The sequence below is a fragment of the Streptomyces sp. NPDC001920 genome (assembly GCF_053594495.1).
The window spans coordinates 1-56402 of sequence record NZ_JBSFEP010000031.1 but is presented as its reverse complement, the minus strand read 5'-3'; the positions used below and the strand labels follow the sequence as shown (position 1 = coordinate 56402).

General features: G+C 72.6%; 54 protein-coding genes, 1 pseudogene and 1 riboswitch (1 of these 56 running past the window's edge). Of the genes and pseudogenes, 32 read left to right on the top strand and 23 right to left on the bottom strand.

Annotated features, from left to right (window positions below; all coding sequences use genetic code 11):
* Both ACWCPI_RS36445 and ACWCPI_RS36440 read right to left on the bottom strand, forming a co-directional pair.
* Positions 1-1128, bottom strand: the 5' portion of a protein-coding gene (locus ACWCPI_RS36445) for a solute symporter family protein (RefSeq protein ID WP_388812254.1). 501 nt of this gene lie to the left of the window's left edge; 1128 of the gene's 1629 nt are visible here — the first part of the coding sequence; it begins with the start codon at positions 1126-1128; its stop codon lies off the left edge, out of view.
* Positions 1125-1481: a DUF485 domain-containing protein gene (locus tag ACWCPI_RS36440; protein WP_019758746.1), complete on the bottom strand. Its 357-nt coding sequence runs from the start codon at positions 1479-1481 to the stop codon at positions 1125-1127. Before ACWCPI_RS36440 ends, ACWCPI_RS36445 begins: the two co-directional genes overlap by 4 nt.
* A 390-nt stretch (positions 1482-1871) precedes the next feature.
* Between ACWCPI_RS36440 and ACWCPI_RS36435 the strand changes: the two genes are divergently transcribed.
* The 3 genes from ACWCPI_RS36435 (at position 1872) to ACWCPI_RS36425 (ending at position 6110) form a co-directional block, all read left to right on the top strand.
* Positions 1872-3395: a S8 family serine peptidase gene (locus tag ACWCPI_RS36435; protein WP_451042253.1), complete on the top strand. Its 1524-nt coding sequence runs from the start codon at positions 1872-1874 to the stop codon at positions 3393-3395.
* Between the two features lie 108 nt (positions 3396-3503).
* Positions 3504-5003, top strand: a complete 1500-nt coding sequence (locus ACWCPI_RS36430; RefSeq protein ID WP_451042252.1) for a CoA transferase — start codon at positions 3504-3506, stop codon at positions 5001-5003.
* 99 nt (positions 5004-5102) lie between these two features.
* Positions 5103-6110, top strand: a complete 1008-nt coding sequence (locus tag ACWCPI_RS36425) for a CopD family protein (protein ID WP_451042251.1) — start codon at positions 5103-5105, stop codon at positions 6108-6110.
* Between the two features lie 64 nt (positions 6111-6174).
* Here the strand turns inward: ACWCPI_RS36425 and ACWCPI_RS36420 are convergent, their stop codons facing one another.
* The gene (locus ACWCPI_RS36420) at positions 6175-6885 is read right to left on the bottom strand and encodes a VIT1/CCC1 transporter family protein (RefSeq protein ID WP_451042250.1); all 711 of its coding nucleotides are present in this window, start codon (positions 6883-6885) and stop codon (positions 6175-6177) included.
* Positions 6886-7092: 207 nt separating this feature from the next.
* Between ACWCPI_RS36420 and ACWCPI_RS36415 the strand changes: the two genes are divergently transcribed.
* The 3 genes from ACWCPI_RS36415 (at position 7093) to ACWCPI_RS36405 (ending at position 9239) form a co-directional block, all read left to right on the top strand.
* Positions 7093-8085 (top strand): DEDDh family exonuclease, encoded by a 993-nt coding sequence (locus ACWCPI_RS36415; protein ID WP_451042249.1) that lies wholly within the window; start codon positions 7093-7095, stop codon positions 8083-8085.
* Positions 8086-8164: 79 nt separating this feature from the next.
* On the top strand, positions 8165-8398 hold the full coding sequence (locus ACWCPI_RS36410; protein ID WP_356578721.1) for a hypothetical protein: 234 nt from the start codon (positions 8165-8167) through the stop codon (positions 8396-8398).
* 49 nt (positions 8399-8447) lie between these two features.
* Complete coding sequence (locus ACWCPI_RS36405; RefSeq protein ID WP_451042248.1) at positions 8448-9239, top strand: SURF1 family cytochrome oxidase biogenesis protein; 792 nt, start codon at positions 8448-8450, stop codon at positions 9237-9239.
* A gap of 40 nt (positions 9240-9279) precedes the next feature.
* Here ACWCPI_RS36405 and ACWCPI_RS36400 read toward each other — a convergent pair whose 3' ends face one another.
* The 4 genes from ACWCPI_RS36400 to ACWCPI_RS36385 all read right to left on the bottom strand — a co-directional run bounded on the left by ACWCPI_RS36400 (position 9280) and on the right by ACWCPI_RS36385 (position 12972).
* Positions 9280-10230 (bottom strand): hypothetical protein, encoded by a 951-nt coding sequence (locus ACWCPI_RS36400; protein ID WP_451042247.1) that lies wholly within the window; start codon positions 10228-10230, stop codon positions 9280-9282.
* 127 nt (positions 10231-10357) lie between these two features.
* Positions 10358-10546: a YbdD/YjiX family protein gene (locus ACWCPI_RS36395; RefSeq protein WP_451042246.1), complete on the bottom strand. Its 189-nt coding sequence runs from the start codon at positions 10544-10546 to the stop codon at positions 10358-10360.
* Positions 10543-12699, bottom strand: a complete 2157-nt coding sequence (locus ACWCPI_RS36390; RefSeq protein ID WP_451042245.1) for a carbon starvation CstA family protein — start codon at positions 12697-12699, stop codon at positions 10543-10545. Before ACWCPI_RS36390 ends, ACWCPI_RS36395 begins: the two co-directional genes overlap by 4 nt.
* Before the next feature lie 60 nt (positions 12700-12759).
* The gene (locus ACWCPI_RS36385; protein WP_388812230.1) at positions 12760-12972 is read right to left on the bottom strand and encodes a DUF3311 domain-containing protein; all 213 of its coding nucleotides are present in this window, start codon (positions 12970-12972) and stop codon (positions 12760-12762) included.
* 168 nt (positions 12973-13140) lie between these two features.
* Here ACWCPI_RS36385 and ACWCPI_RS36380 point away from each other — a divergent pair, with 168 nt between their 5' ends.
* The 5 genes from ACWCPI_RS36380 to ACWCPI_RS36360 are packed head-to-tail and all read left to right on the top strand — an operon-like array spanning position 13141 to position 18234.
* Positions 13141-14703, top strand: coding sequence for a sodium:solute symporter family protein (locus tag ACWCPI_RS36380; RefSeq protein ID WP_451042244.1), 1563 nt, complete (start codon positions 13141-13143; stop codon positions 14701-14703).
* A complete protein-coding gene (locus ACWCPI_RS36375) occupies positions 14700-15347 on the top strand; it encodes an RNA polymerase sigma factor (RefSeq protein WP_451042243.1) in 648 nt (215 codons plus the stop codon). The genes ACWCPI_RS36380 and ACWCPI_RS36375 overlap by 4 nt, the downstream gene beginning before the upstream one ends.
* Entirely contained in the window at positions 15344-15652 is a 309-nt protein-coding gene (locus ACWCPI_RS36370; RefSeq protein WP_451042242.1) for a hypothetical protein, read from the top strand. Before ACWCPI_RS36375 ends, ACWCPI_RS36370 begins: the two co-directional genes overlap by 4 nt.
* 33 nt (positions 15653-15685) lie before the next feature.
* Positions 15686-17473 (top strand): glycoside hydrolase family 15 protein, encoded by a 1788-nt coding sequence (locus ACWCPI_RS36365; RefSeq protein WP_451042241.1) that lies wholly within the window; start codon positions 15686-15688, stop codon positions 17471-17473.
* A gap of 5 nt (positions 17474-17478) precedes the next feature.
* A complete protein-coding gene (locus ACWCPI_RS36360) occupies positions 17479-18234 on the top strand; it encodes an SDR family oxidoreductase (RefSeq protein ID WP_451042240.1) in 756 nt (251 codons plus the stop codon).
* Positions 18235-18457: 223 nt separating this feature from the next.
* Here ACWCPI_RS36360 and amaP read toward each other — a convergent pair whose 3' ends face one another.
* From amaP to ACWCPI_RS36335, 5 genes are read right to left on the bottom strand one after another with little or no spacing between them, the layout of a single operon-like run.
* Entirely contained in the window at positions 18458-19045 is a 588-nt protein-coding gene (amaP, locus tag ACWCPI_RS36355; RefSeq protein WP_451042239.1) for an alkaline shock response membrane anchor protein AmaP, read from the bottom strand.
* Positions 19042-19722, bottom strand: coding sequence for a DUF6286 domain-containing protein (locus ACWCPI_RS36350; protein ID WP_451042238.1), 681 nt, complete (start codon positions 19720-19722; stop codon positions 19042-19044). Before ACWCPI_RS36350 ends, amaP begins: the two co-directional genes overlap by 4 nt.
* The gene (locus ACWCPI_RS36345; RefSeq protein WP_451042237.1) at positions 19719-20102 is read right to left on the bottom strand and encodes an Asp23/Gls24 family envelope stress response protein; all 384 of its coding nucleotides are present in this window, start codon (positions 20100-20102) and stop codon (positions 19719-19721) included. Before ACWCPI_RS36345 ends, ACWCPI_RS36350 begins: the two co-directional genes overlap by 4 nt.
* On the bottom strand, positions 20099-20284 hold the full coding sequence (locus ACWCPI_RS36340) for a hypothetical protein (RefSeq protein WP_451042236.1): 186 nt from the start codon (positions 20282-20284) through the stop codon (positions 20099-20101). The genes ACWCPI_RS36345 and ACWCPI_RS36340 overlap by 4 nt, the downstream gene beginning before the upstream one ends.
* Positions 20285-20344: 60 nt before the next feature.
* Positions 20345-20824: an Asp23/Gls24 family envelope stress response protein gene (locus ACWCPI_RS36335; protein WP_451042235.1), complete on the bottom strand. Its 480-nt coding sequence runs from the start codon at positions 20822-20824 to the stop codon at positions 20345-20347.
* Between the two features lie 87 nt (positions 20825-20911).
* Here ACWCPI_RS36335 and ACWCPI_RS36330 point away from each other — a divergent pair, with 87 nt between their 5' ends.
* A complete protein-coding gene (locus tag ACWCPI_RS36330) occupies positions 20912-21634 on the top strand; it encodes a nucleopolyhedrovirus P10 family protein (protein ID WP_451042234.1) in 723 nt (240 codons plus the stop codon).
* A 12-nt stretch (positions 21635-21646) separates the two neighbouring features.
* Here ACWCPI_RS36330 and ACWCPI_RS36325 read toward each other — a convergent pair whose 3' ends face one another.
* The 3 genes from ACWCPI_RS36325 to ACWCPI_RS36315 form a co-directional block, all read right to left on the bottom strand.
* Entirely contained in the window at positions 21647-22450 is an 804-nt protein-coding gene (locus ACWCPI_RS36325; protein WP_451042233.1) for an enoyl-CoA hydratase/isomerase family protein, read from the bottom strand.
* Positions 22451-22615: 165 nt separating this feature from the next.
* A complete protein-coding gene (locus ACWCPI_RS36320) occupies positions 22616-22834 on the bottom strand; it encodes a helix-turn-helix domain-containing protein (protein WP_451042232.1) in 219 nt (72 codons plus the stop codon).
* Positions 22835-23169: 335 nt separating this feature from the next.
* Positions 23170-24768, bottom strand: coding sequence for an ABC-F family ATP-binding cassette domain-containing protein (locus tag ACWCPI_RS36315; RefSeq protein ID WP_451042231.1), 1599 nt, complete (start codon positions 24766-24768; stop codon positions 23170-23172).
* Between the two features lie 256 nt (positions 24769-25024).
* Here ACWCPI_RS36315 and ACWCPI_RS36310 point away from each other — a divergent pair, with 256 nt between their 5' ends.
* Positions 25025-25438 (top strand): VOC family protein, encoded by a 414-nt coding sequence (locus ACWCPI_RS36310; protein ID WP_388812196.1) that lies wholly within the window; start codon positions 25025-25027, stop codon positions 25436-25438.
* A 13-nt stretch (positions 25439-25451) separates the two neighbouring features.
* Here ACWCPI_RS36310 and ACWCPI_RS36305 read toward each other — a convergent pair whose 3' ends face one another.
* From ACWCPI_RS36305 to ACWCPI_RS36295, 3 genes are all read right to left on the bottom strand, one after another.
* The gene (locus tag ACWCPI_RS36305) at positions 25452-26849 is read right to left on the bottom strand and encodes a hypothetical protein (protein ID WP_451042230.1); all 1398 of its coding nucleotides are present in this window, start codon (positions 26847-26849) and stop codon (positions 25452-25454) included.
* A 206-nt stretch (positions 26850-27055) separates the two neighbouring features.
* Complete coding sequence (locus ACWCPI_RS36300; RefSeq protein ID WP_451042229.1) at positions 27056-28183, bottom strand: alpha/beta hydrolase; 1128 nt, start codon at positions 28181-28183, stop codon at positions 27056-27058.
* Positions 28184-28278: 95 nt separating this feature from the next.
* Entirely contained in the window at positions 28279-28962 is a 684-nt protein-coding gene (locus ACWCPI_RS36295) for a class II aldolase/adducin family protein (protein WP_451042228.1), read from the bottom strand.
* Between the two features lie 446 nt (positions 28963-29408).
* On the opposite strand from ACWCPI_RS36295, the gene ACWCPI_RS36290 reads away from it, so the two are divergent.
* The 13 genes from ACWCPI_RS36290 (at position 29409) to cobC (ending at position 46817) form a co-directional block, all read left to right on the top strand.
* Positions 29409-30641 (top strand): anion permease, encoded by a 1233-nt coding sequence (locus ACWCPI_RS36290; RefSeq protein ID WP_451042227.1) that lies wholly within the window; start codon positions 29409-29411, stop codon positions 30639-30641.
* 45 nt (positions 30642-30686) lie between these two features.
* On the top strand, positions 30687-30908 hold the full coding sequence (locus ACWCPI_RS36285; RefSeq protein ID WP_388812183.1) for a hypothetical protein: 222 nt from the start codon (positions 30687-30689) through the stop codon (positions 30906-30908).
* Positions 30909-31097: 189 nt separating this feature from the next.
* Positions 31098-31237: riboswitch (cobalamin riboswitch) on the top strand.
* Between the two features lie 108 nt (positions 31238-31345).
* Complete coding sequence (locus ACWCPI_RS36280) at positions 31346-32281, top strand: cobalamin biosynthesis protein (RefSeq protein ID WP_451042226.1); 936 nt, start codon at positions 31346-31348, stop codon at positions 32279-32281.
* Positions 32282-32283: 2 nt separating this feature from the next.
* Positions 32284-33792, top strand: a complete 1509-nt coding sequence (locus ACWCPI_RS36275; protein ID WP_451042225.1) for a cobyric acid synthase — start codon at positions 32284-32286, stop codon at positions 33790-33792.
* Positions 33789-37442: a cobaltochelatase subunit CobN gene (gene cobN / locus ACWCPI_RS36270; RefSeq protein WP_451042224.1), complete on the top strand. Its 3654-nt coding sequence runs from the start codon at positions 33789-33791 to the stop codon at positions 37440-37442. Before ACWCPI_RS36275 ends, cobN begins: the two co-directional genes overlap by 4 nt.
* Complete coding sequence (locus tag ACWCPI_RS36265) at positions 37439-39457, top strand: putative cobaltochelatase (protein ID WP_451042223.1); 2019 nt, start codon at positions 37439-37441, stop codon at positions 39455-39457. The genes cobN and ACWCPI_RS36265 overlap by 4 nt, the downstream gene beginning before the upstream one ends.
* Positions 39457-40056 (top strand): cob(I)yrinic acid a,c-diamide adenosyltransferase, encoded by a 600-nt coding sequence (gene cobO / locus ACWCPI_RS36260; RefSeq protein ID WP_451042222.1) that lies wholly within the window; start codon positions 39457-39459, stop codon positions 40054-40056. Before ACWCPI_RS36265 ends, cobO begins: the two co-directional genes overlap by 1 nt.
* A complete protein-coding gene (locus tag ACWCPI_RS36255) occupies positions 40050-41399 on the top strand; it encodes a cobyrinate a,c-diamide synthase (RefSeq protein WP_451042221.1) in 1350 nt (449 codons plus the stop codon). The genes cobO and ACWCPI_RS36255 overlap by 7 nt, the downstream gene beginning before the upstream one ends.
* On the top strand, positions 41396-42127 hold the full coding sequence (gene cobI / locus ACWCPI_RS36250; RefSeq protein ID WP_451042220.1) for a precorrin-2 C(20)-methyltransferase: 732 nt from the start codon (positions 41396-41398) through the stop codon (positions 42125-42127). The genes ACWCPI_RS36255 and cobI overlap by 4 nt, the downstream gene beginning before the upstream one ends.
* Positions 42128-42179: 52 nt before the next feature.
* Complete coding sequence (cobM, locus tag ACWCPI_RS36245; RefSeq protein WP_451042219.1) at positions 42180-42998, top strand: precorrin-4 C(11)-methyltransferase; 819 nt, start codon at positions 42180-42182, stop codon at positions 42996-42998.
* 31 nt (positions 42999-43029) lie between these two features.
* Complete coding sequence (gene cobJ, locus ACWCPI_RS36240) at positions 43030-44739, top strand: precorrin-3B C(17)-methyltransferase (protein WP_451042218.1); 1710 nt, start codon at positions 43030-43032, stop codon at positions 44737-44739.
* Positions 44740-44803: 64 nt separating this feature from the next.
* Positions 44804-45757, top strand: a complete 954-nt coding sequence (locus ACWCPI_RS36235) for a sirohydrochlorin chelatase (protein WP_451042217.1) — start codon at positions 44804-44806, stop codon at positions 45755-45757.
* Entirely contained in the window at positions 45747-46817 is a 1071-nt protein-coding gene (cobC, locus tag ACWCPI_RS36230) for an Rv2231c family pyridoxal phosphate-dependent protein CobC (protein ID WP_451042216.1), read from the top strand. Before ACWCPI_RS36235 ends, cobC begins: the two co-directional genes overlap by 11 nt.
* Positions 46818-46941: 124 nt before the next feature.
* Here the strand turns inward: cobC and ACWCPI_RS36225 are convergent.
* The 5 genes and pseudogenes from ACWCPI_RS36225 to ACWCPI_RS36205 form a co-directional block, all read right to left on the bottom strand.
* Positions 46942-47040, bottom strand: a pseudogene (locus tag ACWCPI_RS36225) (LAETG motif-containing sortase-dependent surface protein); the annotation flags it as partial.
* 224 nt (positions 47041-47264) lie between these two features.
* The gene (locus ACWCPI_RS36220) at positions 47265-48356 is read right to left on the bottom strand and encodes an amidohydrolase family protein (RefSeq protein WP_451042215.1); all 1092 of its coding nucleotides are present in this window, start codon (positions 48354-48356) and stop codon (positions 47265-47267) included.
* 77 nt (positions 48357-48433) lie between these two features.
* Entirely contained in the window at positions 48434-49225 is a 792-nt protein-coding gene (locus ACWCPI_RS36215) for an amino acid ABC transporter ATP-binding protein (RefSeq protein WP_451042214.1), read from the bottom strand.
* Complete coding sequence (locus ACWCPI_RS36210) at positions 49222-50064, bottom strand: amino acid ABC transporter permease (RefSeq protein ID WP_388812146.1); 843 nt, start codon at positions 50062-50064, stop codon at positions 49222-49224. The genes ACWCPI_RS36215 and ACWCPI_RS36210 overlap by 4 nt, the downstream gene beginning before the upstream one ends.
* Before the next feature lie 4 nt (positions 50065-50068).
* Positions 50069-50917 (bottom strand): basic amino acid ABC transporter substrate-binding protein, encoded by an 849-nt coding sequence (locus tag ACWCPI_RS36205; RefSeq protein WP_451042213.1) that lies wholly within the window; start codon positions 50915-50917, stop codon positions 50069-50071.
* A 191-nt stretch (positions 50918-51108) separates the two neighbouring features.
* Between ACWCPI_RS36205 and ACWCPI_RS36200 the strand changes: the two genes are divergently transcribed.
* The 6 genes from ACWCPI_RS36200 (at position 51109) to thpD (ending at position 56276) form a co-directional block, all read left to right on the top strand.
* On the top strand, positions 51109-52209 hold the full coding sequence (locus ACWCPI_RS36200; protein WP_451042212.1) for a pyridoxal-phosphate-dependent aminotransferase family protein: 1101 nt from the start codon (positions 51109-51111) through the stop codon (positions 52207-52209).
* A gap of 54 nt (positions 52210-52263) precedes the next feature.
* Entirely contained in the window at positions 52264-52797 is a 534-nt protein-coding gene (locus ACWCPI_RS36195) for a DinB family protein (RefSeq protein ID WP_451042211.1), read from the top strand.
* Positions 52798-53103: 306 nt separating this feature from the next.
* On the top strand, positions 53104-53610 hold the full coding sequence (gene ectA, locus ACWCPI_RS36190; RefSeq protein ID WP_451042210.1) for a diaminobutyrate acetyltransferase: 507 nt from the start codon (positions 53104-53106) through the stop codon (positions 53608-53610).
* 51 nt (positions 53611-53661) lie between these two features.
* Entirely contained in the window at positions 53662-54933 is a 1272-nt protein-coding gene (gene ectB / locus ACWCPI_RS36185) for a diaminobutyrate--2-oxoglutarate transaminase (protein ID WP_451042209.1), read from the top strand.
* 28 nt (positions 54934-54961) lie between these two features.
* Complete coding sequence (locus tag ACWCPI_RS36180) at positions 54962-55366, top strand: ectoine synthase (RefSeq protein ID WP_451042208.1); 405 nt, start codon at positions 54962-54964, stop codon at positions 55364-55366.
* A gap of 7 nt (positions 55367-55373) precedes the next feature.
* Positions 55374-56276: an ectoine hydroxylase gene (gene thpD / locus ACWCPI_RS36175; protein WP_451042207.1), complete on the top strand. Its 903-nt coding sequence runs from the start codon at positions 55374-55376 to the stop codon at positions 56274-56276.
* Positions 56277-56402 lie beyond the last annotated feature (126 nt).

Below are 56402 nucleotides of genomic sequence, written 5' to 3'. Positions count from 1 at the left end.
GGACGAGGCCAGGGTCAGGCCGGCCACGACCGCGAGGATCGTCGCGAACGCCACCGCCGAGATGGTGGCGAGCAGGATGGCGCCCCAGGCCGAGTCGACGCCGCCCAGGTGCAGGGCGAGCAGCGGGGCGGCCGTGTTCCCGGACGGGTTGGACGCGATGATCTCTTCCTGGGAGATCAGCGCGGCGGCGCCGAAGCCGAGGGCGATGGTCATCAGGTAGAAGCCGCCGATGATGCCGATCGCCCAGTTCACGGACTTCCGGGCGGCCTTGGCGTTGGGCACCGTGTAGAAGCGGATCAGGATGTGCGGCAGACCGGCGGTGCCGAGCACCAGGGCGATGCCGAGGGAGATGAAGTCCAGCTTGGAGGTGCCGGTGGCGCCGTACTGCAGGCCGGGCTCCAGGAAGGCGGCGCCCTTGCCGCTGTTCTCGGCGGCCTTGCCGAGCAGGTCGGAGATGTTGAAGTTGAACTTCAGCAGCACCAGGAAGGTGATCAGGATGGTGCCGCCGATGAGCAGCACGGCCTTGACCATCTGGACCCAGGTGGTGCCCTTCATGCCGCCGATGGAGACGTAGACGATCATCAGCACGCCGACCAGGGCGACGATGAGGATCTTGCCGGCGTCGGAGGTGATGCCGAGCAGCAGCGACACCAGGACGCCGGCGCCCGCCATCTGGGCCAGCAGGTAGAAGATCGACACGACGATCGTGGACGTGCCGGCCGCCGTGCGCACGGGGCGCTGGCGCATGCGGTACGCGAGGACGTCACCCATCGTGTAGCGGCCGGAGTTCCTCAGCGGCTCGGCCACCAGGAGCAGGGCGACCAGCCAGGCGACCAGGAAGCCGATGGAGTACAGGAAGCCGTCGTAGCCGAAGAGGGCGATGGCGCCCGCGATGCCGAGGAAGGACGCGGCGGACATGTAGTCGCCGGAGACGGCGAGGCCGTTCTGGAAGGCGCTGAAGGAACGGCCGCCCGCGTAGAAGTCGGCGGCGTCCTTGGTCTGGCGGCCCGCCCAGACGGTGATGAACAGGGTCGCGATCACGAAGGCCGCGAACAGGCTGATGATGAGCGGACGGTGCTGGCTGGCCTCGTTGGCGGCGAGCTGGAGCTGGGTCATCTCGGGGCTCATGCGCCGCCCTCCATACGGGTCTTGATGGCCTCGGCCTTGGGGTCGAGCTTGGCGCCTGCGTGGCGCGCGTACCACCAGGCGATGAGGAACGTGGTGACGAACTGGGCGATACCGAAGACGAACGCGATGTTGATGTTGCCGAACAGCTTGGTGCCCATGAAGTCGCCCGCGTAGTTGGAGAGCAGGACGTACAGCAGGTACCAGACGATGAAGGCGACGGTCAGCGGAAAGGCGAAGGAGCGGTACGAACGGCGCAGTTCGGCGAACTCCGCGCTCTGCTGCACCTCGGCGAACTCCTCGGTGGAGGGGAGTTTGTGTTGCTCTTTCGAGGGGGGCGGTGCGTCGGTGGCCACGGAGTCTCCTCGCGTTGCGGGCGCTGTTGCGACGGTGGACGGGGACGGGTGGGGTGTGGGGGGCGGGTCGGGGGTCGGGGACGGATCGGGTACGGACATGCGACGGCTCTGTTCCTCGTGGTGATGTGGATCACTTGAGCCGGGTGGCGATGGTAGGGCCCCGGCGGGTGATCCAACAGGGGCTCGATGGTGCTCGCGCCTCCTGCTCAAGGTCACGGCGCCACACCAGGACCGGTTCAACCGCTCGGGCGTCTTTCCGAAGTCGCCCGGATCAGCGATTGCCGACCGGGAGGCCCGGGGATAGCTTCACCCTGCACCACTCGTCATGTACCTGCCCGTACGCTCACCCGCGCCCCGGGCGGTGCCCGTTCCGGATGATGTGGAGATCCCATGGCTCATCTGCGGTCCAGACGCAGGCTCGGCCTCGCCGTACCGCTGGTCCTGTCCCTCGCCGCCTCGCTCGGCCCGCTGCCGACGGCGGTCTCGGCGGCACCACTCGCGGAGCCCGCCGCTCGGGCCGCACAGGCGCCCACCCTGGCGTACGTGGTCAACACACGGACCGATCGCCCCACGGTGGAGTCGGTGCGGAAGGCGATCGCCGAAGCCGGCGGGACGGTGGTGGTCACGCACTGGAGGATCGGCGTGATCGTCGCCCACTCGGCGAACCCCGGCTTCGCCGGCGCGATGCGCGCCGTGCGCGGGGTCGAGTCGGCGGGTGCGACCCGTACGGCGCCCCTGACCGCCGCCGGCTCGACCGACGAGGGGCCCGTCCAGGTCCTGACGAAGCAGCAGGCCACGAAGACGGCAGGTGCCGCGAAGGCCGGCGGTGAGCCGCTGGAGGCCGACCAGTGGAACCTGCGCGCGATCGGCGCCGACCGTGCCGCCGGCGTCAACCCCGGCAGCGACAGGGTGACCGTCGCCGTGATCGACAACGGCGTCGACGACACCCACCCGGACCTCGCGCCGAACTTCTCCGCCGCCCAGTCCGCCAACTGCGCCGGCGGCAAGGCGGACACCCGTGCCGGAGCCTGGCGGCCGTACTCCCCCGCCATCGGCCACGGCACACATGTGGCCGGTGAGATCGCCGCGCCCCGCAACGGCGTCGGGATCGCCGGTGTCGCTCCCGGGGTCAAGGTCTCCGCCATCAATGTGAGCGACCCGGTCAACGGCCTCTACTACCCCGAAAGCGTGGTGTGCGCCTTCGTGTTCGCCGCCGATCACGGGGTGGAGATCACCAACAACAGCTACTACGTCGACCCGTGGCTGTACAACTGCGTGGACGAGCCGGACCAGCGGGCGATCGTCGACGCGGTCGACCGGGCGCAGTCGTACGCCCAGCGCAAGGGCACGCTCCATGTCGCCTCGTCCGGCAACTCCAACCACGACCTCGACTCCGACGCGCTCGTCGACACCAGCAGCCCCGACGACTCGACGCCGGTCGAGCGCACCGTCGACCCGCACGAGTGCCTCGACGTGCCGACGCAGTTGCCGGGTGTCGTCACGGTCGGCGCGACGGGCGTGCGGAACGTCAAGTCGTACTACTCCTCGTACGGTTACGGCGTCGTCGACGTCGCGGCGCCGGGCGGCGACCGGCTCTACCAGATCCCGGACACCCCCTCCAGGAACGGCCGCATCCTGTCCACCCTCCCGGACGGCAGGTACGGCTATCTGCAGGGCACGTCGATGGCGGCCCCGCACGCCGCGGGTGTCGCCGCGCTGCTGAAGTCGCGGTACCCGCACGCGACTCCGGCCCTGCTGAGGGCTCTGCTGAAGGCCCAGGCGGACAACCCGGGCTGCCCCGAGTCCTACGACCAGAACGGCGACGGCACACAGGACGCGGTGTGCGAGGGCGGCGAACGGCGCAACGGCTTCTACGGGTCCGGCATCGTGGACGCGCTGGACGCGGTCGACTGACGCGCGCACTCCGGGAAGGGGGTCGGGGGCCCGGTGGCGTGCCGCACGGGCCTTGCGACCGAGGGCGTCGAGGTGACGGACAGTGGCGCCATGACCGACAGTGAGCCCATGACAGACACATCCCGAGTACCTGCCACCGCCCTGGAGTACGCATGGTCCGCGCTGGGCGCAGACCCCGCCCTCCTCACGCGCGTGTCGTGCCTGCCCCGGCCCGGCGCCCTCGAAGCGAGGCTTCCCGTACGGGAGTTGGCGCGCGCGTGCGTCGGTGCGTGCGCGCTGGCAGCGGCCGAGCTGGGGGCGCGGCGGGCCGGGCTCACCGAGGTGCCGCAGGTGCGGCTGGACGACGGGGCGATCGCCACGGCGTTCACGAGTGAACGGCATCTGCTGGTCGACGGGCGCGCCCCGGTCACCTTCGCGCCCCTGTCACGGTTCTGGCGGACAGCGGACGGCTGGGTGCGCACGCACGCCAACTATCCGCATCACCGGGCCCGGCTGCTGGCCGCGCTGGATCTTCCGAAGGAGGATCCGCAGGCCGTCGCGGCCGCCCTCGCCCAGCGGTCCGCGGGCGAGGTGGAGGAGACCGTGTACGCGGCCGGCGGGCTGGCCGTGGCACTGCGCACGCCCGAGGAGTGGGCGGCGCACGAGCAGGCGGCCGAGGTGGCCCGGCGGCCGCTCGTGGAGCGCGAACCACCGGCCGGTGAGGGCCAGGACGGCCGGCTCGGCGGGGCACGCGCGCGTGCGCTGCCACCGCTCGACGGTGCTCCCCTGCTCCCCGCCGCCGGGGTACGCGTACTGGATCTGACGCGGGTCATCGCGGGTCCCGTCGCCACGCGCACCCTCGCCCTGCTCGGCGCGGACGTCCTGCGCGTGGACCCGCCGCACCTGCCCGAACTCACCGACCAGCACGCCGACACCGGCTTCGGGAAGCGCTCGGCGGCCCTCGACCTGGCGGCCGACCGGCGCGTCTTCGAGGAGCTGCTCGCGGCGGCGGACGTCGTCGTCATCGGCTACCGGCCGGGCGCCCTGGACCGGTTCGGGCTGTCTGCGCAGGAGCTGGCGGCGCGGTGGCCGGGGCTGATCGTGGCGCAGCTGTCGGCCTGGGGGGCCTGCGGTCCGTGGAGCGGTCGGCGCGGCTTCGACAGCCTCGTGCAGGTCGCCACCGGTATCGCCGCCCTGGAGGCGGCCACGGCCGACGACTCGGCCCGGCGGCCCGATGCGCCGCCCGCGCGGGGCGGATCGGTCGAGCGCCCGGGTGCGCTGCCCGCGCAGGCCCTCGACCACGGCACGGGCTATCTGCTGGCGGCGGCCGTGCTGCGGGCGCTGACCGAGCGGCAGGATCACGGGTACGGCCGGTGGGTGCGCCTGTCACTGGCGCGCACCGCGTGGTGGCTGACGCACGGGATCCGGCCGGCTTCGCAGGGGACCGCTGCGTACGAGGGGCCCGGTGCCTGGCTCACCGAGCGGGACAGCCCGCTCGGGCGGCTGCGGTACGCCCTGCCGCCGGTGTCGTTCGCGGGCGGCCCCGCCGACTGGGCGCGACCGCCCGGGGTCCCGGGGACGGACGAGGCGCGCTGGGAGCAGTGGGACGCGGCACCTCGCGTCGGCTGAGCACCCGGCCGGTGGCCGACGTACCCATGGGCGGAATGCCGGAGCACCAGTTGTTTTCCCGTGCTTGCCTGTTCTGTGGCGACTTGTGATGATCTTGAGGTGACATTGACGAAACCTTCCCTCGCCGGGGCGGACGGGAGCCCGTCCAGACCCCGCCCCGGCGTCGGTCCCGCGGTCGTCCTTCTCGTCCTGGTGGGCCTGGCGGCGCTCGTCCCGCTGCTCGGGCCGTCCGCCGCGTTGCGCGGCACCGGGGAGGCCGCCGCCCCCGGCGCCGGTGGGATCGCGTTGCTGCGTTCGGTGCTGTTCGCGGCGCTGTGCGTCCCGCTGGGCGAGCTGCTCGTGCGGCGACTGGCCCGTTCCGTTCCCGGTGCTCCCCCGGCCCTGCCTCGCAGTTGGGCCCCCCGTGCGGCCGCCGTCGGTTTCGTCGCCGCCCTCGCTCTCGCCTCGGTCGTCTCCACGGGCAACCTCGTGCCGGACAGCCCCGCCGACCTCGACATCGGCGGCCTGTACGCGTCACGGGACGGCAAGCTCGCCCTGGTGGAGGTCAACGCCTTCGCGGCGGCCTGGCTGTGCGCCCGCTCGCGCCGGCCCGCCGCCCAGGTCTGGCCGTCGGCCGCGATCGTGGTCGCCGAGGCGCTGCGTGCGCACCCGACGACCGAGTACAGCCCGCTGCTCGGCTCCGGACTGACGCTGGTGCACCTGACCTGCGCGTCGTTGTGGGTGGGCGGACTGCTGTACACGCTGCGGGCCCTGCGCGGACGGGCGGCCCGGGAGGCGGGCGCGGCTCTGCTGGGGCTCTACGCGCGCGTGGCGGCCGTCCTGCTCGCCGCCATCACCGCGACGGGGGTGGGGAGTTCCCTGCGCCGGATGCCGTCCGACACGATCCTCCAGCAGCTGACGGAGACCGCGTACGGGCGTGCTCTGCTGGCCAAGGTGATCCTGGTGGCGGCCGTGGCCGCGCTGGCCCTGTGGGCGCGTATCCGGTTGAGCCGGGCGGCGGACCCGCTGACCGCATGCTCCCCCGCCCGGGCCGAGGTCGCTGTCCTGGGCGTGGTGGTCGCGCTGTCGGGGCTGCTGACAGCGCTTCCGGTACCGATCCGCTGGTGAGCCCGGCCTCGCCCCTCGGCGGCCGTCGTACGGACGTCGGGCGGCGGGGCATGCGAGGGCCGTCTCAGGCACCCGCCGCTTCCAGCAGCGTCCCGGCCACGTAGGTGACGCCCATGGCCAGCGCACCGCCCGCCACATTGCGCAGCACCGCTCGGGCCGGGGCGGCGGCTCCCAGGCGGGCGCTGCTCCAGCCGGTCAGGGCGAGCGCGGCGAGGACGGAGGCGACGGTGACCGCCAGCCGCCACGGCGCCGGCGGCAGCACCATCGCGAGCAGCGGCAGCAGCGCCCCGGCCGTGAACGCCAGGAAGCTCGCCCACGCCGCGTGCCAGGGGTTGGTGAGCGCGTCCGGGTCGATGCCGAGCTCCACGCGCGCGTGGGCCCTGAGAGCGTCACGCCGCGTCAGCTGGACGGCCGCTTCCAGGGCCACCTCCCGCGACAATCCACGCCGTTCGAGCAGCTCCGCCAGCTCCTGGAGTTCCTCCTCCGGCCGCTCCCGCAACTCCCGCCGCTCCACGGCCAGGGCGGCCTTCTCCGAGTCGCGCTGTGTGGAGACCGAGACGTACTCCCCCGCCGCCATCGACATCGACCCGGCGAGCAGCCCGGCCAGTCCGGCCGTGAGCAGGGCCGAACGGTCGTCCGTCGCACCGGCCACACCGACGACGAGACCGGCGGTCGACACGATGCCGTCGTTCGCTCCGAGCACGGCGGCCCGCAGCCAGTTCAGCCGCTCGGCCAGTGGGCCGCCGTGGGCCTCGTCCCGCGTTGGTTCGGTCACATGCGGAGGATTTCACCGCAAGGGACATCCAGGACGTACCGACGCTCCCCGGACGACTCCGGCACACCGGCACGGGAGCACGGGACGCGCAACGCCCGCCGCACACCGACCGGTTGGCGCCCATGCGTTCGTCTTGCTCGAACGGGCGGGCGAGGCACGGCACCTGACGGACCGGACTGTCAGTCGTGGCCCGTATCCTCAGTGACCATGCTCGAAGACCGTACGACCGCAGCGTCGTCCCCCACAGCGTGGCCGGCCGCGTATCCGCAGGGGTACGCGGTCGTTGACGTGGAGACCACCGGCCTGGCCCGGGACGACCGGATAATCTCCGCCGCCGTCTACCGGGTGGATGCGTGCGGCGAGGTCGAGGACCACTGGTACACGCTGGTCAATCCGGAGCGGGACCCGGGCCCGGTGTGGATCCACGGCCTGACGAGCGAGACGCTGGAAGGCGCCCCCCTCTTCACGGACATCGCGGAGGAGTTCTCGGCCCGGCTGGACGGCCGGGTGCTCGTCGCGCACAACGCCGTGTTCGACTGGCAGATGATCGCCCGGGAGTACGCGCGCGCGGAGCGCGAGGCCCCGGTGCGGCAGCGGCTGTGCACCATCGCCCTGTCCAAGGAGCTGGGCCTGCCGCTGCCCAACCACAAGCTGGAGTCGCTGGCCGCGCATTTCGGTGTCGTCCAGCGGCGCGCGCACCACGCGCTGGACGACGCGCGCGTGCTCGCGGAGGCGTTCCGCCCGAGCCTGCGGGCCGCGGCGGCGGGCCGCGTACGGCTGCCGCTGCAGGAGTGCCGGCCGCTGACCGAGTGGCGGGACACGGCCACGCCCCGGATCGGGCAGCAGGCCGGCGGATACGGCGGCTACCGGCCGGCCAGTTGGCGGCCCTCCAGGAAGAGGCCCGCCTGCCCCTACCCCAACCCGGGACGGTACGAGGAGGGCAAAAGGCTCAAGCAGGGCATGCGGGTCGCCTTCTCGGGCGACACGTCGGTCGAGCGCGACCTGCTGGAGGACCGCGCGATCGAGGCCGGGCTGCATGTGGCGACGAGCCTGTCGCGACTGACCAGCCTGCTGGTGACGAACGACCCGGACGCGGGCACCTCCAAGGTGGTCAAGGCCCGGCAGTACGGGACTCCGGTGGTGGACGAGGCCGCGTTCGGGCAACTCCTGCGGGACGTGGAACCGGCGTCGGAGCGGTGACCGTACGGACGGGTGATTGCCGCGCGACTCGCCCGCAGCCCTCTCGCCCGGACCGCGGCGACGGCTCACCCTGTGGCGCATGGCGACATGTGAAGTGTGCGGAAACGACTACGGAATGACCTTCGAGGTGCACGCGCAGGGCGCGGTGCACGTCTTCGACTGCTTCTCCTGTGCGATCCACCGCATGGCCCCGATCTGCGAGCACTGCCGTGTCCAGATCATCGGGCAGGGCGTCGAGGTCGACGGCCACTGGTACTGCGGCGCCCACTGCGCCCGCGCCGAGGGGAAGGCGGGGATCGTCGACAAGGTCTGACCCGGTACCCGCCTGAACGCACCCCGCGACCGAGTTGTACGGTCGTGGGGTGTACCGCTTCCTGTTGTCCCGGCAGTGGGTGATCCTCACGGTGGTCGCCCTGCTCCTCATCCCCACGATGATCAGGCTGGGCATCTGGCAGATGCACCGCTACGAGGAGCGCAGCGCCCGCAACCAGCTGGTCGCCGACGCGCTGGGCGCCGAGCCGGTGCCGGTGCAGGAGCTGACCTCCCCGGGGCACACCGTCACCTCGAAGCAGCGGTACCGCACCGTGACCGCCGAGGGCCACTTCGACACCGACCGGGAACAGGTCGTCAGGCGGCGTGTCAACGCCGACGAGGAGGTCGGCTTCCACGTCCTGACCCCCTTCGTCCTCACGGACGGCAAGGTGCTGCTGGTCAACCGGGGCTGGATCCCGGCCGACGGCCCCAGCCAGACGGCGTTCCCCGAGATCCCCGCCCCGCCCAGCGGCAGGGTCACCGTCACCGGGCGGCTGATGCCGGACGAGACGACCGAGGCGAGCGGCATCAAGAACCTCACGGGGCTCCCCGACCGGCAGGTCATGCTGATCAACAGCGAGCAGGAGGCCGAGCGCCTCGACGCCCGGGTGCTCGGCGGGTACATCGCGCTGACGAAGCCGGAGCCCAAGGGCGACACCCCGGAGCTGATCGGCAGGCCCGGTGACGAGAACGCCCCGCTGAACTACGCGTACGCCATCCAGTGGTGGCTGTTCGCGGCGGGCGTCCCCGTCGGCTGGTTCATCCTGGCCCGCCGCGAGGCCCGGGACCGGGCGCAGGCGGCGGCACCGCGGGAGACGGAGACGACGCCGGCCCCCGTGTAGGACGCCGGCCCCCGTGCCGGGGGTGCTGCCCGGCGCCCCCTTACTTCCGCCGCCCCGTGAGCTGGTCGCGCCAGTAGCGGAAACTGCGTTCCGGTTCGGGCAGCAGATCCCACGGGTGGCGGGTCATGTGGCGGCCGACGCGCTGGAGGACGAGGCCCGCCTCGGCCGTGCAGTGGGCGCGGGTCAGGGCGAAGGCGAGCACGTTGAGGTCGCGGACGGCCTCCGCGTGCGGTGCGGCTGTGGTGTGGAACCAGCGGGTGAGGGCCGTGTCGATCTCCCTGGCCGCCCTGGGCTCGTTCCAGTGACCGCCCGCGCCGAGCGCGGCGGGTCCCGTCTGCTTCTGACGATGGGCGACGAGTTCGACGCGGGCGGCCACCGGCAGCAGGGCGACCGGGGAGCCGTGCGGTGCCTGGAAGGCGGCCTGCCAGGCGAAGTCCATCATGTCGGGGACCGAGCCGTGCCCGCGTGGGGACAGGTGGCGCAGCATCAGGTGGTAGGCCGTCCGATGCCAGGGCGCGCGGTCGACGGCCTGCGTCCACACCGGGACGGCGTCCTGCACCGGTGCGGCACAGGCATGCAACAGCGACAGCAGCGCCAGCCAGGGCGTGGGGTCCTCGGGACAGGCCGCGGCGGCCCGCAGGCAGGTCTGCTCGGCCCGGCGGACCGCGTCGTGCCCCTCGACCGGGGCGCGGGCCGACTCGACGAACGCGCGCAGCACCAAGGCGTCACCGTCGTCGGGCCGGTCGGCGATCCATCTCTCGCCGACCACGGGCGGCAGGCACCGGGCGAGGACGCGGACCCGGTGGGCTCGACGGTCCCAGTCGCGTCCGGTGGTGCGCAGGAGTTCGGCGACGGGTTCCCAGGCGGGAGTGGTGCGGCCCGCGCCGAGGCCGTGGAGCTGTGGGGCGGGGCGAAGATCCACCAGGGTTGTGTGCAGGGGGTCGTCGTCGAGTGCGGGGCGGGTCAGGAGGGGGGCTCTGCGTCTCAGCATCCGGGTTCGCGTCTCGCCATGGGTCTGTGCTTCGTGGGCGGCCACGGGGAGCGGTGGGCCGGCCGTCCGGTTCCCCGCGCCTCGTGGACGTACTCACGAGGCGCGGGGCCCTGTCTCCTGTACGGCGTCAGCAGCACCGGCTCCGCGGGTGTTCCTCGCGGCGCCGGGTGCGCAGTACCTCGTACTCCCGCCGGGTCGGTACCGGCGCGTGAGGGTGCCGGCATCGGTGCCGCTCGCAGTAGCGGTCGTACTCCGCCTCTCCGGTCACCTCCCGCAGATACCAGCGCACGGTCTCTGCCCACCGTCGGACGCTCATGACCGGACACCCGCCAGCGGCTCGTGCGCGGCCTGCTCCGGCACGTCGATCCGGGACTCGACGTACGGCGCCTCGGAGGTCGGCAGCGGCTCGGTCGCGCGGACGGCGCGGACGCACACCACGGCGCAGTTGACCAGGACGGTGAGGACCAGCAGCAGGAAGACGGCCATGAGCACACCGTCGACGGTGTTGTTCAGGACGATGGTGTGCATGTCGTCCATGTTCGTGGCGCCCGGCAGGAGCTGACCGGCCTCGATGGCCCGGGCGTACTTGTCGCGCAGGGCGAAGAAGCCGATCGCCGGGTTGTCGGAGAAGATCTTCTGCCAGCCGGCGGTGAAGGTGACGGCCACGTCCCAGGCCAGCGGGACACCGGTGACCCACGCCCAGCGCAGTCTGCCGGACTTGATCAGCACGGTGGTGGTGACGGCGAGAGCGACCGCGGCGAGCAGCTGGTTGGCGATGCCGAAGAGCGGGAACAGCTGCTTGATGCCGCCCAGCGGGTCGGTGACACCGGCGTAGAGGAAGTAGCCCCAGGCGCCGACGACCAGGGCGCTGGTGATCCAGATGCCCGGCTTCCAGGTGACCCGGCCGATCGGCTTCCACACGTTGCCGAGCATGTCCTGGAGCATGAACCGGCCGACCCGGGTGCCGGCATCCACCGTGGTGAGGATGAACAACGCCTCGAACATGATCGCGAAGTGGTACCAGAAGGCCTTCATCCCGGCGCCCCCGAACACCCCGGCGAAGATCTCCGACATGCCCACGGCGAGGGTGGGCGCACCTCCGGAGCGGCCGACCAGCGTCTCCTCCTCGACGGCCTCGGCGGCTGCGGTGAGCTGGTCCGGGGTGATGGTGAAGCCGAGGTTCTTCACGGCCTCGGCGGCGGTGTCCACGGTCGGCCCGAGCAGCGCGGCCGGGGAGTTCATGGCGTAGAAGAGGCCGGGTTCGAGGACGCAGGCGGCGATCAGGGCCATGACGGCCACGAAGGACTCCGTGAGCATGGAGCCGTAGCCGATCAGCCGGACCTGGGACTCCTTCTGGATCAGCTTCGGCGTGGTGCCGGAGGAGACCAGGGCGTGGAAGCCGGACAGGGCGCCGCAGGCGATGGTGATGAACAGGAACGGGAAGAGGGAGCCGGCGAACACCGGCCCGGCGCCGGTGGAGGCGAAGTCGGTGACCGACTCGGCCTTGAGGTTCGGGGCGGCGACGACCACGCCGACGGCCATCAGGGCGATGGTGCCGACCTTCATGAAGGTCGACAGGTAGTCACGGGGCGCCAGCAGCATCCACACCGGCAGCACGGAGGCGAAGAAGCCGTAGCCGACCAGGCAGAAGACCAGGGTCTCGGGGCTCCACACGAAGTACTCGGCGAGGGAGGAGTCCTGGATCCAGCCGCCGCCGAGGATGGCGAGCAGCAGCAGGGCGACGCCGATGAAGCTGGTCTCCACGACCCGGCCGGGCCGCAGGTAGCGCAGGTAGAAGCCCATGAAGAGCGCGATGGGGATGGTCATGGAGACCGAGAAGGTGCCCCACGCGGACTCCGCCAGCGCGTTGACGACGACCATGGCGAGGACCGCCAGCAGGATGATCATGATGGCGAAGACACCGATCAGCGCGGCGGCACCGCCCACCTTGCCTATCTCGTCGCGGGCCATCTGGCCGAGGCTCTTGCCGTCCCGCCGCATGGAGAGGAACAGGACGATCATGTCCTGCACGGCCCCCGCGAAGATCACGCCCGCGATGATCCAGATCGTGCCCGGCAGATAGCCCATCTGGGCGGCCAGCACCGGTCCGACCAGCGGTCCTGCGCCGGCGATGGCGGCGAAGTGGTGGCCGAACAGAACCCGCTTGTCGGTGGGGTGGTAGTCGACGCCGTCCTCCAGCCGCTCGGCCGGGGTGGCGCGGGTGTCGTCGACCTGCAGGACGCGCCGCGCGATGAAGCGGGAGTAGAAGCGGTAGGCGATCGCGTACGAGCCGAGGGCCGCCACGACCAGCCAGACGGCCGAGATCTCCTCGCCCCGGGACAGGGCGAGCACGGCCCAGCCGAGGGCGCCGACGAGCGCGACGGCACTCCAGAGCGCGATCGACTTCGGCGACATCCGGGACTTCTCCGGCGCCCCACGACCGGATTCGGGCATGGCTGATGTGGGCATGACGGCTCCTGACCTCGACGGTTGGGTGGTGCGGGGGTGAAACGGTGCGGGAACTGCGGCTCAGCGATGTCGGTTCGCCAGCACGTACGCGGCGAGCAGGCACAGACCGCACCCCGGCACCCAGGCGAGCTGGTACCAGTAGAAGAACGGCGTCCCGGCCAGCCGCGGCTCGGCCCCGGCGTACAGAGGGACCCACAGCAGACCCGCGGCGGGTGCGAGGAGCAGTACGGCGATCGCGACGCGCCGTAGCCGGTGATGACCGGTCCGTGCCATGACCTGCGCTCCTCTCCCGCTCGCTGTGGGTTTGTGCAAGAGTTGCCCACCCGCCGGAGACGGTTGACAGCGGATGCCGAGAAAATTTCCCCCCGCTTTCCGTCCTCCGAACAAGCCCCCCGCGCAACTACGTCGGTGAGGGCCCAGGCACACCAAGGACGGTGACCCATGGCGGACGGCGCCATGACCGCGACGTTTCTCGCCGTGATCGGCGGAGCGTCGCTGCTCGCCGTCACCGCGCGCCGGCTGCGCCCCAGCGACCGGTTGCCCTCACTGGAGGGCTGGGCGCTGGCCGACCGCAGCCTCGGCCCGGTGTGGACCTGGCTGCTGCTCGGCGGCACGATCTTCACCGCGTACACCTTCACCGCCGTACCGGGACTGGCGTACGGCAACGGCGCGGCCGCCTTCTTCGCGGTGCCGTACACGGTGATCGTCTGCCCGATCGCGTTCGTGCTGCTGAGCCGGCTGTGGTCGGTGGCGAAGCGGCACGGCTACGTGACCGCCGCCGACTTCGTGCGCGGCCGGTACGGGTCGGCGCCGCTGGCCCTGGTGGTGGCGCTGACCGGGATACTGGCGACGATGCCGTATCTGGCGCTGCAGCTGCTGGGCATACGCGCGGTACTGACGGCCGGCGGGCTCTATCCGCGGGGCGCGGCCGGTGACCTGGTGATGGTGGCGCTGTTCGCGGGGCTCGCGGTGGCGACGTACCGGCACGGGCTGCGCGCGCCGACGGTCATCTCGGCGCTGAAGGCGGTGGCCGTGTTCGTCTCCCTCACGGCCGTGTGCTGGCTGGTCCTGGAGCGGCTCGGCGGGTTCGGCGCGGTCTTCGACGGGGCGGCCCGGCGGCTCGGCGGCACGGACGCCGCGAACTCCCCGCTCCTGCTGTCGCCGCAGCAGCAGCCCGCGTACGCGACCCTCGCGCTCGGCTCCGCGCTCGCCCTGCTGATGTACCCGCACGTCCTCACCGCGGGCTTCGCCGCCGACGGCCCGCGCACCCTGCGCAAGGTCTCGGTGGCGCTGCCCGCCTGGACCGGACTGCTCGCCCTCTTCGGTTTCCTCGGCATCGCGGCCCTCGCGACGGGCGTGCAGGCACCCGACGGCGGTGCGGAAGCGGCCGTACCGATGCTGGTCGACCGGCTGATGCCGGGGCCGCTGGCCGGGCTGGTGTTCGGCGCGATCACCGTCGGGGCGCTGGTCCCGGCGGCCGTGATGTCGATCGCCGCCGCCACCAGCTTCGTACGGAACGTGTACGTCGAGTACGTCCACCCCACCGCCACGCCCAAGCGGCAGGTGCGCATCGCCAAGGCGGTGTCGCTGACCGCGAAGGTGGGTGCGGTGGCGTTCGTGTTCGGGCTGCGCGACCAGGACGCCATCAACCTCCAGTTGCTCGGCGGCGTATGGATCCTGCAGGTCTTCCCGGCCGTCGCCGTCGGGCTGTTCACCGGGCGGCTGCATCCGCGGGCGCTGCTCGCCGGGTGGGCCGCGGGCATGGTGACCGGCACCTTCCTGGTGGTGCGCGAGGGATTCTCCTCCGTCGTGCCGCTCGGCTTCGGCACCGGACCGGTCGAGGTCTACGCCGGGCTCGCCGCCCTGCTGCTCAACCTGATCGTCGCCGTGGCCGGGACCGCGGTGCTCGAACGCCTCGGCGTCCCACGCGGCGCCGACCTCACCGACCTGCCGTCCCGCCTGACCGTCAGGCGGCGCCCCGAGACGGGAGCGAACCAGCCGTGAGACGCAGACAGACAACTCCCCTGCGGGAGACGGCCCTTCACAGTCCGCAGGGACCCCTCGCGGCTCCGGTCGCCGACCCCGGCGAGGCGCTCGCGTCCGCGCCGGCCGGTGACGGGCTGGCACCGCCCCCGCGCGACCCGGCCGACCTGGAGCGCGAGGCAGGCCTCGCCAGGCTCTTCGAGCTGCACTACTCCTCCATGCTGCGCCTCGCGGTCCTGCTCGGCGCCGACGACCCGGAGAACGTGGTGGCCGAGGCCTACTACCAGATCTACCGGAAGTGGCGGCGGCTGCGGGACGTCGAGTCGGCGGAGGCGTATCTGCGCTCCACGGTCTGCAATCTGACGCGGATGCGGATACGCCACCTCCAGGTCGCCCGCAAGCACACCGAGAACCCCCCGACCGCGCCCGTCGACGTCGTCGCCTCCGCGGAGAGCACCGCGCTCCTGCGGGACGACCAGCGTGTGCTGATCGACGCGCTGCAGCAACTGCCGCCCCGGCAGCGTGAGGCACTCGTGCTGCGGCACTGGCTCGGGCTGAAGGAGAGCGAGATCGCCGCGGCGATGGGCATCTCCTGCGGATCCGTCAAGACCCACACGGCACGCGGCCTGGCCGCCCTGACCCAGGCGATGGAGGCACGGCGATGACGCAACGGGACGCGACCGGGTCGCGTGGCACCAGTCCGGACCGCACGGAGCGGGAACTGCGCGAGGCGCTCGCCGCGCTCGCCGGGGGAGTCCAGGCCGCGCCCGACGCCTATCGCACGGCGCGCGGCGAGTGGCTGCGCCGGGAACGCCGGCGCCGGCTCGTGCTGGCCGTCCTCGTCATGGTCGTGTTCGCCCTGGCCACGCTGATCGGGCTGTGGGTGCTCAACCAGGCTCCGGCGGACCCCGGCGTGATCTTCTCCGGGACCGGCTCCTCGGCCGGCGTGTCGCTTCGACCACACCCCTGATTGGCCCACCGCCCCGCAGGGAACCCGCACTTCGTGCATCCGCGTATCGAGGACTACGCCCTCATCGGCGACGAGCAGACGGCTGCCCTGATCGGCACGGACGGCTCCGTCGACTGGCTGTGTCTGCCCCGCTTCGACTCCGCCGCCTGCTTCGCCCGGCTCCTCGGCGACGAGGAGAACGGCTACTGGCGCATCGCCCCCGCTGGCGCGCAGGGCGCCTGCACCCGGCGCGCCTACCGCCCGGACACCCTGGTGCTGGACACCGAGTGGGAGACCGACGACGGCACGATCCGCGTCACCGACCTGATGCCGCAACGCGACCGGGCGCCCGACCTCGTGCGCATCGTGGAGGGCGTCAGCGGCCGGGTCACCGTGCGCAGCGATCTGCGGCTGCGCTTCGACTACGGCTCGATCGTCCCGTGGGTGCGCAGGTCCGACGGACACCGGGTGGCCGTCGCCGGGCCGGACTCGGTCTGGCTGCGCAGCGAGCCCGAGGTGCGCACCTGGGGCGAGAAGTTCGGCACGCACGCGGAGTTCACGGTCGAGGCGGGCGAGAAGGTCGCGTTCGTCCTCACCTGGCACCCCTCGCACGAGCCTCGCCCGCCCCTGATCGACCCGTACGAGGCACTGCGCTCCAGTGTCCGGGACTGGCGGAAGTGGGCGGGCCGCTGCACCTACGACGGCCCGTACCGGGACGCCGTCGTCCGCTCCCTGATCACCCTCAAGGCCCTCACCTACCGGCCGACCGGCGGTATCGTCGCCGCCCCCACCACCTCGCTGCCCGAGGAGCTGGGCGGTGTGCGCAACTGGGACTACCGGTACTGCTGGCTGCGCGACTCCACCCTCACCCTGAACGCGCTGCTCGCCGCGGGCTACCAGGAGGAGGCCGAGGCGTGGCGCAACTGGCTGCTGCGCGCGGTCGCCGGCGACCCGGCGGACCTGCAGATCATGTACGGCCTGGCGGGTGAACGGCGGCTGCCGGAGTTCGAGGTGCCGTGGCTGTCCGGATTCGCCGGCTCCGCCCCCGTACGCATCGGCAACCAGGCCGTGGAGCAGCTCCAGTTGGACGTGTACGGCCAGGTCATGGACACGCTGGCGCTGGCCCGGTACGCGGGTCTGCCCCCCAAGCCGCAGATCTGGGCGATCCAGGCAGCACTGGTCGACTGGCTGCGGTCGCACTGGCAGCAGCCGGACGAAGGGCTGTGGGAGGTGCGCGGCGGCCGCCGTCACTTCGTGCACTCGAAGGTGATGGTGTGGGTGGCCGCGGACCGGGCCGTGCGCACCCTGGAGAAGAACCCCGAGCTGGAGGGCGACCTCGACGGCTGGCGGAAGCTGCGCGACGAGGTGCACCGCGAGGTGTGCGAGAAGGGCTACGACGCCGAGCGGAACACCTTCACCCAGTCCTACGGCTCCCGGGAACTGGACGCCGCGCTGCTGGTCATCCCGCGCGTCGGCTTCCTGCCTCCCGACGACCCGCGTGTCATCGGCACGATCGACGCGGTCCGCGCCGAGCTCGGTCACGACGGCTTCCTGCGCCGCTACAGCGCGGACGAGACGGCCGTGGACGGGCTGCCCGGCGGCGAGGGCACGTTTCTGGTCTGCTCGTTCTGGCTGGCGGACGCGCTGCACATGACGGGCCGTACGCAGGAGGCCCGGGAGTTGTTCGAGCGGCTGGCCGGGCTCGCCAACGACGTGGGCCTGCTGTCCGAGGAGTACGACCCCGTAGCCCGCCGCCAGCTCGGCAACTTCCCGCAGGCCTTCAGCCACATCGGCCTGGTGAACACCGCCCTCGCCCTGTTCGGGGGCGACGGGGCAGGATAGGGACCATGGATCTTGGACTGAAGGACCGGGTGTACGTCGTCACGGGGGCCACGCGCGGGCTGGGCAACGCGGCGGCGCGTGAACTGGTGGCCGACGGGGCGAAGGTGGTCATCACCGGACGGGACGAGAAGACCGTCGCCGACGCGGCGGCCGCGCTGGGCCCGAACGCGGTCGGGGTGGCCGTGGACAACGCCGATCCCGATGCGGCCGGGCGGCTGATCGAGGCCGCCCGCACGCACTTCGGCGGGTTCCACGGCGTGTTCGTCAGTGTCGGCGGGCCGGCGCCCGGCTTCGTCGCCGACAACACCGACGAGCAGTGGCAGGCGGCGTTCGAGTCGGTGTTCCTGGGCGCGGTACGGCTGGCGCGGGCAGCGGCGGCCGAGCTCGACGCGGGCGGTGTCATCGGGTTCGTGCTGTCCGGCTCAGTGTACGAGCCGATTCCTGGCCTGACGATCTCGAACAGCCTGCGCCCCGGGCTCGCCGGATTCGCGAAGTCCCTCGCCGACGAGCTGGGGCCGCGCGGCATCCGCGTGGTCGGCCTGCTCCCCGGGCGCATCGACACCGACCGTGTGCGCGAGCTGGACGCCATGTCCGCCGACCCCGAGGCGACCCGTGCGGAGTCCGAGTCCCGCATCCCGCTGCGCCGCTACGGCACCCCGGACGAGTTCGGCCGCGCGGCCGCGTTCCTGTTGTCCCCGGCGGCGTCCTACGTGACCGGGGTCATGCTGCCGGTGGACGGCGGGGCGCGGCACGGGTTCTAGGTCGTGTCCGCAAAGCCCGCCCGCCTGCCCCGCGACGCCTGGCACGCACTCTCGCCGCACCGGGCGGACGACGGGACTTTGCGGAGACGACCTAGGGACTGTCGTCGCCTTCCCGTCGTCCAAGGGCGGGCCCGCCCGGCGGCGAGCCGGACACCACCGGGCGGGCGGGGATGTGACGACATGGCCCAGTCGCACCGATCCGGGCGGCCCTTTTTCGTGACCGTCAACTGACCCGTTCCGCCCGGTGCTTGACGCCCCGGAGGCGGACCTCGGTCGGCAGGGAGGCCAGGCCGGCCGAACCGCGGGCGTGTGCCAGCGCCCGGGTCGTGAGGTCGTCCAGGGCGGTCCCCGGATCCACGTGGGGTTCCAGCAGGAGCCGTACGTGTGCCTCGGGGGCGAGCCGCCTGCCCGTCAGGTGCGCCCGGGCGCGCTTGACTCCCGGCGCACCCGTCGCCTCGCTCGCCAGGACGCTCTCCAGGGCCCGGCCCCGCAGCAGCGCGCCCTCGCCGTCACCGGTGTCGACCAGGACCTCGGTGAGGCGGTGCCGGCGCAGGTTCGCGGTCAGCCACCACAGGGCGAGCAGCGCCAGCACGGCCAGTACGGCGATGACGGTGGGCCACCACCAGCCCTCGGCCCGCCAGCGCGTGCGCTCGGCTTCGCTGAGCAGGACGTCGTGCTTGCTGTCGTGGATCCACCAGGACGGCGGGTCCAGCCCGAGGCCGACGGCCAGCACGGACCCGCCGATCACCAGCAGCACCAGTCCGACGAGCCCGATCAGCGCCCGGTTGACCCCTCTGAGCACGGCCCTCACCCCTTACGTTTCCGTCCGGGCCGTCGTACCCGGACCGACAGCGACGGCGGGCGGGCCAGCCCCAGGCCCCTGATCGCCTCGGCGAGCGCGGCGTCCAGGTCGGCGCGTACGTCGTCCAGGTCGCGGAAGTGGGAGAGCGCGCGGACGTCGGCCCGACGGCGGCCCATCCGGACCCGCGCGGCCTGGACCCCGGAGACCTCCATCGCCCGGTCGCGCAGGACGAGCGCGGCCAGGTCGCGCTCCAGGCCGGCGCGTACGTCGACGTGGGTGCGCCGCATCGTCAGCACCGACCGCAGGCCGGGTGTGACGGCGAGGAGCAGCAGCCACAGACCGAGGACGGCGGCGACGCCCGCGCCGACGAGCACCCAGGTGTCGTCCATCGGGCGCTCGGCGAGCTGCCGGGCCAGTTCGCGGCGCCAGCGCATGGCGGGCCGGTCGGCGCGCACGGAGGCGATGTCGTACAGGAAGAGGCCGGCCGTGCCGAGGAGCACGAGTGCCGTGATCGCGGCCGGGATCCTGCGCCTGGACCAGAAGCGTCGTGCCCTCCCGCTCTCGCCCTCCAGCACCGGCGGGGGCTCGTGGGCCGCCGCCGACTGGTCGAGAGGCTCGGGTCCGGTCTCCTTCTCGATGACCGGCAGTCGTCGGGTGGTGCCCTCGGTGCCCTGGGACTCGCTCATCGCGTCCTCCCGTGTGCCGCGCCCTGCCCGGACGCCGGGTGCAGCCGCTCCACGTGCACGGCGACCTCCGGCACTTCCATGCCCACCAACGCGCCTACCCGCTCGGCGACATGCCGACGCACGGCCGCGCACCGGGCACCGATGTCGGTGGGGTAGTCGAGTTCGAGGTGGACCCGGACCCGGGCGGTGTCATGCGCCACCACGACATCGGCGTGCGGCCGGTCGGCGCCCTCGCTCAGTTTGCCCACCGCCTCCCGTGCGGCCTGGGAGGCGATCTTCGCGACGACCCGGTCGGCGATCCGGGTGGCTCCGCGCTCACCGGGCACGACCGCGGCCGGCGGCTTGCCCAGCTCCACCGCCCCACCGCTCACGGCCGTCACCGCCTCCGTTCGTCACGGCGCCGGAAGAAGTCTCCGAACTCCCAGTCGCCCTCCAGGAACCGTCCGACGACGAACCCGACGGCGCCCAGGGCCGCCACCAGCAAAAAGGCGCCGAATCCGCCGAAATACCCGGCGAAGCCGAGTGCCATGCCGGCGATCATGCCGACCACGGCCATGCTCATGGTGCGCTCCTCAGTTCCTCAGCAACTCGCCGGCACCCGAATCGTCCTGTCGCCGGCGCGTCACTGGATCCGGCGCTCCGGTTCCTCTTCCTCCTCCTCCGGCAGCTTCACGTCGCTCACCGCGATGTTGACCTCGACGACTTCGAGGCCGGTCATCCGCTCCACGGCGTTGATCACGTTCTCGCGAACGTCCCGGGATACGTCGGAGATCGAGACGCCGTACTCGACGACGATCTCCAGGTCGAGCGCGGCCTGCACCTCACCGACCTCGGCCTTCACCCCGCGCGTCACCGACTTCGTCGTCCCGCCCGGCACCCGGTCGCGTACCGCCCCGAAGGTCCGCGAGATCCCGCTGCCCATGGCGTGCACGCCGTCCACGTCACGTGCGGCCATTCCGGCGATCTTCTCCACGACGCCGTCCGCGATCGTCGTGCGGCCCCGGCTGCCGGGGTCCCCGCCGCCGCGCCTGGTCGCCTGCGCCTTGCGCATGGTGGGCGTCTCGCCCTCCGTCCCCCGGTTCTGCTCCGTCACATCAGTCATGGCCGTTCGTCCTTTTCGGTCGTCGTCCCATGACCACCGTAAGCACGGTTGCGCGAATGCGCGCCAGGTATACGGCAGGCTGGAGGAATGACGACGGCGGATCGCTGGACGCGGGAAGTCCGGCAGCAGCTGGGACTCGGCAGGCTGCTGCCACTGGGCGACGCGCGCGACGGCGCGTGGATCTCCGAGAGGGCGGCCGAGGCGGTGCTGCGGAGCACGGCCGAGGCCATGGGCGGGGTACGGCTGGGCGCGCTGCGGGTGGCGCTCACGGACCCGGCACAGGCGCAGGAGGCGGCCGTACCGCCGCCGCCGAGCGCCCTGCCACCGGGGCCGCTGCGGATCACGGCGGACTTCGCGACGACGGCGGCGGAGCCGCTGCCCGCGACGGCGGAACGGCTGCGCGGGGTGCTGGCCACCGCGGCGGCGCAGCGCCTCGGCCTGGCGGTGACCGAGGTGGACCTGCGGGTGACGGCTCTGCTCGACGAAGATGTGCAACCCGCCGCCGTGCACCCGCCCGAACCGGCGCGGGCGGCGGAGCCGGCCAACCCCGACGAGGAGCGGGTCGCCGCCGTGACCGTGGCGACCCCGGGCGTCACCCGGCTGACGGGCGCCCTCGGCGGGTTGGGCCGCTCGGTGCACATCGACCGGCGGCAGGGCGAGGCCGCACTTCCGCGTCGGCATGTGCGCGTGGAGATCGCGGTGAGCGCGGACCACCGGGCCGTGGAGGTGGCCCGGGAGGTACGCGAGCGGGCCGGACGTGCGCTGGCCGACCACCCGACGGTGGCCGTACTGGTCACGTCCGTCGGCTGATCGGCGCAGGGCTCACTCGCCGAGGCCGGCCAGGTCTCGCAGCCGCCGCGCCTGCGCGGCCCGCTCGGCGCCGCGCTGCTCGTCGTACGTGCGATCGACGGCACCACGAAGCAGCGCCTTGGTCTCGATCACGGCGTCCCGCGGTGCGGCCACGATGGCCCCGGCGAGGTCCCGTACGGCGTCGTCGAGTTGCCCGGCGGGCACGGCGAGGTTGGCCAGCCCGCTGCTGACGGCCTCCTCGGCCGACACGAAGCGGCCGGTCACGCAGATCTCCAGCGCGCGGCCGTATCCGACCAGCCCGACCAGCGGGTGCGTGCCCGTCAGGTCCGGCACCAGCCCGAGGCTGGTCTCGCGCATGGCGAACTGCACGTCGTCGGCGACGACGCGCACGTCACAGGCGAGCGCGAGTTGGAAGCCCGCCCCGATGGCATGCCCCTGGACGGCGGCGATGGACACGATGTCGTTGCGCCGCCACCAGGTGAAGCCCTCCTGGAACTCGGCGATGGCAGCGTCGAGTTCGCCGTCGCTGCTGCGCGCGAGGTCGATGAACGAGGACTCGCCCTCGATTCCCTCGGGCGTGAACATCTGCCGGTCGAGGCCGGCGGAGAAGGACTTGCCCTCACCGCGCAGCACCACGACCCGCACGCTGCCCGGCACGGCCCGCCCGGCCTCGGCGAGCGTCCGCCACATGGCGGGGCTCTGTGCGTTGCGCTTGTCCGGGTTCGTCAGGGTCACCGTCGCGATGGCGCCGTCGACGGTGAGCCGTACGCCGTCCTTGTCGAGCAGGGGCGCGAGTTCCTGGTCGGGCGAAGCCATGGGGTTGCCTCCGATGCGTGCGGTCACATGGGATGCCCGTCAGGGCACCCCCTAAGTGACTGCACAGTAACCACCCGCCCGACCCGGAGTCCCTCCAGGTCCCTCCAAGGGCACCGAGGGAGGACCGGCCGGGTGGTCACCATCGAAGCCGATGGGCCGCCCGAATCAGTCTGCGGCCTTCTTGCCTCGTGTCGCACCGCCACGCCCACGGAGCGTGACGCCCGACTCGCTGAGCATCCGGTGTACGAAGCCATACGAGCGGCCGGTCTCCTCGGCCAGTGCCCGAATGCTCGCACCGGAGTCGTACTTCTTCTTCAGGTCTGCCGCGAGCTTGTCGCGCGCGGCGCCGGTCACCCGGCTGCCCTTCTTCAGAGTCTCGGCCACCCGTGCCTCCTCATGGGAAGTGCGCTCTGGTCTCCTCATGATCACCCCTCCGGGGCTTCATGGCCACCCATTCGGCAAGGTCCGTGAGACAAGGTTGTGACGACAGGAGTGCGTCCCCACATGCGGAATCTCGAATTCCGCGAAGCCCTGTCCGTACGGCCGAACGGGTTCTTCTGCGAAACGCCAGGTCAGCGACGCGCGACGGCCGAGCCCTTGTCGATGAAGGACTCGGCCGCGAAATTGATGTAGTACACACCTCGGTACGAGGAGATCTCACACAGATGATGGATCAATGGTGGGCCGAATGATCCATACGCCGGTGATCAGGCATTCGATCAAGCCAGGGCGACGAGATCCGCGTAGTCGGCACCCCACAGATCCTCGACACCGTCCGGCAGCAGAATGATCCGTTCCGGCTGGAGGGCCTCGACCGCGCCCTCGTCGTGGGTGACGAGCACGACCGCGCCCTTGTACGTGCGCAGCGCGCCGAGGATCTCCTCGCGGCTGGCCGGGTCGAGGTTGTTGGTGGGCTCGTCGAGGAGCAGGACGTTCGCCGAGGAGACGACCAGGGTCGCCAGGGCGAGGCGGGTCTTCTCACCGCCGGAGAGCACCCCGGCCGGCTTGTCGACGTCGTCGCCGGAGAACAGGAACGAGCCCAGCACCTTACGGACCTCCACGAGATCCATGTCGGGGGCGGCGGAGCGCATGTTCTCCAGGACCGTGCGGTCGGCGTCCAGGGTCTCGTGCTCCTGGGCGTAGTACCCGATCTTGAGGCCGTGCCCGGGGATGACCGCGCCGGTGTCCGGCTGCTCGACCCCGGCGAGCAGCCTGAGCAGGGTGGTCTTGCCCGCGCCGTTGAGCCCGAGGATGACCACCCTCGACCCCTTGTCGATGGCCAGGTCGACGTCGGTGAAGATCTCCAGCGAGCCGTACGACTTCGACAGGCCCTCCGCCGTGAGGGGCGTCTTGCCGCAGGGCGCGGGATCCGGGAAGCGGAGCTTGGCGACCTTGTCGGACTGCCGGACCTCCTCCAGCCCCGACAGCAGTCGCTCCGCCCGCCGGGCCATGTTCTGCGCCGCGACGGTCTTGGTCGCCTTGGCACGCATCTTGTCGGCCTGGGCGTTGAGCGCGGCGGCCTTCTTCTCGGCGTTCTGCCGCTCGCGCTTGCGGCGCTTCTCGTCGGCCTCGCGCTGCTGCTGGTAGAGCTTCCAGCCCATGTTGTAGATGTCGATCTGAGCGCGGTTGGCGTCCAGGTAGAACACCTTGTTGACGACCGTCTCGACCAGGTCGACGTCGTGGGAGATCACGATGAAGCCGCCGCGGTAGGTCTTCAGGTAGTCCCGCAGCCAGACGATCGAGTCCGCGTCGAGGTGGTTGGTGGGCTCGTCGAGCAGCAGTGTGTCGGCGTCCGAGAACAGGATGCGGGCGAGCTCGATACGGCGGCGCTGACCACCGGAGAGGGTGTGCAGCGGCTGGCCGAGCACCCGGTCGGGCAGGTTGAGCGCGGCGGCGATGGTGGCGGCCTCGGCCTCGGCGGCGTATCCGCCCTTGGTGAGGAACTCCGTCTCCTGGCGCTCGTACTGCTTCAGCGCCTTCTCGCGGGTGGCGCCCTGGCCGTTGGCGATGCGCTGCTCGTTCTCACGCATCTTGCGGATCAGTACGTCCAGGCCGCGCGCGGAGAGGATCCGGTCGCGGGCGAGCACGTCGAGGTCGCCGGTGCGGGGGTCCTGCGGGAGGTAGCCGACCTCGCCGGAGCGGGTGATGGTGCCGCCGGCGGGGATGCCCTCGCCGGCGAGGCACTTGGTGAGGGTGGTCTTGCCGGCGCCGTTGCGGCCGACGAGGCCGATGCGGTCGCCCTTGGCGACGCGGAAGGACGCGGACTCGATGAGGACGCGCGCACCGGCGCGCAGCTCGATACCGGAGGCGGAGATCACGGACAGACTCCAGGGCGGGTGGGTGGCGGGATGGGCGGCTGAGGACGTTCCCGCCGTCTAATGCGCGAGGAGAATGGCCATGGGTTCAGTCTAACGGGACCGTGCAACCACTTTTTCTGGGTTCGCGTGTTCGGATCGGCCACCCCCTCGTCTCCGCCGCCCCCGCCGCCGCGGCGCGGCCGGCGGGCCGTTGTCAGTGGCCGCTGCGAGACTGGGCGGCGGACCGGAACGGACGGATCACAAAGGGGTGATCGGCATGGCAGGCACGAGCGGTGGGCGTCCGAGCATCTTCCCGACGCTGCTGTACGCGGACGCGAAGGCGGCGATCAAGCAGCTCACGGAGGCCTTCGGGTTCACGGAGCTCGCGGTCTACGAGGACGAGGACGGCAAGGTCGCGCACGCCGAGCTGGCGCAGGGCAACGGCGCGGTGATGCTCGGCTCGAAGGGCACCGGCAGCGCCTTCGACAAGGCGATGGAGGCCGCGGGCACGACCGGGGTGTACGTCGTCGTGGACGACGTCGACGCACACCACCGACGGGCCGTGGAGCACGGCGCTCGGATCCTGATGCCCCCGACGGACCAGGACTACGGCTCGCGGGACTACATGGCCCGGGACGTCGAGGGCAACGTGTGGAGCTTCGGCACGTACGCACCCGAGCCGGGCGCCTGAGCCCCGCTCCGGCTCAGCTCCCCCCGGTGTGCACCTGGAAGGCGGCGCGGCGCACGGCCTTCGCGAGGGCGGGGTCGGGGTGCGCGGCGGCGAGCGCGACCAGCACCTGCACGGTGCGGGGGTGTCCGACGGCCCGGACCTCGTCGAGCAGCATCGGCACCGTGGGCTGGACGGCCGACTCCAGGTGGCGCACCAGCATCGGGGCCTCGCCGTGGTCGGCGACGGCGGCGGCGGTGTCGACCCACAGCCAGGTGGCCTCTTCCCTGGTGAGCACCTCATGGGCGTCCTCGGGGTCGACGCCGTCGTGCTCGGCGAGCCACAGCAGGGCGTAGGGCCGCAGGGTCGGCTCGTCGAGGACCTCGCGCACGTCGTGCTCGGCGGGGGCGCCGACGACACGCAGCGCCTCGAAGGCGAGGCCGCGCAGCAGGGCGTCGTCGCCGCGGGCGGCGCCGAGGAGTTCGGTGACGGCGCTGCCGACGGGGCGGGCGGCGAGCCAGGCGCGGTACTCGTCGCGGGCGGCGTTCGGGCGCAGCTGGGCGCAGCCGCGGAGCATGTCCTCGGCCGCGCGCTCGATGTTCCCCGCCGGGCTCTGGGCGGCGACGCAGATCTGCTCCAGCTTGACCCAGACCGCCCAGTTGCCGAGCGGGGTGAGCGTGGCCTGTCCGTCGCCGTAGGTGAGGGCGCCGACGGAGGCGAGGGCGTGCAGGGCCCAGTCGAGGAGGGGGGCGAGGGGGGCGTCCTCGACGCCTGCCGGGGCCGGCTCGGGCTGCGGCCCGTAGGGGATCTCGCATCTCTCGGTGCGCAGTTCGGTGACGCGCTGCTCCAGCAGGTCCAGGAGCTGCTCGACGGGGACCGGCCCGGCGGACAGGTGCAGGAAGGAGAGCACCTGGGGCATGGCCGAGACGACGTCGGGTACGGCGCCGTGCTCCAGCCGCTCCGGTTCCGGGTGGGCGAGCGACCAGGCGTCGAACAGGGCGACCCAGCCGCGCAGGACGGCACTGTCGTCGCGGTCCCAGGCGCGCAGCCGCCAGCCGGGGCGGGCGCTGTCGCCGTGCACCTCGACCAGCCCGGCGAGGCGGGCGGTGTCCCAGTCGGCGCGGACCTGAGCCACGGTCAGGCCCAGGTCCTGGGCCGCGCGTTCGGCGGTCGCGTCGGAGAGGGTGCCCTTGCCGTCGGAGGCGCTGCCGTCCCGGCCGGGGCCCAGGGCGGCGTCGGCCCAGTGGGCGACGCGGGCCGCCGCGGCCAGGCCGGAGCGTGCCATTCTGGCCAGCTCGGACCGGGCCGGTGTGCCCTCCGGGGGGCGCGGTGCGGGGCGGCGTGGGCGCCGCTGGTTCACGGCTCTGGGGGCGGCGGCCAGGGGTCGCGGGCGGACGAGTCGAAGCCTGGAGTCGCGCGGGATACGGGACGTCACGGGTGCAGTCTTCCGGTTGACGGTCCGAAAACCCAAACGGAATGTCACGAGGGGCTACGGGGATGGCCAACGCACAGGGTCCCGCGGGCGGCCGGGGACCGATAACAGGCCAGTGGTCCGGGGTTAAACGGAATCTGCGGCGCCGGATCCTCGCGCTCACGTGGAGCCGCCCCGAGGGCGTCCCCCGGGAGCGGTCGCACGAGCGTTCACATGAGCGGGGTGACGAAGCGGCGCAGCGCCTCTTCGTAGCCCTCGGGGTCGGCGTTCCACATGGCGGCGTGCGGGGCGCGCCGGACCGTGCGGAGGGAGACCAGGTCGGGGTGGGCGGCGGCCAGGCGGCGGGAGAGGCTCCAGGGGGCAACCTCGTCGTCGGGACCGTGGAAGATCAGGGTCGGCACCGGGGGCCGGTCGGGGACGCCCGTACGCATGCCGCGGCCGGCGTGCAGGCCGGTGCGGCCCTGTGCCGCGCGTACGGCGAGGGGCAGCAGCGGGCCGGGGGTGTGGCGGGCCGCGGCGAGGGCACGCAGGGTGGCTTCCCAGCTGAGCACCGGGGAGTCCAGGACGAGCCCGGAGACCCGGTCCCGCAGCCCCGAGTGCTGGGCGGCGCGCAGGGCCATCGTCGCCCCCGTCGACCAGCCGAGCAGGACGAGTTGCTTGGCGCCGTACCGCACGGCGTAGCGCATCGCGGCGTCCAGGTCGCGCCACTCGGTCTCGCCCAGGTGGCCCAGGCCGTCCGGAGGGCGTGGTGCGCCGAGGTCACCTCGGTAGGAGAGGGCGAGGACCGGGAAGTGCCGGCCGCTGAGGAACCCCATGACGTTCATGGCGTGCTCGCGCGTGGTGCCGAGGCCGTGCACGGCGATGACCCAGGTGCCGCGGCTGCCGGGGACGAACCACGCGGGCAGGGAGCCGAGTTCGCCGGGGACGTCGACGTCGGCGTGGTCGAGGCCGAGGGCGGCGGCGGGGTCGCCGACGTATACGTTCGGGGTGAGCCAGACGCTGTCGCCGGGGTCGAGGGTGCCGTGGGTGACACGTTCCAGGCGGCGTACGACGGTGTCGGCGGAGTGCTTCGCCGCGGCGATGACCGGGCCGACGACGGCGTGCGAGCCGTCGCCGGAGAGGCCGTAGGTGCCGGGCCGCAGGGAGGCCAGGTCGCGGGTGAGGGTGATCTGGCCGGCGGCCGTGGCGTGCACGGTGAGCCGGGGTTCGGTGGGCAGGGGCCTGCCGGGAGGGGCCGTCAGGGCGGCACCACTGGCGTACCGCCCGGCGGCGACGCTCGCGACGCCGGCGGCCAGGGCCACGGTGACGGCAGCGGCCGTCGCTTTGACAGTGCGCACGGATCCAGTGTCCGGGCGCGGACGGGGTCGGGCCAGTGGGAGGACGACTCGGGGTGAGGGCCGCCGCCGGACGGACCCCCCACCCGACCCGCGCCTCACCCCCGCTGCCCGTATCCCCGCAACCGCTCCCCCACCTCGGCCACCTGCTCCCCCGACAGCAGGCTCGGCGCGCGGCCCGGCACCGAGGAGGCCGTGAGCCACAGGCGGGACATCCACTCCAGTTGGGCGGTGCGGTCGTAGGCCTGGGCCAGGGTCGTGCCGTAGGCGATGGTGCCGTGGTTCTGGAGGAGACAGGCGGTGCGGTCGGTGAGGGCACGGAGCATGTTGCCGGCCAGCTCCTCGGTGCCGTACGTCGCATAAGGGGCGACCCGGACGGGCCCTCCGAGCGCCGCCGCCATGTAGTGGATCAGCGGCAGCTCGGGAACCAGCGTCGAGACGGCCGTCGCGTGGACCGCGTGGGTGTGGACGACGGCGCCGGCGTCGGTGGCGCGGTACACGGCGAGGTGCATCGGCAGTTCGCTGGTCGGCACCAGGGCACCCAGGACCTGCCGGCCCTCCAGGTCCACCCCGGTCACGTCCTCCGCGGTCAGCCGGTCGTACGGCACGCCGGACGGCGTGACCAGCACGGTGTCCCCGACGCGCACCGAGACGTTCCCGGACGTGCCGACCACCAGCCCGTCGGCCACGGTGCGCCGCGCGGTCGCCACCAGCGCCTCCCAGGCTTCAAGCTCCTCGGGGCGCACCTTCCTGCCTCGCTGTTCCTGCAGCTCCTCAGTCATGCGGCGATCCTGCCAGCCGGCACCCCGGCGCGGCCTGGAGTCCGCCCAGGACGGGGCACCGGATCCGCACGCACCGAGACGCCCGCGTTCCCTTCGGACGGGGTGCGGCGACGACCACGCAGCGTGGACGGCCCGCCACAACCCGTCGAGCGCGGGGACGCCGCCGGCCGGATGGCGCTTCGGACCCCCTGGCGGTGCGACGACGCGGCGGCTGCCGAGTGACCAGAATCTCTTCGGAGGACCGGCGACCCGACCGAGGACGTCCGCCCGGGGGCCACCGACCCCGCCCCGCCCGGGCTGCGCGCCGCCAGGCGGAAGGAGAGCCTCCGCCCCCGTGGGAGAAACCCTCCCTGCCGGACACCGTGCGGCCCGCCCCAGTTCACCTTCCGTTCACTCAGGTTACCTACGTTCGGCAAGCCAATGACCTCGAACGATTGCCTGGGTAAATGGAAAGCTTCTCGCTGATCCTCGCGATTGTGGTGGTAACCGCACTCGCGTTCGATTTCACGAACGGTTTCCACGACACCGCGAACGCGATGGCCACGACCATTTCCACGGGCGCCATGAGGCCCAAGGTCGCGGTGGCCATGTCCGCCGTCCTCAATCTCGTCGGCGCCTTCCTCTCCGTGGAGGTCGCCAACACCATCTCCAAGGGCCTCGTCGACGAGGCCGGCATCCGTCCCGAAGTCATCTTCGCCGCGCTGGTCGGTGCGATCCTCTGGAATCTGCTGACCTGGCTGGTCGGTCTGCCCTCCAGCTCCTCGCACGCCCTCATGGGCGGTCTGATCGGCGCCACCGTCGCCTCGGCGGGCGTCGGCGCGGTCCACGGCGACGTGCTCGTCACCAAGGTGCTGATCCCGGCGATCGCCGCCCCGCTGGTCGCGGGCATCGCCGCGATGTTCGCCACGCGGCTGACCTACACCCTCGGCAAGAAGGCCGACGGCGAGGCGTCCAAGAAGGGCTACCGCGCCGGACAGATCGCCTCCGCCGGCCTGGTCTCCCTGGCCCACGGCACGAACGACGCGCAGAAGACCATGGGCATCATCACCCTCGCCCTGGTCGCCGGCGGCACCCTCGCCCCCGACTCCGACCCGCCCATGTGGGTCATCCTCTCCGCGGGCATCGCCATCGCGCTGGGCACCTACCTCGGCGGCTGGCGCATCATCCGCACCATGGGCAAGGGTCTGACCGACCTCCAGCCGCAGCAGGGCTTCGCCGCCCAGACCAGCGCGGCCACGGTCATCCTGGCCTCCTCCCACCTCGGTTTCTCCCTCTCCACCACGCACTCGGTCTCCGGCGCGGTCATGGGCGCGGGCCTCGGCCGCAAGGGCGGCGTGGTCCGCTGGTCGACGGCGACCCGGATGTTCGTCGCCTGGGGCCTGACCCTGCCGGCGGCAGCCCTGGTCGCCGCGCTCGCGGAGTACGTGACGGGCTTCGGCGCCTGGGGCACGGGCCTGGTCGCGGTCTTCCTGGTCGTCTCCAGCGCCGCGATCTGGAAGATCTCCCGGCGGGAGGTCGTCGACCACACCAACGTCAACGACACCGACGAGCCGGCCGGTGTGGTGACGCAGGCCATGGCCGCCGTGACCGTGCCGCCGGCCCACCCGGTGGTCGAGGACATCACGGCCACGGTCCCGCCCCAGACCTCCGAGTCGACGCCGTCGAAGGCGTCGGTCTGACCCCCACCCGGTTCCTCCTCGCCGGTTACTCAAGGAAGAAGAAGCATGAAGATCGACTGGGCGGCTCTCGGCTCCGTCTTCGGGGTCAGCCTCGTGGTCACGGTTGCCCTGGTGGGCCTGTTCACCCTCGGCATCTCCGGCCTGTCCCGCCGCGAACGTGCGGCGGCCCAGGGCGACTCGGCCGCGCTCGCGGTCACCGGGGCGTACGCCTGCTTCGCGGCGTGCGCGGCGGCCGTGGGCTACGGCATCTACCTGATCGTGGCCTGACACACACGCCGATCGTGGCCTGACGCACAAAGCGCTCATGGCCTGACGCATAAAGCGCTCATGGCCTGAGCAACAGCGCGCCGGAGCGCGCGCCAGCACCCGGGGTGCGAGACGGAACACCGTCTCGCACCTCACGCGTGTGTGGGCCTCCGCACACTCTCCCTCCGCAGGTCAACGGCAAGTTGACGGCCCTTCCGGCCCCGTGGTGGACTGCCGGGGCCATGTACGGCGGCAGAAGAGGAAGCCGGTGCGAATCCGGCGCGGTCCCGCCACTGTCACCGGGGTAGAAAACCCCGGGAGCCAGGAACTCTCGCCGCCGGTCTCGTCGAACCAGGGCGTGGACACCCTGAGTGAGGACATAACGCGATGCTCGGCTGCCGTTCGAGACTGAGGTCCCGCACCAGGGCTCTGCCCTTCCCCGCGGCCGGCTGACGCCGATGCGTGCCGATCGCGTCTTCGCGTACGGTGCCGCCGCCGGACTTCTCGGTGATCAGCTGCTCGGCGACCCCCGCCGCGGGCATCCGGTCGCCGCGTTCGGACGGGCCGCCGCCGCCGTGGAGAGGGTGTTGTGGCGCGACCACCGCGCGTGGGGTGCGCTGCACACCGCCGTGTGCGCCGGTGGCGCCGTGGCGCTGGGCGCCGTCGCCGCCCGCGCCGTCCGCACCTCCCCGGCCGCGTCCGTCGCGCTGACCGGCGCCGCCGCCTGGGCGGTGGTCGGAGGGACGTCGCTGGCCCGCGAGGCCCGGCTCGTCGCGCGTGCGCTGGAGGCGGGGGACGTGGAGGCCGCGCGGGCGCGGCTGCCGCACCTGTGCGGGCGGGACCCGCAGGCGCTGGACGCGGACGGGATCGCGCGGGCCGTGGTGGAGTCCGTCGCCGAGAACACCTCCGACGCGGTCGTGGGGGCGCTGGTGTGGGGGGCCGTCGGGGGTGTGCCGGGGCTGGTCGGCTTCCGGGCCGTGAATACGCTGGACGCCATGGTGGGGCACAAGTCGCCCAGGTACCGGCGCTACGGGTGGGCCTCGGCCCGGCTGGACGACGTGGCCGGGTGGCCGGGCGCACGGCTGACCGCCGTACTCGCGGCACTGGCCGGACCCGATCCGCGGGGTGCCGTGCGCGCCTGGCGGGAGGACGCGGCGAAGCATCCGAGCCCCAACGCCGGGCCCGTGGAGGCCTCGTTCGCCGGGGCGCTCGGGGTGCGGCTGGGCGGGACGCTCTCGTACGGCGGGCGGGTGGAGCACCGGCCCGTGCTGAACACGCGGGGGCGCGCCGTCGGCACGCCCGACGTCGAACGCGCCGTGCGGCTGTCGCGGCGCGTCACCTGGCTCGCGCTCGGCGTGTGCGCCGGAGCCCGGTTGCTGAAGAGGGGGCAATGAGCATGAGCGGTGGTCTTCTCGTCGCCGGTACCACGTCCGACGCGGGCAAGAGCGTCGTCACGGCGGGGATCTGCCGGTGGCTGGTACGGCAGGGCGTCAAGGTCGCGCCCTTCAAGGCGCAGAACATGTCCCTCAACTCGTTCGTCACGCGCGAGGGGGCGGAGATCGGGCGGGCGCAGGCCATGCAGGCGCAGGCCTGCCGGGTCGAACCCACCGCGCTGATGAACCCCGTGCTGCTCAAGCCCGGTGGCGAGCAGAGCAGTCAGGTCGTGCTGCTGGGCAAGCCGGTGGGTGAGCTGAGCGCGCGCGGGTACCACGGCGGACGGCAGCAGCGGCTGCTCGGGACGGTGCTGGACTGTCTGGAGCAGTTGCGGGGCACGTATGACGCGGTGATCTGTGAGGGGGCCGGTTCTCCCGCCGAGATCAATCTGCGGCGGACCGACATCGTGAACATGGGGATCGCCCGGGGCGCCGGGCTCCCCGTGCTCGTCGTCGGTGACATCGACCGGGGTGGTGTCTTCGCCTCGTTCTTCGGGACGGTCGCGCTGCTGTCGCGCGAGGACCAGGAATGTGTCGCCGGGTTCCTCGTCAACAAGTTCCGCGGGGACGTCTCCCTGCTGGAGCCCGGCCTGGACATGCTCCACGACCTCACGGGGCGCCGGACGTACGGCGTGCTGCCCTTCCGGCACGGACTCGGCATCGACGAGGAGGACGGGCTGCGGGTCTCCCTGCGCGGAACGGTGCGGGAGTCCGTCGTCGCGCCGCCCCTCGGCGAGGACGTGCTGCGGGTCGCCGTCTGCGCCGTCCCGCTGATGTCGAACTTCACCGACGTCGACGCCCTGGCCGCCGAGCCGGGTGTCGTGGTGCGGTTCGTGGACCGTCCGGAGGAACTTGCCGACGCGGACCTGGTGGTGATCCCCGGCACCCGGGGAACCGTCCGGGCCCTGGAGTGGCTGCGCGAGCGGGGGCTCGCCGACGCCCTCGTGCGCAGGGCCGCCGAGCAGCGGCCCGTCCTCGGCATCTGCGGGGGCTTCCAGATCCTGGGCGAGCACATCGAGGACGACGTCGAGAGCCGGCGCGGGCATGTCGAGGGGCTGGGGATCCTGCCCGTGCGGGTGCGGTTCGCCCGTGAGAAGACCCTCACCCGGCCGGAGGGCGAGGCCCTCGGGGAGCGGGTCGCGGGCTACGAGATCCACCACGGAGTCGCCGAAGTGACCGGCGGGGAAGCCTTCTTGGACGGCTGCCGGGTCGGTCAGACCTGGGGCACGCACTGGCACGGCTCACTGGAGTCGGACGGCTTCCGGCGGGCGTTCCTGCGCGCGGTGGCGTCCGCCGCGGGCCGCCGCTTCGTGCCGGCCCCCGACACGTCGTTCGCCGCGCTGCGCGAGGAGCAGCTCGACCGGCTCGGCGATCTGATCGAACAGCACGCGGACACGGACGCGCTGTGGCGGCTCATCGAGTCGGGCGCGCCGCGAGGACTGCCCTTCATCCCCCCGGGAGCGCCCGCATGAGCACTGTGTTGTTGTTGTCGACCGCCGACACGGACCTGCTCGCGGCCCGTGCCTGCGGTGCCGGCTACCGGATCGGCAACCCGACCCGTATCGACGTCGCGTCCGAACTCCCCTCGCTCGTGGCGGGCGCGGACATCGCGGTCGTGCGTCTGCTGGGCGGCAAGCGGGCCTGGGAGGACGGGCTGGCCGCGCTCCGGGCGTCCGGTGTCCCGACCGTGCTGCTGGGCGGGGAGGCGGTGCCCGACGCGGAGTTGATGGCCGAGTCGTCCGTCCCGGCCGGGGTCGTGGCCGAGGCGCTGAAGTACCTCGTCGAGGGCGGCCCCGCCAACCTCGCCGAACTCGCCCGGTTCCTCTCCGACACCGTGCTGCTGACGGGCGAGGGGTTCGTCGAGCCGCGGAAGATGCCCGAGTACGGCGTCCACGGGGACCGGACGTTCCAGGAGGGCCGTCCCACCGTGGGCGTGCTCTTCTACCGGGCCCACGAGCTGAGCGGCAACACCGCGTTCGTGGACACCCTGTGCGACGCGATCGAGGCGCGGGACGCCAACGCCCTGCCCGTGTACTGCGGTTCGCTGCGCGGCGCCGACGCCGGGCTGTACGAGCTGCTCGGGAAGGCCGATGCCGTGGTCGCCACCGTCCTCGCGGCCGGCGGCACGCACGCCTCGCAGGCGTCGGCGGGCGGCGACGAGGAGGCCTGGGACGTCGGCCGGCTGGCCGAGCTGGACGTGCCCGTGCTGCAGGGGCTGTGCCTCACCTCCTCGCGCGTCGCCTGGGACGCCTCGGACGCCGCCCTGTCGCCCATGGACGCGGCGATGCAGGTCGCGATCCCGGAGTTCGACGGGCGGCTGATCACGGTCCCGTTCTCCTTCAAGGAGCAGGGCCCGGACGAGGTGCCGGTGTACGTCGCCGACCCGGAGCGGGCCGCGCGGGTCGCCGGGATCGCCGTACGGCACGCACGGCTGAGGCACAAGCCGAACGCCGAGAAGAAGCTCGCCCTGGTCTTCACCGCGTACCCGACCAAGCACTCGCGCGTCGGCAACGCGGTCGGCCTGGACACGCCCGCGTCGGCGGTGCGGGTGCTGGACGCGCTGAAGCAGGCGGGGTACGGGCTCACCGAGTACCCCGACGACGGCGACGAGTTGATCCACCGGCTCATCGAGGCCGGCGGGCACGACGTCGAGTGGCTCACCGAGGAGCAGCTGGCCGCCGCGCCCGCGCGCGTGCCGCTCGCCGACTACCGGGCGTGGTTCGACAAGCTCGACCCGGACCTGCGCGACGCCATGCTCCAGGCGTGGGGCGAGCCGCCGGGTTCGCTGTACGTCGACGGGGAGGACATCGTCCTCGCCTCGCTGCGGTTCGGGAACGTCGTCGTCATGATCCAGCCGCCGCGCGGCTTCGGCGAGAACCCGATCGCGATCTACCACGACCCGGACATGCCGCCGTCCCACCACTACATGGCGGCGTACCGGTGGCTGGAGAACAGCTTCGGCGCCGACGCGATCGTGCACATGGGCAAGCACGGCACGATGGAGTGGCTGCCGGGCAAGGGGCTCGGGCTGAGCGGCGGTTGCGCGCCCGACGCCGTGCTCGGCGATCTGCCCCTCGTCTACCCGTTCATCGTCAACGATCCCGGTGAGGGCACCCAGGCCAAGCGGCGCGGGCACGCGACCGTCGTCGACCATCTGGTGCCGCCGATGGCGCGGGCCGACACCTACGGCGACCTGGCCAAGCTGGAGCAGCTGCTGGACGAGTACGCGCTCGTCAGCGACCTGGACCCGGCCAAGGCGCCGGCTGTGCGCGCCCAGATCTGGACGCTGGTCAAGGCGGCCGAGCTCCACCACGACCTGCATGTCGACGAGCAGCCGGACGACGAGGCGTTCGACGAGTTCGTCATGCACATCGACGGCTATCTCTGCGAGATCAAGGACGTGCAGATCCGCGACGGTCTGCACGTTCTGGGCGGTGGTCCGGTCGGCGAGCCGCGCGTGAACCTCGTGCTGGCCGTGCTGCGCGCCGCGCAGGTGTGGGGCGGGCGGGCGAACGCGCTGCCGGGGCTGCGGGCGGCGCTGGCGGCCCGTTTCGGTCTCAGCGAGAAGGAGTTGCTCGCCGAGCCGGGGGCGCCGGTCAAGGTCCCGGTGGAGCTGACGGACCTGGTGGACGGCCCGGCGCGGACCGCCGCCGACGCCGTCGACCTGCTGGAGCAGCTGTGCCGGCGCATCGCCGAGGGCATGGAGGAGCGCGACTGGTCGGTCACGCAGAGCCGTTCCCTCCTGCGTGACGTACTCGGCGGGCAACTCCCCGACGCCGAAGCCGTGTTGGAGTTCGCCTGCGACGAGGTCGTGCCCCGGCTCGCCCGCACCACCGACGAGATCGGCCACATCCTCAAGGCGCTCGACGGCGGTTACGTTCCTGCGGGCCCGTCCGGATCCCCGACGCGCGGCCTGGTCAACGTCCTGCCGACCGGCCGCAACTTCTACTCGGTCGACCCCAAGGCCATCCCGTCCAGGCTGAGCTGGGAGGTCGGGCAGTCGCTGGCCGACTCGCTGGTGCAGCGGTATCTGCGGGACACGGGCGAGTACCCGAGGTCCGTCGGCCTGACGGTGTGGGGCACGTCCGCGATGCGTACCCAGGGCGACGACATCGCCGAGATCCTCGCGCTGCTGGGCTGCCGTCCGGTGTGGGACGACGCCTCACGGCGGGTGACGGGCTTCGAGGTGATCGGCCTGGAGGAGCTCGGGCGTCCCCGCATCGACGTCACGGTCCGGATCTCCGGGTTCTTCCGGGACGCCTTCCCGCACGTCGTGGGGCTGATCGACGACGCCGTCCGCGAGGTGGCCGAGCTGGACGAGCCCGCCGAGCGCAACTTCGTCAAGGCGCACGCCGACGAGGACACCGCCGGGCACGGCGACCGGCGGCGCGCCACGGCCCGGGTCTTCGGCTCCAAGCCGGGTGCGTACGGCGCCGGTCTGCTGCCGCTGATCGACGCCCGCAACTGGCGTTCGGACGCCGACCTGGCCGAGGTGTACGCGGTCTGGGGCGGTTACGCCTACGGACGCGGGCTCGACGGACGGGCGGCGCGCGGGGACATGGAGACCGCGTTCCGGCGGATCGCGGTCGCCGCGAAGAACGTCGACACACGTGAGCACGACCTCGTCGACGCCGACGACTACTTCCAGTACCACGGCGGCATGGTCGCCATGGTGCGGCATCTGACGGGCGCCAGCCCCGAGGCGTACGTGGGTGACAGCGCCGTACCGGACCAGGTGAGGACCCGGACCCTCGGTGAGGAGACGCACCGCGTCTTCCGGGCCCGGGTGGTCAACCCGCGTTGGATGGCGGCCATGCGCCGGCACGGCTACAAGGGCGCGTTCGAGATGGCGGCGACCGTGGACTACCTGTTCGGGTACGACGCCACGGCCGGGGTCGTCGACGACTGGATGTACGAGAAGCTGTCGGCCGAGTACGTCTTCGACGCCGAGAACCGGGACTTCATGAAGAAGTCCAACCCGTGGGCGCTGCGGGGCATCACCGAGCGCCTGCTGGAGGCCGCCGACCGTGGACTGTGGGCCGAGCCGGACGCCGGCACGCTGGAGCGGCTGCGCGCCACGTACCTGGAGCTTGAAGGCAACTTGGAGGGCGACGACCAGTGACCACCCCCTTCCCCTTTACGGCCGTTGTCGGCCAGGACGACCTGCGGCTGGCGCTGCTGCTGAACGCCGTGTCACCGGCGGTCGGCGGTGTGCTGGTGCGCGGCGAGAAGGGCACGGCCAAGTCGACGGCCGTACGAGCGCTGTCGGCGCTGATGCCCGAAGTGCCGGTCGTCCCCGGGTGCCGTTTCTCGTGCGACCCGCACTCCCCCGACCCGGCGTGCCCGGACGGCCCGCACGAGCCGGGCGCGGGCACCCGCCGCGCCGCCCGCATGGTCGAGCTCCCCGTCGGCGCCTCCGAGGACCGGCTGGTGGGCGCGCTGGACATCGAGCGGGCGCTCGCCGAGGGCGTCAAGGCGTTCGAGCCGGGCCTGCTCGCCGACGCGCACCGCGGCATCCTGTACGTCGACGAGGTCAACCTCCTGCACGACCACCTGGTCGACCTGCTCCTCGACGCGGCCGCGATGGGCGCGTCGTACGTGGAGCGCGAGGGTGTGTCCGTCCGGCACGCGGCGCGGTTCCTGCTGGTGGGCACCATGAACCCCGAGGAGGGTGAGCTGCGGCCGCAGCTGCTCGACCGGTTCGGGCTGACCGTCGAGGTCGCGGCCTCACGGGAGCCCGAGCAGCGGGTGGAGGTGGTACGGCGGCGGCTCGCGTACGACGACGATCCGGTCGCCTTCGCAGCCCGCTGGGCGGACGAGGAGGCAGCCGTACGTCGACGCATCGCCGCGGCACGGGAGTTGCTGCCGTCGGTGCGGCTCGGCGACGGGGCGCTGCGGCAGATCGCGGCGACCTGTGCCGCGTTCGAGGTGGACGGGATGCGGGCCGACATCGTGATGGCGCGTACGGCCACCGCGCTGGCCGCGTGGGCCGGGCGGACGGACGTGCTCGCCGAGGACGTACGGCAGGCGGCGCTGCTCGCGCTGCCGCACCGCAGGCGGCGCAACCCCTTCGACGCGCCGGGGCTCGACGAGGACAAGCTCGACGAGACCCTGGAGGAGTTCTCGGGCTCCGAGGACGACGACCCTGATCCGGACCCGGGACCGGACGGACCCGGCGGGGGCGGCGGACAGCCACCGCGGTCCGGTGACGGCCCGCAGGGCGGCGGCGACCCGGCCGCGTCCGCCGAGCCCGGTGAGCCCGGCGAAGGCGGGCAGCCGCAGGCGTCCGGCGCCGGGGAGCAGGCTCCCGTACGGGCCTTCGAGCCGTTCCGCACGAAGGTGCTGAGCGTGCCGGGCGTCGGGCAGGGCGCCGCGGGGCGGCGTTCACGCGCGCGGACGGAGCAGGGGCGCACCACCGGGGCCAGGCGTCCCCGGGGGGCCCTGGGCAAGCTGCACCTGGCGGCCACCGTGCAGGCGGCCGCGCCGCATCAGCGGGCCCGGGGGCGGTCCGGTGCGGGGCTGGTGGTGCGCCGGGACGATCTGCGGCAGGCCGTGCGGGAAGGGCGCGAGGGCAATCTCGTGCTGTTCGTCGTGGACGCCTCCGGGTCGATGGCGGCCCGGCAGCGGATGGGTGCGGTGAAGGGGGCCGTGCTGTCGTTGCTGCTGGACGCCTACCAGCGGCGGGACAAGGTGGGGCTGGTGACGTTCCGGGGGTCTGCCGCCGAGGTGGCGCTGCCGCCGACGTCGTCCGTGGACGCCGCCGCCGCCCGGCTGGAGTCGCTGCCCACGGGTGGTCGTACGCCGCTCGCGGCCGGGCTGCTCAAGGCGCACGAGGTGCTGCGGGTGGAGCGGCTGAGGGATCCGGCCCGGCGCGCGCTCGTCGTGGTGGTGACGGACGGGCGGGCCACGGGTGGCCCGGAGCCGGTCGCGCTGGCCGGGCGGGCCGCCCGGTTGTTCGCGGCCGAGAGCGTCGCGTCCGTGGTGGTCGACTGCGAGTCGGGGCCCGTGCGGCTGGGGCTCGCGGGGCAGCTCGCGGGTGAGCTGGGAGGCACGGCGGTGACGCTCGACGAGTTGCGGGCGGACTCGATCGCCGGGCTGGTCAGGGATGTTCAGGGGACTTCGAGGAAGGTGGCGTGATGCCGAAGGGACAGCCGAGTGTCGTGCCGCAGGACGGGCTGACGACGCGACAGCGCCGTAACCGGCCGCTGGTCGTCGTGCACACCGGGGTGGGCAAGGGCAAGTCGACCGCCGCCTTCGGGCTGGCGCTGCGGGCCTGGAACCAGGGGTGGCCCATCGGGGTGTTCCAGTTCGTCAAGTCCGCCAAGTGGAAGGTCGGCGAGGAGAACGCGCTGCGCGTGCTGGGGGCGTCCGGCGAGGGCGGGTCCGTCGACTGGCACAAGATGGGCGAGGGCTGGTCGTGGGTGCAGCGCGACGATCAGATGGACAACGAGGAGAAGGCCCGGGAGGGCTGGGAGCAGGTCAAGCGGGACATCGCCGCCGAGCGGTACAAGCTGTACGTGCTCGACGAGTTCGCGTACCCGTTGCACTGGGGGTGGGTCGACACCGATGAGGTCGTCGACGTGCTCCGCCACCGTCCCGGCACCCAGCATGTCGTGATCACCGGGCGGAACGCCCCGGAGAAGCTGGTCGACTTCGCCGACCTCGTGACCGACATGTCCAAGGTCAAGCACCCGATGGACGCGGGTCAGAAGGGCCAGAGAGGCATCGAGTGGTGACAGCTGTGCCCCGGCTGGTCATCGCCGCGCCCTCCTCGGGCAGCGGCAAGACCACCGTCGCCACGGGACTGATGGCCGCGCTGACCGCGCGGGGGCTCGCCGTGTCCCCGCACAAGGTCGGTCCGGACTACATCGACCCCGGGTACCACGCGCTCGCGACCGGGCGGGTCGGGCGCAACCTCGACGCGTACATGTGCGGAGCCGAGCTGATCGGGCCGTTGTTCCTGCACGGGGCGCGCGGCTGCGACGTCGCGGTCGTCGAGGGTGTGATGGGGCTGTACGACGGTGCCGCGAAGGAGGGCGAGCTGGCGTCCACCGCGCATGTCGCGAAGCTGCTGCGGGCGCCGGTCGTGCTGGTCGTGGACGCCTCCTCGCAGTCGCGGTCGGTGGCGGCGCTGGTGCACGGGTTCGCGTCCTGGGACCCGGAGGTGCGCCTCGGGGGCGTGATCCTCAACAAGGTCGCCTCCGACCGGCACGAGGAACTGCTGCGGGACGCGCTGGACTCGACCGGGGTGCCCGTGCTGGGTGTGCTGCGGCGGGCGCCGCAGGTGGACACGCCGTCACGGCATCTGGGGCTGGTGCCGGTCGCCGAGCGGCGGGCGCAGGCCGTGGAGGCGGTCGCGGCGATGGCCGCGCAGGTGTCCCAAGGGTGCGACCTGGAAGGGCTGCTGGGGCTGGCGCGCACCGCGGGCGCCTTGAGCGGTGAGCCGTGGCGGCCTCCCGTGACCGCCCCGAGTGCGGGTGCGGTGGTCGCGGTCGCCGGGGGGCCGGCCTTCACCTTCTCCTACGCCGAGCACACCGAGCTGCTCACCGCCGCCGGCGCCGAGGTCGTCCCCTTCGATCCGCTGCGGGACGAGCAACTCCCCGACGGTACCGGCGGGTTGGTCGTCGGCGGCGGGTTCCCCGAGGTGTACGCCGCCGAGCTGTCCGCCAACGAGCCGCTGCGCAAGGCCATCGGTGCGTTCGCGCTGAGCGGCGCTCCCGTCGCCGCCGAGTGCGCCGGGCTGCTCTACCTGTGCCGGGAGCTCGACGGGCAGCCGATGTGCGGGGTGCTGGACGCGACCGCCCGGATGAGCGGGCGGCTGACGCTCGGCTACCGGGACGCCGTCGCCGTGAGCGACAGTGTGCTGGCCGGCGCGGGCACCCGGATGCGGGCGCACGAGTTCCACCGGACGGTCGTCGAGCCCGGCGCGGGAGCGGCGCCCGCCTGGGGAGTGCGCAGCCCCGTGCGACGGGTCGAGGGCTTCGTGCAGCAGGGCGTGCACGCGAGCTATCTGCACACGCACTGGGCCGCGCAGCCCGCGGTCGCCCGTCGGTTCGTGGAGAGGTGCCGGACGTCATGAGCAGCAGGCTGATCGGAGTCGGGGTCGGTCCCGGCGATCCGGAACTGGTGACCGTCAAGGGCGTCAACGCGCTGCGGGCCGCCGAGGTCGTCGTCGTACCGGTGATGGACAGCGGGGAGCGGGGCCGGGCCGAGGCGACGGTGCTGCACTACGTGCCGCAGGAGAAGGTCGTCCGGGTGGTGTTCGCCCTGAACGAGCGGAGCGACCGGGCGCGGCGCGAGGCCGCCTGGGACGCGGCCGGTGAGCGGGTGGCCGAGCTGTTGCGCGAGCGCGCCCACGTCGCCTTCGCGACCATCGGCGACCCCAACGTGTACTCCACCTTCACCTATCTCGCGCAGACCGTCGCCGAGCTGGTGCCGGGGACCGTCGTCGAGACCGTGCCCGGCATCACCGCCATGCAGGACCTCGCCGCGCGCTCGGGTGCCGTGCTGACCGAGGGAACCGAGCCGCTCACGCTGGTGCCCGTCACCGCGGGGGCGGCCGTGCTCAAGGAGGCGCTCGCCGGGCCCGGCACGGTCGTCGCCTACAAGTTCGGCCGGCAGGCGGGCGAGGTCGCCGAGGCACTGCGGCAGGCCGGGCGGATCGGGGACGCGGTGTGGGGGTCGGCGCTGGGCCTGACGGAGGAGTCGATCCGCCCGGCCGCCGAGCTCGACGACGCTCCCCTGCCCTACCTGTCCACGCTCATCGTCCCCGCCCGGCGCGACGGCGGCCGGGGCGGAAAGCTCTGACGCGCGCCCCCACCGCTCCCCCGCCGACCCCTGTACGAGAGGACCGATTCCCATGGCCGACGCCCCCACCGGCAAGGTGACCTTCGTCGGTGCCGGCCCCGGCGCCGCCGATCTGCTGACGTTCCGGGCCGCGCGTGCCATCGCCGAGGCGGACGTCGTGATCTGGGCGGCCAGCCTGGTCCAGGAGGAGGTCCTGCGGCACGCGCGCGAGGACGCCGAGATCCTCGACTCGGCGGCCCTGCCCCTGGAGGACGTCGTCGCCGTCTACGAGCGGGCGAGGGCCGAGGGCCTGAAGGTCGCGCGGATCCACTCCGGTGACCCCGCCCTGTGGGGCGGTACGCAGGAGCAGCTCGACCGGTGTGCGGCGATCGGCATCGAGACCGAGGTCGTGCCCGGGGTCTCCGCGTTCTCCGCGGTCGCCGCGCTCGCCCGGCGCGAGTTGACGATCCCCGAGGTCGCCCAGTCGGTGGTCCTCACCAGGCTCGGCGGCGGCAAGACACCGATGCCGCCCGGCGAGGAGGTGCGGGAGTTCGCCAGGCACGGCACCACGATGGCGATCTTCCTGTCCGCCGCGCGCAGCGGGCAGCTCGTACGGGAGCTGCTGGAGGGCGGTTATCCGACGTCCACCCCGGTCGTGGTCGCCCACCAGGCGACCTGGCCGGAGGAACTCGTCGTGAAGTGCACGGTCGGGACGCTGGAGGAGACCGTCAAGGAGCACAAGCTGTGGAAGCACACCCTCTTCCTCGTCGGTCCGGCCCTCGACGCGCACGGCACCCGCTCGCACCTGTACCACCCCGGCCACTTCCACGGGTACCGCAAGGCGGACCCGGAGGCCCGCCGGGCGCTGCGCGAGCGGGGGGCGAGCACGTGACCGCAGTCGCCTGTTGCGAAGGAGTTGCGCAGTGATCGGTCTCATTTCCGCCACCGCGGCGGGTGCGGTGGCGCGGGACCGGCTGGCCGCGGCGTGGCCGGACCGGACGCGCGTGTACGACGGGCCCGTCGGGGACGCCGTACGGCGGGCGTTCGCCGAGTGCGAGCAGCTGGTGTGCTTCCTGGCGACCGGGGCGGTCGTACGGCTGATCGCCCCGCTGCTGGGTGACAAGGCGGACGACCCCGGTGTGGTGTGCGTCGACGAGGGCGGGCGGTTCGCCGTGGCGCTGGTCGGCGGGCACGGGGGCGGCGCCAATGAACTCGCCCGCGAGACCGGGGAGTTGCTGGGCGCCGAGCCCGTGGTGACCACGGCGACGGACGCGGTGGGCCTGCCCGGCCTGGACCTGCTCGGCCTTCCGGTGGAGGGCGATGTCGCCGGGGTCTCGCGGGCCCTGCTGGACGGCGAACCGGTGGCGCTGCGGGCCGAGGTGGCCTGGCCGCTGCCTCCGCTGCGGGCCGGCGCCGAGGGGGCGTACGCGATCCGGGTGACGGACCGGCTCGTCGAGCCCGCCGAGCGCGAGGTCGTCCTGCGTCCGCCGTCCCTCGTCGTCGGTGTCGGCGCCTCCAGGGGCGCCCCCGTGGAGGAGGTCCTCGGGCTGGTGGAGCAGGTGCTCGGCGAGGCCGGCCTCTCCCCCGCGTCGCTCGCGGAACTCGCCACCGTCGACGCCAAGGCGGGCGAGCCCGGCATCGTCGAGGCCGCCGCACGCCTGGGGGTTCCCCTCGTCACCCACTGCGCCGAGCGGCTGGCGGCCGTCGAGGTCCCCAACCCCTCCGACGCGCCCCTGGCCGCCGTGGGCACCCCCTCCGTCGCGGAGGCCGCCGCTTTGGTGCGCGGCGGTGAACTCCTCGTCGCGAAGCGGAAGTCGGAGCGCTCCGACGGACAGCCGGCGATGGCGACCTGCGCCGTGGTACGGCGTCCCGGCCGCGGGCGGCTCGCGGTGGTCGGGCTCGGGCCGGGCGCCCGGGATCTGCTCACCCCGCGGGCCAGGGCCGAGCTGCAGCGGGCTTCCGTGCTCGTCGGCCTCGACCAGTACGTCGACCAGATCCGCGATCTGCTGCGGCCCGGCACGCGGGTTCTGGAGTCGGGGCTCGGGGCCGAGGAGGAGCGGGCGCGGACGGCGGTCGAGGAGGCCCGCAAGGGGCGGGCCGTCGCGCTGATCGGCAGCGGGGACGCGGGCGTGTACGCCATGGCCTCGCCGGCGCTGGCGGAGGCCAGCGACGACATCGACGTGGTCGGCGTACCGGGGGTGACGGCCGCGCTGGCCGCCGCCGCGGTCCTCGGTGCCCCCCTGGGCCACGACCACGCCTCGGTCAGCCTCTCCGACCTGCACACCCCGTGGGAGGTCATCGAGCGGCGGGTGCGGGCGGCGGCCGAGGCGGACTTCGTGGTCACTTTCTACAACCCGCGTTCACGCGGCCGGGACTGGCAGCTGCCCAAGGCCCTCGCGATCCTCGCCGGGCACCGCGGGCCGACGACGCCGGTCGGTGTCGTACGCAACGCGTCACGGCCGGACGAGTCCGTTCGGCTCACGACCCTGGGTGCCCTGGACCCGGCGACGGTCGACATGATGACGGTCGTGACCGTGGGCAACACGGCGACCCGCGCGGTGGCGGGCCGGATGGTCACGCCGCGCGGCTACCGCTGGCAGGAGCGGCCGGGGAAGCGGGAGGGCACCGAGTGAACCGTGTGCTGCCCGTACCCGGTCCCCTGCCGAGCCACCCCGTTCCCCACTCCGAGGAGACATCGTGACCAGCCCGCCGCCCGCCCTGCTCCTCGCCGGACACGGCACCCGGGACGACGCCGGGGCCGAGGCGTTCCGTGCCTTCGTCCGGGAGCTGGGCCGCCGCCATCCCGAGCTGCCCGTCGCGGGCGGCTTCATCGAGCTCTCCCCGCCGCCGCTCGGCGAGGCCGTCACCGAGCTGGTCGAGCGAGGCGTACGGCGGTTCGCCGCGGTACCGCTGATGCTGGTGTCCGCCGGGCACGCCAAGGGCGACATCCCGGCGGCGCTGGCCCGCGAGAAGGAGCGGCACCCCGGTGTCTCGTACACCTACGGCCGCCCGCTGGGCCCGCACCCCGCGCTGCTGTCCGTGCTGGAGCGGCGGCTCGACGAGGCGCTCGGCACCGAGGGGCGCACGCCCGGGGACCGGGCCGATGTGACCGTGCTGCTGGTCGGGCGCGGCTCGACCGACCCGGACGCCAACTCCGAGGTGCACAAGGCGGCGCGGCTGCTGTGGGAGGGCCGCGGGTACGCGGGCGTGGAGACGGCGTTCGTGTCACTGGCCGCGCCGGACGTGCCGAGCGGCCTGGACCGGTGCGCGAGGCTGGGGGCACGACGGATCGTCGTCCTGCCGTACTTCCTGTTCACCGGCATCCTCCCGGACCGCGTCCGGCAGCAGACCGAGGGGTGGGCCGACGCGCACCCGGAGATCGACGTGCGCTCGGCGGACGTCATCGGCCCGGAGCCGGAGCTGCTGGACCTGGTGATGGAGCGGTACCGGGAGGCCGTCGGGGGCGACCTGCGGATGAACTGCGACTCGTGCGTGTACCGCGTCGCGCTCCCCGGCTTCGAGGACAAGGTCGGCATGCCGCAGCAGCCGCACTTCCACCCGGACGACGACGGCCATCACCACGGGCCCGGCCCGCACGGCCACGGCCAGCACGCCCCGCACACCCATGGCGCCCACTCCCATGTCCACTGAGCCGCACGACCTGAGGCACCACGGTGACGCCGAGGTCCGCGACGACGGCGCGGCCCTCGTCGACCTCGCGGTGAACGTCCGCGCGGACACCCCGCCGGTGTGGCTGCGGGAGCACATCACGGCGTCGCTCGGCGGGCTCGCGGCCTACCCGGACGGGCGGGCGGCGCGGGCGGCGGTGGCGGCACGGCACGGGCTGCCGGCGGAGCGGGTGCTGCTGACGGCGGGCGCGGCGGAGGCGTTCGTGCTGCTGGCCCGCGCGCTGAAGGTGCACCGGCCGGTCGTGGTGCACCCGCAGTTCACCGAGCCGGAGGCGGCGCTGCGCGACGCCGGGCACACGGTGGACCGGGTGCTGCTGCGGGAGGAGGACGGCTTCCGGCTCGACCCGGCGGCCGTTCCCGAGGACGCCGACCTGGTGGTGGTCGGCAACCCCACCAATCCGACGTCGGTCCTGCATCCGGCCGCCTGCCTCGCCGAACTCGCCCGCCCCGGGCGGACGTTGGTCGTGGACGAGGCGTTCATGGACGCGGTGCCGGGCGAGCGGGAGGCGCTGGCGGGCCGGACGGACGTACCCGGCCTGGTCGTGCTGCGCAGCCTGACGAAGACATGGGGGCTGGCCGGGCTGCGCATCGGCTACGTCCTGGCCGCACCGGAGACCATCGCGGACCTGGAGCGCGCCCAGCCGCTGTGGCCGGTCTCCACGCCCGCGCTCGCCGCGGCGGAGGCCTGTGTGTCCCCGCGTGCCCTGGCGGAGGCGGCCCACGCGGCCCACCGTGTCGCCTCCGACCGGGCGCATCTCGTCGCCGGACTGGGCGCGTTCGCCTCGGCCGGGGTCCGGGTCGTCGAACCCGCCGAGGGCCCCTTCGTCCTCGTACGGCTGCCCGGCGCGGTGGCCGTACGACGGCGGCTGCGCGCTCTCGGTTTCGCGGTCCGGCGGGGGGACACCTTTCCCGGGCTGGGCGAGGAGTGGCTGCGGCTGGCGGTGCGGGACCGGGCGACGATGAGCTCGTTCCTGCGGGCGCTGGAGGAGGCACTGACACCGGTCCGGCGCACGGCACGTTGAGCCGCCGGGCGCCCGCACGACCGGGCCGGCTGCCGCGGCCGGCCCGGACCGGGGGCCCTGGCTCGCGCACCGGGCGGGCACGGCGCAAGGGCGCCTGAGGATCCGCCGGCCCCCGCACCGGCGCCACCGCTGCGCCGCCCGCGAGGTGCAGCGCGAGCGCGCAACGCGCGGTGTACGGCGTCATGGAGTTGCCGCCGGTCTCGGCGTGATCTTCGTGGGCCACGTCGCCCCGGGGCTTCCCCTCGCCGGCCGGTTCGATGCCCGGGGCCGCCTCCTGCTCGGGCCCGGCCGGGGTCGCGCAGCGCGCCTTCGCCGGCGTGAGGGTGCCCTCGACGTCGGCGACGTTCAGCTTCGGCCCGCGAAACGCGCGTTACGGCCCGGAGCGCGCGACGGGGGTGCGCACCGGTCCGGGGCGGCGGGGCGGCACCACGTCACGCTCCGTCGGCGTCAGCCGACGACGCGCCCGTTCAGCACCACCCGTCGAGGCGCCGCCAGCACGCGTACGTCGGCACGCGGGTCGGCCTCGTACACGACGAGGTCCGCGGCCGCCCCCTCCTCCAGGCCGGGGCGGCCGAGCCACTCGCGGGCCGCCCAGGTGCTCGCCGCGAGGGCCTCGACCGGGGGGATGCCCGCGGTGACCAGTTCCGCCACCTCGGCGGCCACCAGGCCGTGCGGCAGGGTGCCGCCCGCGTCGGTGCCCACGAAGACGGGGATGCCGGCGTCGTAGGCGGAGCGGACCGTGTCGTAGCGGCGCTCGTGGAGCCGGCGCATATGGGCCGACCAGCGGGGGAACCTGGACTCGCCGCTGTCGGCCAGCTTCGGGAAGGTCGCGATGTTCACGAGGGTGGGGACGATCGCCACCCCGCGCTCGGCGAACAGCGGGATCAGTTCCTCGGTCAGGCCCGTGGCGTGCTCGATGCAGTCGATGCCCGCCTCGACCAGGTCCTGGAGAGAGTCCTCCGAGAAGCAGTGCGCGGTCACCCGGGCTCCCAGGCGGTGCGCTTGCGCGATGCCCGCCTCGACCGCCTCACGCGGCCAGGTGGGCGCCAGGTCCCCGAGGTCGCGGTCGATCCAGTCGCCGACCAGCTTGACCCAGCCGTCGCCGCGCCGGGCCTCCTGGGCGACGTAGGCGACCAGGTCCTCCGGTTCGATCTCGTGCGCGTAGCCGCGGATGTAGCGGCGGGTGCGGGCGATGTGCCGGCCGGCCCTGATGATCTTCGGCAGGTCCTCGCGCTCGTCGACCCAGCGGGTGTCGGAGGGCGAGCCGGCGTCACGGATCAGCAGGGTGCCCGCCTCCCGGTCGGTCAGGGCCTGCTGCTCGGCGACGTCCTTGTCGACCGGGCCGTGGGCGCCGAGCCCCACATGGCAGTGCGCGTCGACGAGGCCGGGCAGGGCCCAGCCCTGGACGGTGCGGATGTCGCGGGCGCCGGCCGGGCGTGTGTACGCCACCCGGCCGTCGACGACCCACAGCTCGTCCCGGACGTCGTCCGGCCCGACGAGGATCCGGCCCTTCACGTGCAGCACCGCGCGTTCGCTCATGCCTTGCACCCTAATGACCGGCCGGTGCCCGGCGTGCAACAGGTCACCGGCGTACGCAATCGTCCGCCGCGACCGTGCTAGTCGCCCTTGCCGACCTGTTCGGAGGTCTCCTCCTCCACCTCGGCCATCGCGGGGTCGAGGAGGCGGGAGAGGAAGTGGCGGGTGCGCTCGTGCCGCGGGTGCGCGATGACCTGGTCGGGGGTGCCGTCCTCGACGATCACCCCGCCGTCCATGAAGACGACCCGGTCGGCGACCTCACGGGCGAAGGTCATCTCGTGGGTGACGACCATCATCGTCATGCCCTCCTGGGCCAGCATGCGCATGACGGCCAGGACGTCCCCCACCAGTTCGGGGTCCAGCGCCGAGGTCGGCTCGTCGAACAGCATCACCTCGGGGCCCATGGCGAGCGCGCGGGCGATGGCCACGCGCTGCTGCTGGCCGCCGGAGAGGGAGGCCGGGTACGCCGACGCCTTCTCCGCGAGGCCGACCCGCTCCAGGTTCTCGGCGGCGACCGCGGCGGCCGTCGCCTTGTCCCGCCCGAGGACCCGCCGCTGCGGCAGGGTGAGGTTCTCGGTCACCGTGAGGTGCGGGAACAGGTTGAACTGCTGGAAGACCATGCCGATCCGGCGGCGTACGGCGTCGATGTCGACGTCCGGGTCGGTGAGCTCGGTGCCGCCGACGAGGACCTGGCCCTTGGTGGGCTCCTCCAGCAGGTTCACGCAGCGCAGCAGGGTCGACTTGCCCGAGCCGGACGGTCCGATGACGCACACGACCTCGCCCTGGCCGATCTCCAGGTCGATGCCGCGCAGCACCTCGTTGTCGCCGAAGGACTTGTGCAGGCCGCGGACTTCGATCTCCGGTCGGGTCATTTCACGGCCTCCTGGGCCTTCGCCTCCATACGGCGTACGACGAAGCCGAGCGGGATGGTCACCAGGAGGTAGCACAGGCCGGCGACCAGGATCGGCGTGGAGTTGGCGGTCTGGCTGGCCAGGTCCCGGCCGAACTTGGACAGCTCCCGCTCCTCCAGCGTCACACCGAGGAACAGCACGAGCGAGGAGTCCTTGAAGAGCAGGACGAGTTCGTTGGTCAGCGGCGGCAGGATGATCCGGAACGCCTGCGGGATGATGATCGAGATCATGGCGCGGGCCGGTGAGAAGCCGAGCGAGCGCGCCGCCTCCATCTGGCCCTTGGGCACCGCCTGGATGCCGGCGCGGATCGTCTCCGCCATGTACGCGGCGGCGACGAGGCCGAGGGCGAGGGCGACCTTGCCGTAGGTCCCGCCCGGGATCTCCGTGCCCGGGAAGGCCAGTGGTACGGCGACGCCGATGAAGATGAAGATCAGCAGGGCGGGCAGACCGCGGAAGATCTCGATGTAGACGCCGGCCAGCCAGCGGTACGGCCCCACGGACGACAGCCGCATCAGCGCGATCACCATGCCGAGGACCAGTCCGACGGCGAAGCCGGACAGGGTGTACAGCACGGTGTTCTTCAGCGCGAGGGTGATGACCTCCGGGAACATCTGCCGGGCGATGTCGCCCTGCGCGAACTGGTTCGCCAGCCGGTCCCAGTCGGCCGCGACCGCGAAGGCGATCACGGCCGCGACGAAGACGACGTACTGGACGCCGCGCGACAGGCTGCGCTTCTGGCGCCGGGTGAGGCCCTTCTTCCTGGGCTGGAGTGCTACGTCCTTGCCGGTCGTGTCACTCATGGGGTCAGGCGGCGGGCGAGGGCGAGGCGGCGGACTCGTCGTACGGGCCGATCCACTGCTCGTACAGCTTCTTGTAGGTGCCGTCGGCCTTGGCCTCCTTGATGGCCTTGTTGATGGCCTCGCGGAGCTCGGTGTTGCCCTTCTTCACGGTGAAGCCGTACTGCTCGCCGGTGTTGATCTGCTCGGCGACCTGGAAGGCGTCGGCGTTGGCCTTGTCCTTCAGCCAGCCCTGGACGACCGGGTAGTCGATGACGACCGCCTGGACCTGGCCGGTGCGCAGGCCGTTGAGGACGGCGTCGGAGGACTCGAAGGAGACCGGGTCCAGGCCCTTGCTCTTGGCGTAGTCCTCACCGGTGGTCTGCGCCTGGGCGCCGACCTTCTTGCCCTTGAGGCCGGCGAAGGAGGAGATGCCGCTCTTCTTGTCGACGAGGACCGCCTGGGTGGCCTCGAAGTACGGGTCCGAGAAGTCGACGTTCTTCTTGCGCTCCTCGGTGATGGTCATGCCGGCCGCGGCGAGGTCGCACTGGCCGGCGTTGAGGGAGCCACCGGTCTTGAAGTTCTCGAAGGGCTGGTCGACGATGGCCTGCTTCACGCCCAGGTCCTCGGCGACCAGGTCGATGAGCGAGACGTCGAAGCCCTGCACCTTGCCGTCGATCTCCGACTGGAAGGGCGGGTACGGCAGGTGGGTGCATGTGGTGAGCTGGCCCGCCTTGACGACTTCGACGCCGCCGGCCGCGGTCTTCGTACCACCGCCGCCGTTGTCGTCGGAGGAGCAGCCGGCCACGAGCACCAGCCCGGCCGTCGCGGTGGTGGCGGCCAGGACGCGCGTCCGGCGCCCGAGGGTCGTCTTCACGGGAAGCCTCCTGTGGGGGAACTGTGGGTTCCGATTATAAGGAGAAGTTTGGGATGCTCAAACCAAACCGATGGTTTGTGAGGCGTTCGACCTAAGAAGTCGGGAGGGGCAGGGGCGCGGATACGCCCGGTTACGCTCGTGATCGTCGGCCCCGGAGCGACCGGAGCGCAGAGAACGAAGAGAGTCCCGTCGTGACCCACCCCCTCCTGGACCTGGCCCCGCTGACCGCCGCCCGTTTCGCCGAGATCGAGGACCGGGTGGCGCGGCTGCTCGGCACCCGGCAGGACGTCGTGATCATGCAGGGTGAGGCGCTGTTGCCCCTGGAAGGGGCGATCCGGGGGACGGCCGGGCCGGGTACGACCGCGCTGAACGTGATCACCGGTCCGTACGGGCAGACCTTCGGGGACTGGCTGCGGGACTGCGGCGCGACCGTGATCGACCTGGCGGTCCCCTTCCACACGGCGGTGACGGCGCGGCAGATACGGGAGGCGTTCGCCGAGCATCCGGAGATCGACTTCGTGTCGCTGGTGCACGCGGAGGCGGCGACCGGCAACACCAACCCCGTGGCGGAGATCGGTGAGGTGGTGCGGGCGCACGGGGCGCTGTTCCACCTGGACGCGGTGGCGTCGATCGGAGCCGAGCCGGTGCTGCCGGACGCGTGGGGCGTGGACCTGTGCGTGATCGGGGCGCAGAAGGCGATGGGCGGGCCGGCCGGGGTGTCGGCGGTGTCGGTGAGCGAGCGGGCGTGGGCCCGGATGGCGGCGAATCCATCGGCGCCGCGACGGTCGTATCTGTCGCTGCTGGACTGGAAGGAGCGCTGGGTCGACGGCGGGCGCCGGACGCTGCCGCACGCGCCCGCGCAGCTGGAGATGCTGGCGCTGGAGGCGTGCATGGAGCGGATCGAGGCGGACGGGCTGGACGCGGTGACGGCACGGCACCGGTCCGCGGCGCGGGCGACCCGGGCCGGTGCGGTGGCACTGGGCGGGGGGCTGGAGCCGTACGTCCACGACGCGGCGGATGCCGCTCCGGTCGCCACGACGCTGCGCGTGCCGCCGCAGGTGGTGGCTGCGGAGGTGGTGAGCCGGGCACTGGTCCGCGAGCCCGGGCTGCCGCTCTCCGCGGGCGGCGGGGCACTGGCCGGGGAGATGATCCGGGTCAACCACTACGGGGTGGACGCGACGGTGGCCGCGGTGCGCGGGTGCGTGGCCGCGGTGGGGACCGCGCTGGGGCAGGCGGGGCTGGTCGTGGACGTCGAGGCGGCGGTGCGGGCGGTCGACGCCGGGTGGCGCTGACGGGTCCTCGCCCGAACCGCTCCGCACAGGCCGAGGGTCCGTCATGCTGCCCCCATGACCACGAACACACCGACCCGCCTCCCTGACGGCCGTCCCGTCCCTCTTATGACCGGCGACGAGCGCCCCATGCTCGAAAGCTGGCTCGACTTCCACCGGGCCACCCTGGAGCTCAGGTGCGCGGGGCTGACCGACACACAGTCACGGCTGCGTTCGGCGGAGCCGTCGGAGCTGACCCTGCTCGGGCTGGTGCAGCACCTCGCCGAGTGCGAGCGGAACTGGTTCCAGCGGGCGGCGGGCGGACTCGACGTGCCGCCCGTGTACGGGGACGCCAACGCGAGCGGGTACGTCCTCGATCCGGCGCTCGGCATGGACGAGGCGCTCGCCGTGTGGCGGCGGGAGATCGCCCGGGGGCAGGAGGTCTGCGCCGAGCGATCGCTGGAGAGCGTGGGGCGCATCGCGGACGGGGCGATGGCCGGGGCCGAGGTCAGTCTTCGCTGGGTGTTCCTCCACATGATCGAGGAGTACGCCCGACACAACGGACACGCCGACATTCTGCGCGAACGTATCGACGGAGTTACCGGAGCCTGAATTCGGCGTAATTCTGGAATTCCTTTCCAGGGTAGCTTCCCATTCTCTTCTGCCCGCTTTCGGCGACCCTAAACGCAAAGATTCCGCGAACGCGAACGGGAGTAATTCGGGAGAGTTCCGCAAGGGTTACACGGCTGTGACGCGTTCCACATGACGTCCCTTTTGTGCGGTATTAACCGGACAGACCCCGGCAAATACCAGCGGTTTCGCCCTAACGCGCACGCCCGCGTGATAACACATCCCGCCGCCATCCGTAACCCCTCACGGCCATGCATTTTTCAATTTCCCTCGGTAAATTCAATTCGCATGACTGCCGCTCAAGCAGACCTGCAAATCGACCGTCCGGCGGTGGCCGACGGGGCCGCGCTGTGGCGTATTGCCCGAGACTCGAAGGCCCTGGACCTCAACTCGTCGTACAGCTATCTGCTGTGGTGCCGGGACTTCGCCGGCACGTCGGCCGTCGCCCGCGACGAGCGCGGGGAGCCGGTCGGCTTCGTCACCGGGTACGTACGGCCGGAGCGTCCGCACACCCTGCTCGTGTGGCAGGTGGCCGTGGACGACGCCCATCGCGGCCGCGGCATCGCCGCGAAGCTGCTCGACGGGCTCGTCGCGCGCGTCGCCGGCGAGTACGGCGTCACCGGCATCGAGACCACCATCACACCGGGCAACACCGCCTCGGAGCGCCTTTTCGGCTCCTTCGCCGAGCGCCACGGTGCCGCCCTGGAACGCGAGGTGCTGTTCCCGGCCGGCCTGTTCCCGGACGGGCCGCACGACCCAGAGGTGCTGTACCGCATCGGTCCCCTCACCCTCTGACCTCCCCCGACCTCCCCAGACCTCCCCCCACGCATCGAGGAGCGATTCGTCGTGACCATCACCCAGCCCGACCTCAGCGTCTTCGAGACCCTGGAGTCCGAGGTACGCAGCTACTGCCGCGGCTGGCCCACCGTCTTCGACCGTGCGCGAGGCAGCCGCATGTACGACGAGGACGGCCACGAGTACCTGGACTTCTTCGCCGGGGCCGGCTCACTGAACTACGGGCACAACAACCCGGTCCTGAAACGCGCGCTGATCGACTACCTGGAGCGGGACGGCGTCACGCACGGGCTGGACATGTCCACCAGCGCCAAGCGTGCCTTCCTGGAGTCCTTCCAGAACATCGTGCTGCGACCGCGGGACCTGCCGTACAAGGTCATGTTCCCCGGGCCGACCGGCACCAACGCCGTCGAGTCGGCGCTGAAGCTGGCCCGGAAGGTGAAGGGGCGCGAGGCCATCGTGTCGTTCACCAACGCCTTCCACGGGATGTCCCTCGGCTCCCTCGCCGTCACCGGCAACGCCTTCAAGCGGGCCGGCGCCGGCATCCCGCTGGTGCACGGCACCCCCATGCCGTTCGACAACTACTTCGACGGCCAGGTCCCGGACTTCCTGTGGTTCGAGCGGCTCCTGGAGGACCAGGGCTCCGGCCTCAACAAGCCGGCCGCCGTGATCGTGGAGACCGTGCAGGGCGAGGGCGGCATCAACGTCGCCCGCCCCGAGTGGCTGCGGGCGCTCGCCGGCCTGTGCGAGCGGCAGGACATGCTGCTCATCGTCGACGACATCCAGATGGGGTGCGGCCGTACCGGGGCGTTCTTCTCCTTCGAGGAGGCGGGCATCACGCCCGACATCGTCACCGTCTCGAAGTCGATCAGCGGCTACGGACTGCCCATGTCCCTCTGCCTGTTCAAGCCGGAGCTGGACATCTGGGAGCCGGGCGAGCACAACGGCACCTTCCGCGGCAACAACCCCGCCTTCGTCACGGCCACCGCCGCCCTGGAGGCGTACTGGACGGACGGGTCCGCGATGGAGAAGCAGACGCGGGGACGCGGCGAGCAGGTCGAGCAGGCGCTCATCTCCATCACCGAGGAGAACCTCGCCGACGTGAAGGAGTACCGCGGGCGCGGGCTCGTGTGGGGCATGGAGTTCCACGACAAGGAGCGCGCCGGACGGGTGGCGCACCGCGCCTTCGAACTGGGCCTGCTCATCGAGACGTCGGGCCCCGAGAGCGAGGTCGTGAAGCTGCTCCCGGCACTCACGATCACCCCGGAGGAGCTGGACGAGGGGCTCAGCATCCTCGCCCGCTCCGTGCGGGAAACCATCTGAAACACCACCTAGGAGGCATCGCAGCACCGTGATCGTCCGTTCGTTCAAGGACATCGAAGGCACCGACCGGCATGTGAAGGCCGCGTCGGGCACCTGGGAGAGCAAACGCATCGTCCTCGCCAAGGAGCGGGTCGGTTTCTCGCTCCACGAGACGATCCTGTACGCGGGTACGGAGACGTCGATGTGGTACGCGAACCACATCGAGGCCGTCGTGTGCGTCGAGGGCGAGGCCGAGCTCACCGACGAGGAGACCGGGAAGAAGTACACGATCACGCCCGGAACCATGTACCTGCTCGACGGTCACGAGCGGCACACGATGCGGATCAAGGAGGACTTCCGCTGCATCTGCGTGTTCAACCCGCCCGTGACCGGCCGGGAGGACCACGACGAGAACGGCGTGTACCCGCTGCTCACCGAGCCCGAGGAGGTGTGAGAAACCCATGACCACCGCCATGAGCGCAAACGTCACCGATCTCTACCCCAGCCGCGGCGCCACCGAGGTGTCGGTCCCGCGCCAGGACCCCGTCGTGTGGGGCGCCCCCGACACCCCGGGCCCGATCACGACCACCGACCTCCAGTCGTACGAGCGCGACGGCTTCCTCGCCATCGACCAGCTCATCACCGACGACGAGGTCGCCGTCTACCGGCAGGAGCTGGAGCGGCTGGTCACCGACCCGGCGATCCGCATGGACGAGCGGTCGATCATCGAGCCGAAGTCCAAGGAGATCCGGTCGGTCTTCGAAGTGCACCGGATCAGCGAGGTGTTCGCGAACCTCGTGCGCGACGAGCGGGTCGTCGGCCGGGCGCGGCAGATCCTCGGCTCGGACGTGTACGTCCACCAGTCGCGGATCAACGTCAAGCCGGGCTTCGGGGCCAGTGGCTTCTACTGGCACTCCGACTTCGAGACCTGGCACGCCGAGGACGGGCTGCCGAACATGCGGACGGTGTCCGTCTCGATCGCGCTGACCGAGAACTACGACACCAACGGCGGGCTCATGATCATGCCCGGCTCGCACAAGACCTTCCTCGGGTGTGCGGGGGCCACGCCGAAGGACAACTACAAGAAGTCCCTGCAGATGCAGGACGCGGGCACCCCGTCCGACGAGGCGCTCACCAAGATGGCCTCCGAGTACGGCATCAAGCTCTTCACGGGCAGGGCCGGTTCGGCGACCTGGTTCGACTGCAACTGCATGCACGGCTCCGGCGACAACATCACGCCGTTCCCGCGCAGCAACGTGTTCATCGTGTTCAACAGCGTGGAGAACACGGCCGTCGAGCCGTTCGCGGCTCCGATACGGCGGCCGGAGTTCATCGGCGCCCGGGACTTCACCCCGGTGAAGTGATCCCTCAGCGGTGAGACGGCCTCACCGCGACGACCGACGCGGCCCGCTCCCCCGTCTCGGAAGGGGAGCGGGCCGCGTCGGTCGTCGCGGGGGTTGAGCCGGGGCGGTCGGCCAGCAGGCGGTGCG

Coding starts and splice junctions, on each gene's coding strand:
- cobI (WP_451042220.1), top strand. CDS start 41,396: ATGAGCAGCAGGCTGATCGGAGTCGGGGTCGGTCCCGGCGATCCGGAA.
- ACWCPI_RS36435 (WP_451042253.1), top strand. CDS start 1,872: ATGGCTCATCTGCGGTCCAGACGCAGGCTCGGCCTCGCCGTACCGCTG.
- ACWCPI_RS36380 (WP_451042244.1), top strand. CDS start 13,141: ATGGCGGACGGCGCCATGACCGCGACGTTTCTCGCCGTGATCGGCGGA.
- ACWCPI_RS36330 (WP_451042234.1), top strand. CDS start 20,912: ATGACGACGGCGGATCGCTGGACGCGGGAAGTCCGGCAGCAGCTGGGA.
- ACWCPI_RS36410 (WP_356578721.1), top strand. CDS start 8,165: ATGGCGACATGTGAAGTGTGCGGAAACGACTACGGAATGACCTTCGAG.
- cobM (WP_451042219.1), top strand. CDS start 42,180: ATGGCCGACGCCCCCACCGGCAAGGTGACCTTCGTCGGTGCCGGCCCC.
- ACWCPI_RS36295 (WP_451042228.1), bottom strand. CDS start 28,962: ATGACTGAGGAGCTGCAGGAACAGCGAGGCAGGAAGGTGCGCCCCGAG.
- ACWCPI_RS36385 (WP_388812230.1), bottom strand. CDS start 12,972: ATGGCACGGACCGGTCATCACCGGCTACGGCGCGTCGCGATCGCCGTA.
- ACWCPI_RS36215 (WP_451042214.1), bottom strand. CDS start 49,225: ATGACCCGACCGGAGATCGAAGTCCGCGGCCTGCACAAGTCCTTCGGC.
- ACWCPI_RS36400 (WP_451042247.1), bottom strand. CDS start 10,230: ATGCTGAGACGCAGAGCCCCCCTCCTGACCCGCCCCGCACTCGACGAC.
- ACWCPI_RS36290 (WP_451042227.1), top strand. CDS start 29,409: ATGGAAAGCTTCTCGCTGATCCTCGCGATTGTGGTGGTAACCGCACTC.
- ACWCPI_RS36370 (WP_451042242.1), top strand. CDS start 15,344: ATGACGCAACGGGACGCGACCGGGTCGCGTGGCACCAGTCCGGACCGC.
- thpD (WP_451042207.1), top strand. CDS start 55,374: ATGACCACCGCCATGAGCGCAAACGTCACCGATCTCTACCCCAGCCGC.
- ACWCPI_RS36285 (WP_388812183.1), top strand. CDS start 30,687: ATGAAGATCGACTGGGCGGCTCTCGGCTCCGTCTTCGGGGTCAGCCTC.
- ACWCPI_RS36220 (WP_451042215.1), bottom strand. CDS start 48,356: ATGAGCGAACGCGCGGTGCTGCACGTGAAGGGCCGGATCCTCGTCGGG.
- ACWCPI_RS36350 (WP_451042238.1), bottom strand. CDS start 19,722: ATGAGCGAGTCCCAGGGCACCGAGGGCACCACCCGACGACTGCCGGTC.
- ACWCPI_RS36335 (WP_451042235.1), bottom strand. CDS start 20,824: ATGACTGATGTGACGGAGCAGAACCGGGGGACGGAGGGCGAGACGCCC.
- ACWCPI_RS36340 (WP_451042236.1), bottom strand. CDS start 20,284: ATGAGCATGGCCGTGGTCGGCATGATCGCCGGCATGGCACTCGGCTTC.
- cobO (WP_451042222.1), top strand. CDS start 39,457: ATGCCGAAGGGACAGCCGAGTGTCGTGCCGCAGGACGGGCTGACGACG.
- cobC (WP_451042216.1), top strand. CDS start 45,747: ATGTCCACTGAGCCGCACGACCTGAGGCACCACGGTGACGCCGAGGTC.
- ectA (WP_451042210.1), top strand. CDS start 53,104: ATGACTGCCGCTCAAGCAGACCTGCAAATCGACCGTCCGGCGGTGGCC.
- ACWCPI_RS36360 (WP_451042240.1), top strand. CDS start 17,479: ATGGATCTTGGACTGAAGGACCGGGTGTACGTCGTCACGGGGGCCACG.
- ACWCPI_RS36275 (WP_451042225.1), top strand. CDS start 32,284: ATGAGCGGTGGTCTTCTCGTCGCCGGTACCACGTCCGACGCGGGCAAG.
- cobN (WP_451042224.1), top strand. CDS start 33,789: ATGAGCACTGTGTTGTTGTTGTCGACCGCCGACACGGACCTGCTCGCG.
- ACWCPI_RS36210 (WP_388812146.1), bottom strand. CDS start 50,064: ATGAGTGACACGACCGGCAAGGACGTAGCACTCCAGCCCAGGAAGAAG.
- ACWCPI_RS36280 (WP_451042226.1), top strand. CDS start 31,346: ATGCGTGCCGATCGCGTCTTCGCGTACGGTGCCGCCGCCGGACTTCTC.
- ACWCPI_RS36195 (WP_451042211.1), top strand. CDS start 52,264: ATGACCACGAACACACCGACCCGCCTCCCTGACGGCCGTCCCGTCCCT.
- ACWCPI_RS36310 (WP_388812196.1), top strand. CDS start 25,025: ATGGCAGGCACGAGCGGTGGGCGTCCGAGCATCTTCCCGACGCTGCTG.
- ACWCPI_RS36390 (WP_451042245.1), bottom strand. CDS start 12,699: ATGCCCACATCAGCCATGCCCGAATCCGGTCGTGGGGCGCCGGAGAAG.
- ACWCPI_RS36325 (WP_451042233.1), bottom strand. CDS start 22,450: ATGGCTTCGCCCGACCAGGAACTCGCGCCCCTGCTCGACAAGGACGGC.
- ACWCPI_RS36415 (WP_451042249.1), top strand. CDS start 7,093: ATGCTCGAAGACCGTACGACCGCAGCGTCGTCCCCCACAGCGTGGCCG.
- ACWCPI_RS36395 (WP_451042246.1), bottom strand. CDS start 10,546: ATGAGCGTCCGACGGTGGGCAGAGACCGTGCGCTGGTATCTGCGGGAG.
- ACWCPI_RS36430 (WP_451042252.1), top strand. CDS start 3,504: ATGACAGACACATCCCGAGTACCTGCCACCGCCCTGGAGTACGCATGG.